This is a genomic window from Sphingomonas sp. GC_Shp_6 (assembly GCF_026540835.1).
Taxonomy (GTDB): Bacteria; Pseudomonadota; Alphaproteobacteria; order Sphingomonadales; family Sphingomonadaceae; genus Sphingomonas.
On the sequence record NZ_JALNUO010000018.1, the window covers coordinates 1 to 56955 of the forward strand.

At 68.7% G+C, this 56955-nt stretch carries 50 protein-coding genes, 1 pseudogene and 1 riboswitch (1 of these 52 only partly in view); of the genes and pseudogenes, 22 read left to right on the top strand and 29 right to left on the bottom strand.

The features are described from left to right. Positions 1-121 precede the first annotated feature (121 nt). The 3 genes from OXQ95_RS15900 to ychF form a co-directional block, all read right to left on the bottom strand. Entirely contained in the window at positions 122-568 is a 447-nt protein-coding gene (locus tag OXQ95_RS15900; RefSeq protein WP_242095221.1) for a MaoC family dehydratase, read from the bottom strand. An 11-nt stretch (positions 569-579) separates the two neighbouring features. Then, a complete protein-coding gene (locus OXQ95_RS15905; protein ID WP_267382468.1) occupies positions 580-1911 on the bottom strand; it encodes an ectonucleotide pyrophosphatase/phosphodiesterase in 1332 nt (443 codons plus the stop codon). A gap of 61 nt (positions 1912-1972) precedes the next feature. Next, positions 1973-3073 carry a redox-regulated ATPase YchF gene (gene ychF, locus OXQ95_RS15910; protein WP_242095223.1) on the bottom strand — a complete coding sequence of 367 codons (1101 nt, stop codon included), beginning with the start codon at positions 3071-3073 and terminating at the stop codon, positions 1973-1975. A gap of 233 nt (positions 3074-3306) precedes the next feature. On the opposite strand from ychF, the gene OXQ95_RS15915 reads away from it, so the two are divergent. Next, positions 3307-4005, top strand: coding sequence for a hypothetical protein (locus tag OXQ95_RS15915; RefSeq protein WP_267382469.1), 699 nt, complete (start codon positions 3307-3309; stop codon positions 4003-4005). Between the two features lie 27 nt (positions 4006-4032). Here the strand turns inward: OXQ95_RS15915 and pth are convergent, their stop codons facing one another. From pth to OXQ95_RS15930, 3 genes are all read right to left on the bottom strand, one after another. Further along, entirely contained in the window at positions 4033-4599 is a 567-nt protein-coding gene (gene pth / locus OXQ95_RS15920) for an aminoacyl-tRNA hydrolase (RefSeq protein WP_267382470.1), read from the bottom strand. Positions 4600-4688: 89 nt separating this feature from the next. Further along, positions 4689-5312: a 50S ribosomal protein L25/general stress protein Ctc gene (locus tag OXQ95_RS15925; protein WP_242095226.1), complete on the bottom strand. Its 624-nt coding sequence runs from the start codon at positions 5310-5312 to the stop codon at positions 4689-4691. Between the two features lie 114 nt (positions 5313-5426). After that, entirely contained in the window at positions 5427-6341 is a 915-nt protein-coding gene (locus tag OXQ95_RS15930) for a TraB/GumN family protein (protein WP_267382471.1), read from the bottom strand. A 125-nt stretch (positions 6342-6466) separates the two neighbouring features. Between OXQ95_RS15930 and OXQ95_RS15935 the strand changes: the two genes are divergently transcribed. From OXQ95_RS15935 to OXQ95_RS15955, 5 genes are all read left to right on the top strand, one after another. Then, a complete protein-coding gene (locus tag OXQ95_RS15935) occupies positions 6467-7306 on the top strand; it encodes a glycine--tRNA ligase subunit alpha (RefSeq protein ID WP_242095902.1) in 840 nt (279 codons plus the stop codon). Continuing rightward, entirely contained in the window at positions 7303-9552 is a 2250-nt protein-coding gene (gene glyS, locus OXQ95_RS15940; RefSeq protein WP_267382472.1) for a glycine--tRNA ligase subunit beta, read from the top strand. Before OXQ95_RS15935 ends, glyS begins: the two co-directional genes overlap by 4 nt. Positions 9553-9621: 69 nt before the next feature. Beyond that, positions 9622-12297, top strand: coding sequence for a pyruvate, phosphate dikinase (gene ppdK / locus OXQ95_RS15945; protein ID WP_267382473.1), 2676 nt, complete (start codon positions 9622-9624; stop codon positions 12295-12297). After that, positions 12294-12845, top strand: a complete 552-nt coding sequence (locus OXQ95_RS15950) for a DUF1214 domain-containing protein (protein WP_267382474.1) — start codon at positions 12294-12296, stop codon at positions 12843-12845. Before ppdK ends, OXQ95_RS15950 begins: the two co-directional genes overlap by 4 nt. Next, on the top strand, positions 12842-13357 hold the full coding sequence (locus OXQ95_RS15955) for a DUF1254 domain-containing protein (RefSeq protein WP_267382476.1): 516 nt from the start codon (positions 12842-12844) through the stop codon (positions 13355-13357). The genes OXQ95_RS15950 and OXQ95_RS15955 overlap by 4 nt, the downstream gene beginning before the upstream one ends. Before the next feature lies 1 nt (position 13358). Here the strand turns inward: OXQ95_RS15955 and OXQ95_RS15960 are convergent, their stop codons facing one another. The 8 genes from OXQ95_RS15960 to OXQ95_RS15995 are packed head-to-tail and all read right to left on the bottom strand — an operon-like array spanning position 13359 to position 21023. Then, complete coding sequence (locus tag OXQ95_RS15960) at positions 13359-13727, bottom strand: hypothetical protein (RefSeq protein ID WP_267382478.1); 369 nt, start codon at positions 13725-13727, stop codon at positions 13359-13361. Between the two features lie 54 nt (positions 13728-13781). Next, the gene (locus OXQ95_RS15965) at positions 13782-14777 is read right to left on the bottom strand and encodes a type II secretion system F family protein (protein WP_242095233.1); all 996 of its coding nucleotides are present in this window, start codon (positions 14775-14777) and stop codon (positions 13782-13784) included. Positions 14778-14784: 7 nt separating this feature from the next. Next, on the bottom strand, positions 14785-15756 hold the full coding sequence (locus OXQ95_RS15970) for a type II secretion system F family protein (protein WP_242095234.1): 972 nt from the start codon (positions 15754-15756) through the stop codon (positions 14785-14787). A gap of 31 nt (positions 15757-15787) precedes the next feature. Continuing rightward, on the bottom strand, positions 15788-17098 hold the full coding sequence (locus tag OXQ95_RS15975; protein WP_267382479.1) for a P-loop NTPase: 1311 nt from the start codon (positions 17096-17098) through the stop codon (positions 15788-15790). A gap of 1 nt (position 17099) precedes the next feature. Next, positions 17100-17711, bottom strand: coding sequence for a CpaD family pilus assembly lipoprotein (locus OXQ95_RS15980; protein ID WP_267382481.1), 612 nt, complete (start codon positions 17709-17711; stop codon positions 17100-17102). A gap of 47 nt (positions 17712-17758) precedes the next feature. Continuing rightward, on the bottom strand, positions 17759-19339 hold the full coding sequence (locus OXQ95_RS15985; protein ID WP_267382482.1) for a type II and III secretion system protein family protein: 1581 nt from the start codon (positions 19337-19339) through the stop codon (positions 17759-17761). A 1-nt stretch (position 19340) separates the two neighbouring features. Next, positions 19341-20501: a Flp pilus assembly protein CpaB gene (cpaB, locus tag OXQ95_RS15990; protein ID WP_242095238.1), complete on the bottom strand. Its 1161-nt coding sequence runs from the start codon at positions 20499-20501 to the stop codon at positions 19341-19343. Positions 20502-20549: 48 nt separating this feature from the next. Next, entirely contained in the window at positions 20550-21023 is a 474-nt protein-coding gene (locus OXQ95_RS15995; RefSeq protein ID WP_267382483.1) for a prepilin peptidase, read from the bottom strand. 49 nt (positions 21024-21072) lie between these two features. Between OXQ95_RS15995 and OXQ95_RS16000 the strand changes: the two genes are divergently transcribed. After that, complete coding sequence (locus tag OXQ95_RS16000) at positions 21073-22011, top strand: alpha/beta hydrolase (RefSeq protein WP_267382484.1); 939 nt, start codon at positions 21073-21075, stop codon at positions 22009-22011. Beyond that, on the top strand, positions 22008-23084 hold the full coding sequence (locus OXQ95_RS16005) for an FAD-binding oxidoreductase (protein WP_267382485.1): 1077 nt from the start codon (positions 22008-22010) through the stop codon (positions 23082-23084). The genes OXQ95_RS16000 and OXQ95_RS16005 overlap by 4 nt, the downstream gene beginning before the upstream one ends. A 162-nt stretch (positions 23085-23246) precedes the next feature. Here the strand turns inward: OXQ95_RS16005 and rnhA are convergent, their stop codons facing one another. Genes rnhA through ispH form a run of 3 tightly spaced genes read right to left on the bottom strand, consistent with a single transcriptional unit; the run spans position 23247 to position 25597 of the window. Further along, a complete protein-coding gene (gene rnhA, locus OXQ95_RS16010; protein WP_267382486.1) occupies positions 23247-23690 on the bottom strand; it encodes a ribonuclease HI in 444 nt (147 codons plus the stop codon). Beyond that, complete coding sequence (thrB, locus tag OXQ95_RS16015) at positions 23687-24637, bottom strand: homoserine kinase (RefSeq protein WP_267382487.1); 951 nt, start codon at positions 24635-24637, stop codon at positions 23687-23689. Before thrB ends, rnhA begins: the two co-directional genes overlap by 4 nt. A 6-nt stretch (positions 24638-24643) precedes the next feature. Continuing rightward, the gene (ispH, locus tag OXQ95_RS16020) at positions 24644-25597 is read right to left on the bottom strand and encodes a 4-hydroxy-3-methylbut-2-enyl diphosphate reductase (protein WP_242095244.1); all 954 of its coding nucleotides are present in this window, start codon (positions 25595-25597) and stop codon (positions 24644-24646) included. 186 nt (positions 25598-25783) lie between these two features. Here ispH and OXQ95_RS16025 point away from each other — a divergent pair, with 186 nt between their 5' ends. The 6 genes from OXQ95_RS16025 (at position 25784) to OXQ95_RS16050 (ending at position 32485) form a co-directional block, all read left to right on the top strand. Next, positions 25784-26434 carry a hypothetical protein gene (locus OXQ95_RS16025; RefSeq protein WP_267382488.1) on the top strand — a complete coding sequence of 217 codons (651 nt, stop codon included), beginning with the start codon at positions 25784-25786 and terminating at the stop codon, positions 26432-26434. A gap of 75 nt (positions 26435-26509) precedes the next feature. After that, a riboswitch (glycine riboswitch) is annotated at positions 26510-26627 on the top strand. Positions 26628-26792: 165 nt separating this feature from the next. Further along, complete coding sequence (gcvT, locus tag OXQ95_RS16030) at positions 26793-27944, top strand: glycine cleavage system aminomethyltransferase GcvT (protein ID WP_267382489.1); 1152 nt, start codon at positions 26793-26795, stop codon at positions 27942-27944. A 1-nt stretch (position 27945) separates the two neighbouring features. Then, positions 27946-28317 carry a glycine cleavage system protein GcvH gene (gcvH, locus tag OXQ95_RS16035; protein ID WP_242095247.1) on the top strand — a complete coding sequence of 124 codons (372 nt, stop codon included), beginning with the start codon at positions 27946-27948 and terminating at the stop codon, positions 28315-28317. 119 nt (positions 28318-28436) lie between these two features. Then, the gene (gcvPA, locus tag OXQ95_RS16040; RefSeq protein WP_267382490.1) at positions 28437-29795 is read left to right on the top strand and encodes an aminomethyl-transferring glycine dehydrogenase subunit GcvPA; all 1359 of its coding nucleotides are present in this window, start codon (positions 28437-28439) and stop codon (positions 29793-29795) included. Next, positions 29792-31360: an aminomethyl-transferring glycine dehydrogenase subunit GcvPB gene (gene gcvPB / locus OXQ95_RS16045; RefSeq protein WP_267382491.1), complete on the top strand. Its 1569-nt coding sequence runs from the start codon at positions 29792-29794 to the stop codon at positions 31358-31360. The genes gcvPA and gcvPB overlap by 4 nt, the downstream gene beginning before the upstream one ends. Positions 31361-31945: 585 nt before the next feature. Continuing rightward, positions 31946-32485, top strand: coding sequence for a CcdC protein domain-containing protein (locus OXQ95_RS16050; protein ID WP_267382492.1), 540 nt, complete (start codon positions 31946-31948; stop codon positions 32483-32485). Here OXQ95_RS16050 and OXQ95_RS16055 read toward each other — a convergent pair. Then, a complete protein-coding gene (locus OXQ95_RS16055; RefSeq protein ID WP_267382493.1) occupies positions 32478-33383 on the bottom strand; it encodes a DMT family transporter in 906 nt (301 codons plus the stop codon). The genes OXQ95_RS16050 and OXQ95_RS16055 overlap by 8 nt on opposite strands. Positions 33384-33471: 88 nt before the next feature. Here OXQ95_RS16055 and OXQ95_RS16060 point away from each other — a divergent pair, with 88 nt between their 5' ends. Both OXQ95_RS16060 and rnr read left to right on the top strand, forming a co-directional pair. Then, positions 33472-35004 (top strand): aminoacyl--tRNA ligase-related protein, encoded by a 1533-nt coding sequence (locus tag OXQ95_RS16060; RefSeq protein ID WP_267382494.1) that lies wholly within the window; start codon positions 33472-33474, stop codon positions 35002-35004. 115 nt (positions 35005-35119) lie between these two features. Continuing rightward, entirely contained in the window at positions 35120-37345 is a 2226-nt protein-coding gene (rnr, locus tag OXQ95_RS16065) for a ribonuclease R (RefSeq protein ID WP_267382495.1), read from the top strand. Positions 37346-37539: 194 nt separating this feature from the next. Here the strand turns inward: rnr and OXQ95_RS16070 are convergent, their stop codons facing one another. Continuing rightward, on the bottom strand, positions 37540-38703 hold the full coding sequence (locus tag OXQ95_RS16070; RefSeq protein ID WP_267382496.1) for a saccharopine dehydrogenase NADP-binding domain-containing protein: 1164 nt from the start codon (positions 38701-38703) through the stop codon (positions 37540-37542). A 28-nt stretch (positions 38704-38731) separates the two neighbouring features. Next, positions 38732-40513 carry an ABC transporter transmembrane domain-containing protein gene (locus OXQ95_RS16075; RefSeq protein WP_267382497.1) on the bottom strand — a complete coding sequence of 594 codons (1782 nt, stop codon included), beginning with the start codon at positions 40511-40513 and terminating at the stop codon, positions 38732-38734. A 128-nt stretch (positions 40514-40641) separates the two neighbouring features. On the opposite strand from OXQ95_RS16075, the gene phaZ reads away from it, so the two are divergent. Beyond that, positions 40642-41859, top strand: a complete 1218-nt coding sequence (gene phaZ, locus OXQ95_RS16080; RefSeq protein WP_267382498.1) for a polyhydroxyalkanoate depolymerase — start codon at positions 40642-40644, stop codon at positions 41857-41859. A gap of 42 nt (positions 41860-41901) precedes the next feature. Here phaZ and OXQ95_RS16085 read toward each other — a convergent pair whose 3' ends face one another. From OXQ95_RS16085 to OXQ95_RS16095, 3 genes are all read right to left on the bottom strand, one after another. After that, positions 41902-42384 (bottom strand): pyridoxamine 5'-phosphate oxidase family protein, encoded by a 483-nt coding sequence (locus tag OXQ95_RS16085; RefSeq protein ID WP_242095259.1) that lies wholly within the window; start codon positions 42382-42384, stop codon positions 41902-41904. 124 nt (positions 42385-42508) lie between these two features. Further along, entirely contained in the window at positions 42509-43684 is a 1176-nt protein-coding gene (locus OXQ95_RS16090; protein WP_242095260.1) for an acetyl-CoA C-acyltransferase, read from the bottom strand. Between the two features lie 61 nt (positions 43685-43745). Further along, a complete protein-coding gene (locus OXQ95_RS16095) occupies positions 43746-44204 on the bottom strand; it encodes a MaoC family dehydratase (protein ID WP_346731943.1) in 459 nt (152 codons plus the stop codon). A gap of 97 nt (positions 44205-44301) precedes the next feature. Here OXQ95_RS16095 and putA point away from each other — a divergent pair, with 97 nt between their 5' ends. Then, a complete protein-coding gene (putA, locus tag OXQ95_RS16100; protein ID WP_267382499.1) occupies positions 44302-47367 on the top strand; it encodes a bifunctional proline dehydrogenase/L-glutamate gamma-semialdehyde dehydrogenase PutA in 3066 nt (1021 codons plus the stop codon). Between the two features lie 6 nt (positions 47368-47373). Here putA and OXQ95_RS16105 read toward each other — a convergent pair. Next, positions 47374-48639, bottom strand: a pseudogene (locus tag OXQ95_RS16105) (mechanosensitive ion channel domain-containing protein). 11 nt (positions 48640-48650) lie between these two features. Further along, a complete protein-coding gene (locus OXQ95_RS16110; protein WP_267382500.1) occupies positions 48651-49655 on the bottom strand; it encodes a DNA topoisomerase IB in 1005 nt (334 codons plus the stop codon). Between the two features lie 110 nt (positions 49656-49765). On the opposite strand from OXQ95_RS16110, the gene OXQ95_RS16115 reads away from it, so the two are divergent. Then, positions 49766-50326, top strand: coding sequence for a type 1 glutamine amidotransferase domain-containing protein (locus OXQ95_RS16115; RefSeq protein WP_267382501.1), 561 nt, complete (start codon positions 49766-49768; stop codon positions 50324-50326). Here the strand turns inward: OXQ95_RS16115 and OXQ95_RS16120 are convergent. From OXQ95_RS16120 to OXQ95_RS16130, 3 genes are read right to left on the bottom strand one after another with little or no spacing between them, the layout of a single operon-like run. Continuing rightward, positions 50280-51350, bottom strand: a complete 1071-nt coding sequence (locus OXQ95_RS16120; RefSeq protein ID WP_267382502.1) for an acyltransferase — start codon at positions 51348-51350, stop codon at positions 50280-50282. The two genes, OXQ95_RS16115 and OXQ95_RS16120, sit on opposite strands and share 47 nt — an antisense overlap. Next, a complete protein-coding gene (locus tag OXQ95_RS16125) occupies positions 51347-52693 on the bottom strand; it encodes a putative O-glycosylation ligase, exosortase A system-associated (protein WP_267382503.1) in 1347 nt (448 codons plus the stop codon). The genes OXQ95_RS16120 and OXQ95_RS16125 overlap by 4 nt, the downstream gene beginning before the upstream one ends. Further along, positions 52686-52823: a hypothetical protein gene (locus OXQ95_RS16130; protein WP_242095266.1), complete on the bottom strand. Its 138-nt coding sequence runs from the start codon at positions 52821-52823 to the stop codon at positions 52686-52688. Before OXQ95_RS16130 ends, OXQ95_RS16125 begins: the two co-directional genes overlap by 8 nt. Positions 52824-52913: 90 nt before the next feature. On the opposite strand from OXQ95_RS16130, the gene OXQ95_RS16135 reads away from it, so the two are divergent. The 3 genes from OXQ95_RS16135 (at position 52914) to OXQ95_RS16145 (ending at position 56482) form a co-directional block, all read left to right on the top strand. Beyond that, a complete protein-coding gene (locus OXQ95_RS16135) occupies positions 52914-54146 on the top strand; it encodes a TIGR04063 family PEP-CTERM/XrtA system glycosyltransferase (RefSeq protein ID WP_267382504.1) in 1233 nt (410 codons plus the stop codon). Next, on the top strand, positions 54143-54862 hold the full coding sequence (locus OXQ95_RS16140) for a hypothetical protein (RefSeq protein ID WP_267382506.1): 720 nt from the start codon (positions 54143-54145) through the stop codon (positions 54860-54862). The genes OXQ95_RS16135 and OXQ95_RS16140 overlap by 4 nt, the downstream gene beginning before the upstream one ends. A 63-nt stretch (positions 54863-54925) precedes the next feature. Further along, on the top strand, positions 54926-56482 hold the full coding sequence (locus tag OXQ95_RS16145) for an MFS transporter (protein WP_267382507.1): 1557 nt from the start codon (positions 54926-54928) through the stop codon (positions 56480-56482). Here the strand turns inward: OXQ95_RS16145 and OXQ95_RS16150 are convergent. Next, positions 56479-56955, bottom strand: partial view of a superoxide dismutase family protein gene (locus OXQ95_RS16150; protein ID WP_267382508.1) — the 3' portion only. The gene runs 57 nt beyond the window's last position; only the last 477 of its 534 coding nucleotides appear in the window; its start codon lies beyond the right edge, outside the window; it ends in the stop codon at positions 56479-56481. The genes OXQ95_RS16145 and OXQ95_RS16150 overlap by 4 nt on opposite strands.

The window sequence follows — 56955 nt, forward strand, 5'->3', positions numbered from 1 at the left end:
CGATCGCCCTGAGCTTGTCGAAGAGCTTGTTGAGAATAGGAAGGCACGCCTGCGGAGAGCGTGTTTCGCCAAGCTTAGCACAGAAGCATCGCGTGATCGGATCACGCGGCTTTATCCAGGTCTAGGCCGGTCGTGTCGAGATCAGCCCGTTCGACACGAAGGTCATCACCACCACGTCGTCCTGGTTGAACACGCGCATCCGGCTCTTGAAGATCCCCATTTCGGGCCGGCTGGCAGAGACGCGCTTTTCGAGGATCTCGGATTCGCACCGCAGCGTGTCGCCGGGATAGACCGGCGTCAGCCATTGCAGCGCATCGATCCCTGGCGAGCCCAGCCCGGCCTGCTGGTTGGTCTTCATGTTCTCGACGATCATCCGCATCGTCATTGCGCAGGTGTGCCAACCGCTGGCCGACAGGCGCGCGAAATAGGTCTCCGCCGCCGCTTCGTCGGACAGGTGGAAGGGCTGCGGATCATAGGCTTCGGCAAAGGCGGTCACCTCTTCGCGCGTGACCGCATAGGCGCCGAACCGCGCGACCGAGCCGACGACCAGATCCTCGAAATATTGCATGCGCCCGTCTCCTACCGTTGCAGGACCTTGTCGAACGGACGGTCGTCGCCGTCCAGTCCCTGCCCGGCGGGAAGGTGCATCAGGTCGCGGAGCAGCGGCGCCACATCGACATTGTCGAACGGCGCCAGCCGCCGCCCGGCCGCGAAGCGCGGGCCATTCGCCACGAACAGTGCTGCCATCGCCGGATCGGCATTGTCATAGCCGTGATTGCCGCGCGCGAAAGCTTTGGTGGGGCTGCTGTTCTCGACCAGCCAGCCGCTTTGCGCGAGGCACAGATAGGGCGGCACGCGCGGGTTCGTGCCGAAGCGCAGACGCGCGGGAATCGCGTCCTTGCGCCAACAGGTCATGTGCGGGATCGGGCGCAGGATCGCGCGCTCCAGCGCCGCCGCGTGACCGGGCACGGGCACCAGCGTCGCATAGGGTCCGGTCTCCACCGTGCGATAGTCCGCGGGGTCGGCGACATGATCCAGCGCCACGACGCGCGTGCTCGACGTGGCCGCCATGCCGTGATCCGCCACGATCACCAGATCGGCCGGCTGGTGCAGTGCGGCCAATCCCGCCACGAGCCGGCCGATCTCGCGGTCCACATCGGCGACCGCCGCGGTGACGGCGGGTGAATCGGGGCCGTTGTCATGGCCTGCGGCGTCCACCGTGTCGAAATAGAGCGTGACGAACCCTGGCCGCGTGGCCGCGGGCCGCCGCAGCCAGTCGATCACCATATCGACGCGCTGGTCGCCCGACAGATTGGCGTTGTATTGCGCCCAATCGTCGGGTCGGACGCCGCCGGGAATGACGCCATGCTCGTTCGCCGTCACGGTGGAGCCCCAGGCGACGTTCGCGCCCGGCCACAGCATCGTCGCGGTGCGGATCCCCGCGCGCTTTGCGGTCACCCAGATCGGCTCGGCGGCGTTCCACCAGAAGGGATCGTCCGTGGCCATGGTGAAGACGGTGCCGGGGCGCCGCACATCCTCCATCCGGTTGCCGACGATGCCGTGATGATCGGGCACCAGCCCGGTGACCAGGGTCCAGTGATTGGGGAAGGTCTTGGTCGGGAAGGACGGCCGCATCGACGCACTGACGCCGGTCGCGGCCAGCGCGTTCAGATGGGGCGTCACGCCGCGGGTCAGGTAATCGGGTCGGAAGCCGTCGATCGAGATCAGGATGGTGACGGGCGGGCGCCGCGCATCGGGCGTTTCCGCGGTGGCCAAGGGCGCGACCATGTGGGGACTCGCCGCGCCGAACGGGGCAGGGGTCTCGCCCGCGATCGTCGTCGGCGCCGGCGGGATCGTGGTGCACGCGGCGGCGAGCGCGAGGAGCGACGCCGCCAGAAGGGGTTTCAGCATGATCGCTTCTCCGGCGTCGCGGGTTGGTCGGAAGACCCGGGCATCCGCCGGGAACGCCGCGTCAGACGTTGAAGCGGAACAGCATCACGTCGCCGTCATGGACGACATAGTCCTTGCCTTCCTGGCGCAGCTTGCCCGCATCGCGCGCGCCGCTTTCGCCGCCCAGCGCCACGTAATCGGCAAAGGCGATCGTCTCGGCACGGATGAAGCCGCGCTCGAAATCGGTATGGATCTCGCCCGCCGCCTGCGGGGCCTTGGCACCGGCATGGACGGTCCACGCGCGCGCTTCCTTGGGGCCGACGGTGAAGAAGGTAAGCAGGTGGAGCAGCTTGTAGCCTGCGGTGATGACGCGGGCGAGGCCGGTTTCCTCCAGCCCCAGCTCCGCGAGGAAGTCGCCGCGATCCTCGGGCGGCATGGTCGCGATCTCGGCCTCGATCGCCGCCGACACCACGACCGCCTCGGCACCCTCGGCCGCGGCCTTCTCGAACACGCGCGCCGAGAGCGCATTGCCGTTCGCCGCATCGCCCTCGTCCACGTTGCAGACGTAGAGCACGGGCTTGGCGGTCAGCAACTGCGCCTGCGCGAAGACCCGCGCCTCGTCCTCGTCCTTCGGCTTGGTGAGCCGCGCCGGCTTGCCTTCGCGCAGCAGGTCGAGCGCCTGGCCCAGCACCGATGCCGCGATCTTGGCCTCCTTGTCGCCCTGCATCGCCTTTTTCTGCGCGGCGGGCACGCGCTTCTCCAGGCTTTCGAGATCGCTGAGCATCAGTTCGGTCTCGACCGTCTCGGCATCGGCGATCGGATCGACCTTGCCCTCGACATGCGTGACATCGGTCTCGGTGAAGCAGCGCAGCACATGGACGATCGCGTCCACCTCGCGGATATTGCCGAGGAACTGGTTGCCGAGGCCCTCGCCCTTGGACGCGCCGCGCACCAGGCCGGCGATGTCGACGAAGCCCAACTGGGTCTCGATGATCTTGGCCGAACCGGCGATCTTGGCGAGCGCATCCAGCCGCTTGTCGGGCACGCCGACATTGCCGACATTGGGCTCGATCGTGCAGAACGGATAATTCGCCGCCTGTGCCGCCGCCGTCTCGGTCAGCGCGTTGAAAAGCGTCGACTTGCCGACATTAGGCAGACCGACGATGCCGCAGCGGAAACCCATTCTTCGAACCCTTATCCCTGCGCGAAAGGCGCGCCGCCGCCGGATAGAGCGCGCGCGTCACAAACGCCAGCATCGCTGCGGGTTTCGCGGTTAATCCACGCTTTACCTCTCGCGGAGAACGGTTCGTCGCAACGCGACGTTTTACGGGTGCGGAAAGTCCGCCGCGGCCCCGTCTCGATCATGACGGCCGGGCACGGGGGCGTGACGGCCGGACGATCGCAGGGGAAACGATCATGCGGATGGCATTCGGGATGGCAGCGTTGGTGACGTGCATCGCCGCGCAGCCAGCCACCGCGCGCGAGGAGCCGGTATTTTCGGGGGAAGTACCGGCTCCCGTCGCTGCCTTTCAGGGCGGCAACCTCTTTCCGATCGGCACGGCCTATCAACCGGGCGCGGCGATCCCGGCCGCCGGGGCGCTTCCGTCCGTAACGTTCTTTCCGGCGATCGCGGCATTGTCCGCCATGACGACGCTGCCGATCGCGGGCGATTTCCGCCTGCACGCCACGGTCGCCGTCACTGATCAGGCGCCCAGCGTCGATGCGGACAGCCGCCTGCGCCACCGTATCGCCAGCGCGATGATGGAATTCTACCCGGTCACCGGCACCGGTTTTCACCTGTCCGCCGGGATGCGGATGTTCTCGCGCACCAATTTCATGGCCGAGGCGGAGAAGTTCACCGGCGGCCTGCTCTTCGCGCCGCACGGCATGGGCAATTCGGCGGTGCGCACCGGGTTCAAGCGCTACACGCCCGCGATGACAGTCGGCTATACGCGCATGATCCAGCGCGATCTGAGCCTCGGCCTCGAGGCGGGCTCGCTGCTCGGCCATGCCTATTCGGGGATCCCGGGACGGATCCATAACGGCGCGTCGCTCGGCGGCTCGGGCGCGGCGATGAACCCGATCATGAACCTGGTGGTCGGCGCGCGGTTCTGAGGCGAGGTTCGCGGCGCGGCGCGGTGGTCAGGCCAGCCGCTGCGCCACGTCGTTCATGAAGCGTACGTCGTCGCCGGCCGCCAGCCATGGCGCCTCGGCCGCGATCGCGCCCAGCAGATCGGTCAGCGGATCGATCTCCGCCTTGGCATAATTGCCGAGCACATGGCCGGTCACCCGGTCCTTGTGCCCCGGATGCCCGATCCCGATCCGCATGCGACGGAAATCCGGCCCCAGATGCTGGTCGATCGAGCGCAGCCCGTTATGGCCGGCCAGCCCCCCGCCGGTGCGCACCTTCAGCTTCATCGGCGCGAGATCCAGCTCGTCGTGAAAGACGGTGAGCGCGTCCACACCCAGCTTGTAGAAGCGCAGCGCGTCGCCGACGCTGCGGCCGCTTTCGTTCATGAAGGTCGCGGGCTTCAGCAGCAGGATCTTCGCGGTGCCGATCCGCCCCTCCTGCACCCATCCCTGGAACTGCTTGCGGGGCGCCGAGAAGCCATGGACGTCGGCGATGGTGTCCACCGCCATGAACCCGACATTGTGCCGGTGCATCGCATATTGCGCACCCGGATTGCCGAGCCCCACCCAGACCTGCACGTCCCACTCCTTCGATACGAAAAGGGCAGGGGAGCGATGCCGCTACCCTGCCCCTATCAATCCCGCTCCGCCCTGAGACGGCTAAGGGATCAGCCCTGCGGCGTTTCGCTCACGCCGATGCCGGCCTCGGCATCCGCAGCGTCGTCGGCGGCGGTCGGCACGGTCGGCGGCACAATCGTGGCGATCGTGAACGTCTCGTCGGCCGAGGCCTTGGCGCCGGCGGGCAAAGTCACGTCGCCCATGTGGATCGAATCGCCGATCTCGCGGCCCTTGAGCGAGATGGTGACCGCCTCGGGGATCTCGGCCGCATCGCAGACCAGCTCGACCTCGTGCGCGACGATGTTCAGCACGCCGTTGCCCTTGGCGATGCCCGGCGACAGCTCCTCGTCGGTGAACACGACGGGCACCGACACGGTGACCTCGGTGTGTTCGCCGATCCGCAGGAAATCGACATGGAGCGGACGATCCGTCACGGGATGGAACGCCACGTCCTTAGGCAGCGTGCGGACGCCGTTCACCATCACGACCGAGGTCATGAAATGGCCCGTCGACAGCGCCTTCACGAGCGCCTTGGCCTCGAGATGGACCGATGTCGGTTCCTGGTTCTGGCCGTAGATCACGGCGGGCACGCGGCCATCGCGACGGAGTGCACGGGAGGCTCCCTTGCCAACCCGGTCACGCGTCTCGGCTGCGAGCGTCAGCATATCGCTCATGGTATCACTCCGAAATACGTAAGGTCATTTCCGCCCACGCCTCCAGGGATGACCATGGCCGGAAGCGGGCGCGCATAGCCCATATGACGGATCGGTGCAACCGGGCGCCCGCGGTCAATACTTCACGCGCTTCGCTTTCAGCCCCAGCTTGGCCAGCTGCGCCTGGACGCTGTCCGCGCCCGCCAGATGGCCGGCGCCCACCGCCATGAAGACCGTGCCGGGCTTCGCCAGCCGTGCCTTGATCCACTGCGCCCAGCGGCGGTTGCGGTCGACGAGCAGCGTCTGTGCGACCTCAGGCGAATCCTTCAGGTCGTCGTTCATGTCCTCGGCCAGCGCCTCGGGGCGGCCCTGCGCCCATTCGTCGACCATCTTGCGCATCTGCGTGCCGACGCTCGGCAGTTCGTCCAGCGTCGAGACGAGGAACTGCACCTGCGCCTTTTGCGACAGGCCGCCGAAATAGCCGAGCTGCTGCTGCGCGGTTTCCAGCCCGATCACCGGCTTGTGCGCGGCCTCGGCCGCGGCGGTGATGACGTGTTCGGGCCCGTTCGCCGGATCATAGCCGAGCTTCTCGAGCGGGGTGATCGACAGCGTGGTCGCCGCCAGCCACGGCTTGTAGCGGTCCAGCGCGTTCGCGGGCAGGCCCAGATCGACCACCGCCTTGGTGAAGGCGGCGCGCTTGTCGGGCGGCAATTGTTCGGTGAGGGTCGGGCCGCCGCTCGTCAGGCCGGTTGCCTTGACGATGCCCTGCATCGTCGTGGCATCGGGCATCACCAGTTCGAGCACCACCTGGTCCGAGCGGTCGAACGCCGTCTTCACCGCCTCGTCGAACCAGGAGAGGCCCGGTTTCAGCACATGGATCGTCCCGAACAGATACACCGTGCCCCGGTGCGCGCTGGCCGGCCCATGCACCACCCACAGGGCGGGATCGGCATCGTTCGCCGCGCGCGCGGGCGTCTTCTGCGCGCAGGCGGGAAGCGCGGCGGCGAGCGCCAGCAGCGCGAGCGCGGTGCGGAACGGGGCATGGTTCAAGCGTAGGATCCTCGCGAATGGGGCGTCAGCCGGACGGTCCTAACCGCTCGCAGCGCCGGGCACCACTTGCCTGATCGGCGGCACTTCGCCAAAGCCGGCCCGTGACCGCACTTTCCTTCCAGCGCATGATCCTCACGCTCCATGATTACTGGAGCGATCGCGGCTGCCTCATCCTCCAGCCCTATGACATGGAGATGGGCGCCGGCACCTTCCACACCGCGACGACGCTGCGCGCGCTGGGGCCCAGGCCCTGGAACGCCGCCTTCGTCCAGCCGTGCCGCCGCCCGACCGATGGCCGCTACGGCGAGAACCCCAACCGGCTGCAGCATTATTACCAATATCAGGTGATCCTGAAGCCGAGCCCGGCCGATCTGCAGGATCTGTATCTCGGCAGTCTCGCCGCGATCGGGATCGATCCGCTCGTCCACGACATCCGCTTCGTGGAGGATGATTGGGAAAGCCCGACGCTCGGCGCATGGGGGCTCGGCTGGGAGGTCTGGTGCGACGGGATGGAGGTGACCCAGTTCACCTATTTCCAGCAGATGGGCGGCTATGACATGAAGCCCGTCGCGGGCGAGCTGACCTATGGGCTCGAACGTCTCGCCATGTACGTGCAGGACGTCGACAACGTGTACGACCTGGCGTTCAACGATGCGGGCGTCACCTACGGCGATGTGTTTCTCGAGAATGAGCGCGAGATGTCGACCTGGAATTTCGAGGTGGCCGACACCGATTCGCTGTTCGACAGCTTCCGCAAGCATGTCGCCGAATGCGAGAATTCGCTGAACGCGAAGCTGCCGATCCCCGCCTATGAACAGGCGATCAAGGCGAGCCACGTGTTCAACCTGTTGCAGGCGCGCGGGGTGATCTCGGTCGCCGAGCGCCAGGCCTATATGGGCCGCGTCCGCGATCTGGCGAAGGGCGCGTGCGGCGCCTGGATGGACAAGAACGGATGGGCGGCGTGAGCGACTTCCTTCTCGAACTCCGCTCCGAGGAAATCCCCGCGCGCATGCAGGCCAAGGCGCGTGAGGATCTCGCGCGGCTGTTCGCGGCGGAGATGGCGCGCGCGGGCGTCGCGACCGGCGCGATCGTCACCTATGCCACGCCGCGGCGCCTCGCGCTCATCGCGCGCGATCTGCCGCTGGAGACCGCCGCCACCTCGGAAGAGGTGAAGGGCCCCAAGACGTCCGCGCCGCCGCAGGCGCTCGAGGGTTTCCTGCGCAAGACCGGCCTGGCGCGCGAGCAACTGGTCGAGCGCGACGGCGTGTTCTTCGCGATCACGCAAAAGCCCGGCCGCGCGACCGCCGACGTGCTGGCCGAGGCGATCCCCGCCATCGTCCGCGGCTTTCCCTGGCCCAAGTCGATGCGCTGGGGCGATGCCTCGCTATCGACCGAATCGCTGCGCTGGGTGCGGCCGTTGCAGGGCATCGTCGCGCTGCTCGACGAGGAATTGGTGCCCGTCGAGATCGCCGGGATCACCGCGCGGGCCGCGACGCTCGGCCACCGCTTCCACCATCCCTACCAGATCACGATCGGCGGTGCGCACGACTATGTCGAGAAGCTGCGCGCCTGCCATGTGATCGTCGATCAGGACGAGCGTGCCCGCGTGATCCGCGACGGCTCGCGCGCGGCGGCGAGCGCGGCGGGGCTGGTGCTGGTGGAGGACGAGGGGCTCGTCGCCGAGAATGCGGGGCTGACCGAATATCCGGTGCCGCTGCTCGGCCGCTTCGATCCCGCGTTTCTCGACGTGCCGCCCGAGGTGATCCAGCTCACCGCGCGCGTGAACCAGAAATATTTCGTCTGCCGCACCCGGGATGGCGTGCTGGCGAACGCCTTCGTCTGCACCGCCAACATCGCCGCGGCGGACGGCGGCGCACGCATCGTCGAGGGCAACCGCAAGGTGCTCGCCGCGCGGCTGGCGGATGCGAAGTTCTTCTACGACACCGATCTGAAGGTGCCGCTCGATGCGCAGGCGGCCAAGCTCGGCAAGATCGTCTTTCACGAAAAGCTCGGCACCGTGGCCGATAAGGTGGACCGCGTGGCGAAGCTCGCGCGCTGGCTGGTCGAGGCGGGGATCGTTCGCGAGACTTCCTCTTCTGCGCTCCCCGGCGATGGCCGGGGAACGAAGGGATTGGCGGATCTCGCCGAACGCGCGGCGCGGTTGGCGAAGGCGGATCTCGTCACCGGGATGGTCGGCGAATTCCCCGAGCTCCAGGGGCTGATGGGCGGCTATTATGCCGCCGCGCAGGGCGAAGATCCGCAGGTCGCCGCAGCGGTGCGCGATCATTACAAGCCGGTGGGGCAAGGCGACGAGGTGCCCGACGCGCCAGTGACGGTGGCGGTCAGCCTGGCCGACAAGCTCGACACGCTGCTCGCCTTCTTCGCGATCAACGAGGCGCCGACGGGATCGAAGGATCCGTTCGCGCTGCGCCGCGCGGCGCTCGGATTGCTGGCCCTGATCCTGAAGCACGATCTGCGTCTGCCGATGGGGCTGATGATCGAACAGGCGGGCGGCAGCGTCATCCGTCAGCTCGGCCAGCGGGTGGCGGGCAAGGCTGTCTCGGAAGACATGGCGGCGGCGAACCGGATCGGCGTCGCGCGCGAATCGCTGCTCGGTCCCGATTACGAGCACCGGATTGCGTTCGAGGGCGAGGGCGGCGCGGCGGTGAAGCTGATGGAGGACGGGCTGCCCAAGTTCGAGCCGTTCCTGCTCGATCGCCTGAAGGTGCAGCAGCGCGAGGCGGGCGTGCGCCACGACCTGATCGATGCGGTGTTCGCGCTGGGTGGCGAGGACGATCTCGTCCGCCTGCTCGCGCGCGTCCGTGCGCTCCAGGCGTTCGTCGGCATGACGGACGGCGCCAACCTGCTCGCCGGCTATAAGCGCGCGGCCAATATCCTGAAAAAAGAAGGGTTCGCCCCGGCGGGGAACGATGCGGGGCAGGCATCGTCCTATGCCCGCGAGCCCGCCGAGGAGGCGCTCGTCGTCGCGCTCGACGCCGCCGCACCGCGCGCCGCGCGGGCGATCGCGGCGGAGGATTTCGCCGGCGCGATGGCGGCGCTGGCCACGCTTCGCCATCCGATCGACGCGTTCTTCGAGGCGGTGACGGTGAACGATGCCGATCCGGCGAAGCGCCTGGGCCGTCTGGCCCTGCTCGACCGCGTGCGGCGCGCGGTGCACGACGTTGCCGATTTCTCGCGCATCGAGGGCTGAGGACCGCCCGGCCCGTACGATTTTCCAGCGCCTCCCCAGCGAAAACAGAAAACACGAAGAGGATCGACCATGACCCAATATGTGTACCGCTTCGGCGGCGGCGTTTCGGATGGCGGCGCGGGCGACAAGACGTTGCTCGGCGGCAAGGGCGCGAACCTCGCCGAGATGGCGTCGATCGGCCTGCCGGTGCCGCCGGGCTTCACCATCTCCACGCCGATGTGCACGCGCTATTACGACGAAGGCGAGCAGTTTCCCGACGATGTCCGCGCGGAGGTGGCCGCCGGGCTGACGCATATCGAGGGGGTGACCGGCAAGCGCTTCGGCGATTCGTCGGACCCGTTGCTCGTGTCGGTGCGCAGCGGCGCGCGCGTGTCGATGCCGGGAATGATGGACACGGTGCTGAACCTCGGGCTCAACGACGAAACCGTCGAGGGCCTCGCCACCGCGAGCGGCGATGCGCGTTTCGCGTGGGACAGCTATCGCCGCTTCATCCAGATGTATGCCGATGTCGTGCTCGAGCTCGATCATGGCAGCTTCGAGGAAGCGCTGGAAATCGCGAAGGAAGATCGCGGCTTCTATCTCGACACCGAACTCAGCGCCGACGATCTGAAGGCGCTGGTCGACGAATATAAGACGCTCGTCGCGCAGCAATGGGGCAAGCCCTTTCCGCAGGACGTGCACGACCAGCTGTGGGGTGCCGTCGGCGCGGTGTTCGGATCGTGGCAGTCGGAGCGGGCGAAGGTCTATCGCCGCCTCAACGACATTCCCGCGAGCTGGGGCACGGCGGTGAACGTGCAGGCGATGGTGTTCGGCAACATGGGCGACACCTCGGCCACGGGCGTCGCGTTCACGCGCGATCCGGCCAAGGGCACCAACGCCTATTACGGCGAATTCCTCATCAACGCGCAGGGCGAGGACGTGGTCGCGGGGATCCGCACCCCGCAATATCTGACCAAGGCGGCGCGCGAGGAGGCCGGCGCGAAGCCCGCCTCGATGGAAGAGGCGATGCCCGAGGTCTATGCCGAGCTGGCCACCGTGTTCGACATGCTGGAGACGCATTACCGCGACATGCAGGACATCGAGTTCACGGTCGAGAAGACCAAGCTGTGGATGCTCCAGACGCGCTCGGGCAAGCGCACCGCCAAGGCGGCGCTGCGCATCGCGGTCGACATGGCCAGCGAGGGGCTCATCACGCGCGAGGAGGCGATCGCGCGCGTGGAGCCGATGGCGCTCGACCAGTTGCTGCACCCGACGCTTGATCCCAAGGCGGTGCGCGACGTGCTGACCAAGGGGCTGCCAGCGAGCCCCGGCGCGGCGTCGGGCGCGGTGGTGTTCGACGCCGACACCGCGGAGAAACGCGCGGCGGCGGGCGATGCGGTGATCCTGGTGCGCACCGAAACCAGCCCTGAGGACATCCACGGCATGCACGCGGCCAAGGGCATCTTGACCGCCCGCGGCGGCATGACGAGCCATGCCGCGGTGGTGGCGCGTGGCATGGGGCGCCCCTGTGTCTCGGGCGCGGGTACGCTGTCGATCGACGTGAAGGCGCGGGTGATGCGCGTGGGTGACCGCGAGGTGCGCGAGGGCGAGACGCTGACGATCGACGGCACCACCGGCGAGGTGATGATGGGCAGCGTGGCGACCGTTCAGCCCGAGCTGTCGGGCGATTTCGCGACGCTGATGGAATGGGCCGATGGGGTGCGCCGGCTGAAGGTGCGTGCCAATGCCGAGACGCCCGAGGATTGCCGCGTGGCGCGCGAGTTCGGCGCCGAGGGCGTCGGCCTGTGCCGCACCGAGCATATGTTCTTCGACGCGAGCCGCATCACCGCGGTGCGCCAGATGATCCTGGCCAGCGACGAGGCCGGCCGCCGCGCCGCGCTCGACAAGCTGCTGCCCGAACAGCGCGCCGACTTCACCGCGATCCTGGAGGTGATGGCGGGCCTGCCCGTCACCATCCGCCTGCTCGATCCGCCGCTCCACGAGTTCCTGCCGCACGAGGAGGCCGAGTTCGCCGAGGTGGCGACCGCCGCGGCCGTTTCGGTGGACGTGCTGAAGCGCCGGGCGGCGGAGCTTCACGAATTCAACCCCATGCTGGGCCATCGCGGCTGTCGGCTGGGCGTCACCTATCCCGAAATCTACGAGATGCAGGCGCGGGCGATCTTCGAGGCGGCGATCGACGTGGCCGAGAAATCGGGCGCCGCGCCGATCCCCGAGGTGATGATCCCGCTGGTCGCGACGCGGCGCGAGCTCGAATTGATGAAGGCGGTGGTCGACAAGGCCGCGCAGGCGGTGTTCGCCGAGCGCGGCACGACGATCCAGTATCTGGTCGGCACGATGATCGAGCTGCCCCGCGCGGCACTGCGTGCGGGCGAGATCGCCGAGGTGGGCGAGTTCTTCTCGTTCGGCACCAACGACCTGACGCAGACGACGCTGGGCGTCAGCCGCGACGATGCGGCGCGATTCCTGGGCGTCTATGTCGAGCAGGGCATCTACGCCAAGGACCCGTTCGTCAGCATCGACGTGGAGGGTGTGGGCGAGCTGATCGAGATCGCCGCCGAACGCGGCCGGGCCACGCGCCCCGACATCAAGCTCGGTATCTGTGGCGAACATGGCGGCGATCCGGCGAGCATCGCCTTTTGCGAGACGGTGGGGCTCGATTACGTCTCGGCCTCGCCGTACCGCGTGCCGATCGCCCGGCTGGCCGCGGCGCAGGCGGCGTTGGCGAAGACGAACGCGGCCAAGTGAGGCGCGGCGCGCGCTATCTGCTCTGCGCGGTCGTCGGCATCGGGGCGGGGGTGGGCGTCGCACTGTGGCAGGTGCGCGTCGGCCCGCCCGGCCTGGCGATCGGGCCATGGACCACCGACGCGTCAATTGGCACCGCGCAGGCGAGCGCACGCACCCGCGCGGCGGTGGCGGTGCACGGGCTGCTCGCGCTTCCCGCCGGCGAGGCGCGCTATTATGAGGCCGAAACCGACGATGCCGGTCGCCCGCTCGACGGCCATTGCCGGTATCGGATCGAAGGCGGCCAGCTGCCCGCGCGGTGGTGGAGCCTCACCGTCTATGATGCGCAGGGCTATCTGATCGCCGATCCGAGCGGCATCCACTCGCTCGAAAGCGCGGCGGTGGCGCCGGGCTCGCGCTGGGACGCGACGCTCGCGCCCGGCCGGGTCGCCGGCCATTGGTTGCCGAGCGGCGGCCTCGCCTATGTCGGGCTGACGCTGCGCACCTATCTGCCGGCGGGCCCGCTCACGCGCGCGCAATTGCCGAGCATCGTCCGCCAGGGTTGCGCATGAGGCGCTGGATCGATCCGCTGCTGCTCGGCGCGGCCTTCGCGCTCGTCGCGTGGCGGGTGACATTGGTCGAAACGCCGCGCGTGGTGATGGCGCGGGCGGTGAGCCGGCTGGGCGAGGGCCGGTTCAACCGCTTCGTCCATGCGCCGCTTGCCACCGCCGCGGCCCGCACGATCGTCCGCCCGAGCCCCGATCTCGCCTATTCGTCCTGCGCGTTCGATCTGCTGAAAGGGCCGCTGGTCGTCGCGGTGCCCCCGATGCCGTCGCCCTATTGGTCGCTGTCGGTGTTCGATGCGCATACCGACGTCGCCTATGTGCGCAACGGGGTTCAGGCGCGCGGCGGCCCGATCCGGATCGCGGTGGCGCTCGGCGGGCAGCGCGTGCCCGCCGGTGTACCGGTGGTTCGCGTCGGCGGCCGGCGCGGGGTCGCGCTGCTGCGCATCCTGGTCCAGGACCACACCCGCTTCGCGCCGATCGATGCGGCGCGCCACGGTGCGACCTGCGCGACAGGTTAGGTCAGGCGCGCGAGGTGGTGCCCCAATCGAACCAGCCGCGGCGTTCGCCCGCGGGATAGGCGGGGCGGGTGGCCATCGTAACGCGCGCCGGCCGGACCGCCGTTGCCGCGACGGGCGCCGTCTGCTGCGCCAGACGCGCATTCTCGCGCTCCAGTTCGGCATGGCGCGCGGTGGCCGCCGAGACGCGCGCGTCCGCATCCTTGCGCGTGGCCGCATGCGCCTCGCGTTCCGCGGCGTGCGCATCGCGCTCGGCAGCATAGCGCGCGCGCCACTTCTTGCCGCCGGGATGGCTCGCGAGTCCGAGGAACCAGCCGGCGACAAGCATCAGCGCGAGCACGGCGAACTGCGTGGGCGTGGAAAACAACGGCATCGAAATCCTCCTGTTACGGGAGGATAACGACCGACCGCCGCGACGGTTGCCGCCTCAATGCGCCTTGAACGCATCCGAGATCGAGCAGGCCGCCGGCCCGAGGATGACGACGAACAGCACGGGCAGGATGAACAGGATCAGCGGCACCGTCATGATCGCGGGCAGGCGCGCGGCCTTTTCCTCGGCGCGCATCATCCGCTCGTTGCGGAATTCGGCGGACAGCACGCGCAGCGCCGATGCAAGTGGCGTACCGTATTTCTCGGTCTGCACCATCGTCGTCACCACGCCCTTGATCGCATCGAGCTTCACGCGCGCGGCGAGATTCTCGAACGCCTGGCGCCGCTCGGTCAGGAAGCCCAGCTCGATCGCGGTGAGCGTAAATTCGTCGCCCAGTTCGGGATAGGCGCGGCCCAGTTCGCGCGAGACGCGGGCGAAAGCGGCATCCACCGTCAGACCCGCCTCGGCGCAGATCACCAGCAGGTCGAGCGCATCGGGCAGGCCCTTGCGGATCGCGGCGGTGCGCTTCTGGATCTTGTTGTTGAGGAAGAGATCGGGCGCCTTGTAGGCGAGGATGAAGCTGACCGCGGCGATGCCATAGCGTTTGAGCGGGCTGTACGTCGCGAAGGTGTCGGTGCCGTAGACGATGTAGAGCATCAGCCCGCCGAAGACGATCGGCAGCACCAGCCGGCCGAAGATCACCGCGACCGCCCATTCCTTCGACCGGATGCCGGCCTGCATCAACTTGGTCTGCGCCGCCTTCAACTGGCTGTCCTGCAGCACCTTCATCGACGTCAGCATGCCGCGCATCTTGTCGGCGGTGTCGTTGCGCTGGACGAGCTTGGCGCGGCGTTTGGTGGAGGCGGTGATGCCCGCCTTCAGCTGTTCGCGCCGGTCGTTCAGCGCCTTGACGCGCTTGGTCATCGGGTCGTGCACGGTGGTGACGGCATAGATCGCCATCATCACCGCGAACGCGCCCACGCCTGCGAGGATGGTCGCGATCCAGATCACGTCGAAGCCCAGGATCGTCGGGCCGGCGGTGGTTCCCATCATCCGATCCTCAAATCTCGAAGCTGATCATTTTGGCCATGATGAAGGCGCCGATCCCCATCCACAGCAGCCCGCCGCCGCCTGCGACCATCAGCCGCTGGTCGGTGAAGAAGGTCTGCATATAGGTGCCGTTAATCATCCAGATCATCACGAACACGATGAACGGCAGCGATCCGATGATATAGGCCGAGGCCTTGGATTCGGACGACATCGCCTTGATCTTCAGCTTCATCTGGCCGCGCATGCGCAACACATTGGCCAGGTTCGCGAGCGTTTCGGCCAGATTGCCGCCGGTCTCGCGCTGGATCGCGATCGTGATGACGAAGAACTGGAATTCGGGCGTGCCGAGCCGGTCCGCGGTATCCTGAAGGGCGGCGTCCATCGTCCGCCCGATCTTCATGCGATCGGATACCAGTCGGAATTCGACCCCCACCGGGCCGTTGATCTCGTGCCCGACCACGCCGATCGTCTCGCTGATCGGCAAACCCGAGCGCAGACCGCGCACGAGCAGTTCGATGGCGTCGGGGAATTTGGCGGTGAACTGCGCGATGCGCCGCTTGATGAAGAAGCCGACGACGAAATGCGGCAGCCCGACGCCCACCATCAGCCCGAGGAACAGCGCCAGCAGCAGCGGCAGGCCGACGACCTTCAGCACGATCAGCATGACGACGGCCAGCACCGCGGTCGCGATGCCATATTGGCCGACGGTCCAGGTCTTGCCGGTCATGGCCAGCCGCTTGGCGAGTTGCGCGGGGTTGGGCAGGATCCGGCCGAACGCCAGGTCCATCCGCGTGTTCTGCGCATTGGTGATGCGCCGCATCTGCGAATCGACCGCGAGCGCGCCCTCGACATGGCGACCGCGCACCGCGACCAGGCGCCGCGTCTGCGCGCGCGAGGCCGACGGACCGGAAAACGCCATGAACAGCAGGCCGATCATCATCAGCCCGCCCATCGCCACGAGCAGCAGCGGCATCATCGGCATCGCGAATCCTCCTGCACCGGGCGGGGCACGATCAGGCCTTCGCCCGCTTGGCCGGCAGCTTGAAGCTGAACTTGGCCATCAGCGACGTGTTCGCGGACGCATCCTTGCCGCCCTTGGCCGCCTTGCCGGGCCTGCCGCCGGGCTGAGCCGCCACGGCATCGTCGTCGCCCGACACGAGGCCGATCTGCGTTCCGAGATCGACGAGCGCGGCGACGGTCTTGGAGTTCTTGCCCGCTTCCACCAGCGGCTTGCCGAGCTTGGCCGCCTGCGCCGCCAGCTTCTGGTCGAACGGCACGACGAAATCGATCTTGCGCTCGATCGAGCCTTCGAAATCCTTGCGCGAGATTTCGAGCTGCGCACCGGGATGGACGCGGTTGGCGAGCACCAGCACGCGCGTCTGCGGTGCGTTCGATTTCATCCACGACAACAGGCGGATCGTGTCGCGCGCCGCTGCCAGCGTGAACTCGGTCACCACGACCGCGACGCCGGCATCGGCGGTCAGGTGCGGGTGCTGGACGAGCATGCCGCGCGGCAGATCGACGACGGTGCATTCGAACGCCGCGCGCATCTCCTCCTGCAACTGGTAGAAGGCGGCGCCATCGGTCATCAGCGGCGAATTGATCGGCGCCTCCGCCGACAGCACGGCGAGCTTTTCGGACGCCTTCACCATCGCGCGTTCGATGAACAGCCCGTCGATGCGGCTCGGATTCTCGATCGCGTCGGTCAGGCCCCGGCCGGGCTCGAGATCGAGCGCCAGCGCGCCGGTGCCGAAATGCACGTCGAGATCGAGCAACGCGGTCGCGCGCCCCTGTTTCTCGGCGAGCAGCCAGGCCAGCGACGTCGCGACGGTCGATGCGCCCACACCCCCGCGCGTGCCGATCACCACGACCGAGCAATGCGGCCGGTCGACCGCCGCTTCGGCATGTTTGGGCGCGTTCAGCATCGCATGCGCGTGGGCGAAGGCGTCGCGCAGCATATCGGGATGTAGCGGCTTGAGCAGATAATCCTGGATGCCGCTCGCCACGAGATCGCGGTAGAGCCGAACGTCGTTCACCTGGCCGCTGGCGATCACGACAGTGCCGGGCTCGCACACCTCGGCGAGCGCGTTGATGTCGTTCAGCGGATCGCCGGATTCGGCCAGATCGACGAAGAGGATCATCGGGCTGGCGGAGACCGACAGCGACTGGACGGCGTTGCGCAGGCCGCCCTTGTGGACCTTGTCCGCCGACCAGCCGAGTTCGATGGCGATCGGGCGGATCGCCTCGGCCGTGGTCTCGTCGCAGACATAGGCGGCGAACGGCTCGCGGGTGGAGGCGCTGGCGGGTTTCCAGGGTGCGTTCATCTCACTTGGTTCCCTTGGCGCCGGCGGCGATGCTCTTGCGGTAGGCGTCGATCGCGCGCCCGGCGACGGCGGGATCGGTCACCGCATCGCTGTCGCGGCCGTGGACGAGGTCTTCCGGACGGGCGACCATCGCGGCCAGGTTCTTGTTCGTCGCGCAGCCGTAATTGGACGAGGTGTTGCTATCGAATTCATGGCTCGCGTCGCGGCTCCAGTCGGCGCAGCCGGGCACGCCCGCGGCCATCCGGCTGACGATCACGCGCACGGTGCCGGGCGTGACGGGCGCGGGGCTCACCGGCGCGTCGTCCGAGAGGATCAGGCCGTAGCCTGCGACCACTGCCGCGACCTGCGCGCGTGCGCGCCGACCCTCGGCCGCCGGATCGTCGATCGCCACATGGTCGCCAAAGCCCAGATGCATCGTGTCCATCCATCCGCGCAGCCGCTGCTGCTCGCCCGAGGCGAGCGCGTCGCCGGCGGTGCCGACGTCCAGCGCATAGTCGTTGCGCGTCACCACGGGCTGGTGGACCGATTCGATCCCGCGATTCTGCGTGCCCATGCAGCCGCCGAGCAGCAGCGCGGGCGCCAGCGCGGCGAGGAGAAGCGATCGCGTCGTCATCGGGCGAAATCCTTGGGGCGAGACGGAAGGAAGGATGCGGGCGGCGGTCATTCGGAAAATCCCGGCGCCGGCAGCGGCTTGGCCGATTTCGCCAGGGGTTTGGCCTCGGGCTGGTCGCGGCGCGCGTCCGCAGCGGCGCTGCGGGCGGGTGGGGCAGGCACCACCGGAACGCTCGCCGCCGCACCGATCGTCGGGTTCGTCTCCATCGGCACCGCAGTCGGCACCGGACGCTGACCGCCGCGCGTGCCCTTCGCCAGATCGCCCATCAGCACGCGGCCGAGATCGGTCGGCGCCTTGTAGCCGTCGCTGGGCAGCGCGATGTCACGCTGATTGTTCACCGGCTTGACGAGATAGGGGGTGATGATGATGACCAGCTCGGTCTCGTTGCGCTGCCAGCTGTTCGACCGGAACAGCGCGCCGATGATCGGCAGGTCGCCGAGGCCCGGCGCCTTGTCGATCGAATTGTTGTGGGAATTGGAGAGCAGGCCCGAGATCATCATGCTCTGGCCGGAGCCCAGCTCGACCGTCGTTTCGGTGCGGCGTGTGGTGAGGCCCGGAACCCGCGTGCCGTTGAGCGTGACGGCGTTCGAATAGTCGAGCTGCGACACCTCGGGCTTCACGCGGAGCGAGATGCGGCCGTCGGACAGCACCGTCGGCGTATAGGAGAGGCCGACGCCATATTGCTTGTATTCGACCGACACCGCACCCAGCCCCTGTGCGATCGGGATCGGCACCTCGCCACCGGCGAGGAACGTGCCGGTTTCGCCCGACAGGGCGGTAAGATTGGGATTGGCGAGCGTCGTCACCTGACCCGTCGTTTCGCCCAGATCGATCGCGCCGAGCAGGTCGAGCCCAAGCAGATGACCCGCAAAACCGAACGTCGATCCCGTCGCGGCGGCGGTGATGACGCTTGTGCCCACGCTGCCGTTGGTGACTCCCGTGCCGAGCGGGCCGCCAGGCGAGAATTGGCTGCCGGCGGCGCGACCCTGCGCGATGCCGAACTTGAAGCCGCCCGTGCTGTCGGCCGAGGCGAGGTTGACGCCGACATTCTTGATGAACGACCGGCTGACCTCGGCGATGCGGACCTGCAGGTTCACCTGAAGCGGCGTCGCGGTCTTCAGCCGGGTGATGACCTTCACGGTATCGCCGACGAACGCCTGGACGAGGCGCTCCGCCTCCGCGGCGTCTTCGGGAGCGGCGACGGTGCCGGTCAGCAGGACGAGGCCGTTCATCGGCGTCGCCACCACATGCGCCTCGGGCATCGCGAGCCCCAGCATCTGGCCGATCGAATCGAAATTGTTGCCGACGCGCACGGTCGCCGAGAAGACCACGCCGCCGCCCTTCGCGGTCGCCGAGATCGTCGTCTCGCCGCCCTTCTTGCCGAAGACGTAGAGCTGCGTCGGCGAGCGGACCTGGACGTCGGCGATATTGTCGTCCGCCACGAACAGGTCGCTCATCGGCTGCGCGAGCGTGATGAGCCGGCCGCGCCCGGTGGCCACCTGCACGACGGCGGGCAGCGCGGTGGCGGCCATAGCGGCCGTCGCAGGGCGGCCGGGGGCGGCGGCCACGGGGCTCACCACCAGCGCGGCCGCGATCGGCAGGGCAAGGGGGATCAGGCGGTTGCGCATCTCAGTTCTTCCCCATGGCCGAAACGGCCTGCGTCGGAGCGACCGGCATCGGTGCGGTCGCCGTGGTGATGGTCATCGTCGTGCCCGCGGGCAGCGCGGCGCGGCGCGGCACCGACGGCGGCGCACCCGCACCGACCGCAACATCGGTCACGGAATTGCCGCGCGCGACATGGACGACGGGGCCGGTGTAGACCGGCGCCGCGCCGCCGACGGCTAGGCCAGGCGCCGCGTTGGTGATCCCGGTGGGGCCGCCGCCGAAGCTGCCGCCGGCCGATTTCGCCGGCACGCTGCTGCGCTGGAAGCGCGACACGTCGGCGCCCGTCGCGAAGGTCGGGTTGCCGGTCTGCGGCTGGCTCGCGAGCTGGAGCATCATCGCCTTTTCCGCGCGTGGATCGTTGCCGCTCGGCATCTTCACCGAGCCCGAGGCGATCGCCTCTTCGAGCTGGCTGGAATTGTCCGCGATCGAGCGCAGCGACAGCGAGAGCGAGCCGACCGTCTGCGCCACCGCGAGCTGCTCGGCGATCTTGGGCGTCGCCTCGACGGTGACCGTGCCGAAGGTGTGCACGACGGTCTTGCCGTCCTCGCCCACGGCGTTGTCGGTGCGCTGGTCGGTCGCGAGCACGCGGATGTTGCGCATGATCGTTTCGGATACCTTCAGCGGCTGGCCGTCGCCGCCGCCGGGAACGGTCTGCGTCAGCACCAGATCGATCCGATCGCCGGGAAAGACGAAGCCCGCGACCGAAGTCTGCGCGGAAACGGGGAAGGTGACGGCGCGCATGCCCGGCCCCAGCGCCGCCGCCAGGAAGCCGCGATCGCCGGGCTTCACCAGCGCGCCCTGGGTCACCGGCTGGCCCGCGGTGATCGCGTTGCGCACCACGGTGCCCTGAAGCGATTTCAGGTCGGTCTTGTCGCGCAGGAAATAGGCGTTGTCGACCAGCTCCTTGGGCCAGGGCTGGAACTTCAGCGCGGTCGCATCGAGGATGGTGCCGACGGGCAGCGCGCGGGTGGCGACCAGCACCATCGGACCGTCGATCACCGGCGCGGCGACCACCGCACCCGCCTGCGGCGCGGCGCTGCCCGTCATCAGCGAGCGGGCCAGGAACGCGGTCGTTCCCGCGACGAACAGGGAGCCTGCCAGCAGAAGGACTTTGCGGCTATCCATGGTGAGTCGTGCCTTTCGGGCCGTTGCCGGTTGATCCGGTGTTAAGCATCACGCGAATTGATTAAGGATCGGTTCGCGCAGGGACATCAGCGCGGCAAAGGCGATCGCGACGCCATAGGGGATCTCCAGCAGACCCTCGCGCCGGCGCCAGCGCTGCTCGGTCAGCATCGCCAGCGTCAGCACGCCGCCTGCCAGCGACATGACGATCAGCATCGTCAGGAACACGCCCGCCGGCAGCCACAGCGCGAGCGCGGCGAGCAGCTTCACGTCGCCGCCGCCCATCCAGCCCATGTGGAAACAGGCGCAGAACACCGCGAAGACCACGGCGGCGAGCAGCAATTGCTCGGCGATGCCCGGCCACGGCGTCACGCCCAGCGCCCACCACCAGACCGGCGCGAGCAGCGCGACGGCGGCGTTCTTCCAGTTCGCGATCTCGCGGGTGCGCGCATCCTCGATGCCCACCCAGACGAGCAGCGCGCCGAGCACGAGCAGCAGCCAAACCTGTAGCGATTCCAAAGTCATCGGGTTTCGTCATAGACTTCAGGGCTTTCCAAATCGTAACCATGTGCCGATGCCCATCCCGCCCCGTTCCAACCGCGCGATCCCGCCCGGTGCGACCGTCTCGCACTGGGCGGCGGCGGACGGCTGGCCATTGCGGCGGATCGACTGGCCGGGCGACGGCCGTCGCGGCCGCGTGCTGTTCCAGGCGGGGCGGGGCGACATGTTCGAGAAATATCTCGAATATCTGGCGCATCTGCAGGCGCGGGGCTGGGCGGTGACCGCGTTCGACTGGCGCGGGCAGGGCGGATCGGGGCGCTTGGCCGCGGACCCGAACGTCGGCCATGCCCGCGATTTCGCGGCCTATGTCGCCGATGTTGCGGCGTTCTGGCGCGAATGGTCGGCGACAGAGGCGGGCCCGCGCGTGGCGATCGGCCATTCGATGGGCGGCCATCTCGTCCACCGCGCGCTGGTCGAAGGCGCGATCGATCCGCAGGCCGCGGTGCTCGTCGCGCCGATGCTCGGGCTGAAATCGCCGCTGGGCGCGCGTCTCGGCGGGTGGCTCGCGCGCGGCATCGCGGCGATCGGCGATCCCGCGCGCCCGGCGTGGAAGGCGAACGAGCGACCGGGTGCGCGGCTCTCGCGTCAGGCGCTGCTCACTCACGACGCCGCACGCTATGCCGACGAACTTCATTGGCACGCTGCACAGCCGTCGCTGCGGCTCGGGCCGCCGAGCTGGGGCTGGCTGGCGGCGGCGTTCGCCTCCACCGCGCGCGTCGCGGCCGATCCGCGGCTGGGCGCGGTCGACACGCCGGTGCTGATGCTGCTCGCCGATCGCGACGGTTTGGTGGATTCGGCCGCGGCGCTGCGGATCGCGGCGCGGATGCGCGATGCCGAGACGCTCCGCTTCGGTTCTGAATCCGCGCACGAGATCCTGCGCGAGGCCGATCCGGTGCGCGACCGCGCCATCGCCGCGATCGACGCCTTTCTCGATTCCCGCGCCCCCGCATGACCTATGACATCGCCATCGTCGGCGCGGGGATCGCGGGCGCCAGCCTCGCCGCCGCGATCGGCGCACGCGCCCGCGTGCTGCTGATCGAGGGCGAGGATGCGCCGGGCTATCACGCCACCGGCCGGTCCGCCGCCTTCTGGTCCGAAACCTATGGCGGCCCCGATATCCAGCCGCTCACCACCGCGTCGCGGGCCGCGTTGCAGGCGGGCGGTTTCCTCCAGCCGCTCGGTTCGCTCCATATCGGGCGGGCGCGGGACGCGGCTGCGATCGACGCCTTCCTCGCCGAGTTCGCGGACACGCCGGTCAGGCTGGAGCGAGTCGATCCGGCCGCGATCGTGCCGGGACTGCGACCCGAATGGACGCTCGGGGTGAGCGAGCCGAGCTGCGCCTATATCGACGTCGCCGCGCTCCATGCCGCCCACCTGGCGACTGCGCGCCGCGCCGGCGCCGTGCTGGCGACGCGCGCACCGTTCCACGCCGCCACGCGCGCGGGGGACCGGTGGACGATCGAAACCGGCGCAGGTATTTTCCAGGCGCGCGTTCTGGTCGATGCGGGGGGTGCCTGGGCGGACGTGGTGGCACGCGCCGCGGGCGTCGACCCGATCGGCATCCGCGCCTATCGCCGCACCGTCGTGCAGTTGCGCACCGATCCGCCCGCGCCTGCCGGGCTGCCGCACGTCGCCGATATCGCCGGCCGCTTCTATTTCAAGCCCGAGCCCGGCGGCCGGCTATGGCTCAGCCCGCACGACGAGGCGCCCACCGACCCGTGCGACGCCGCGCCCGAGGAAATCGACGTGGCAACCGCGATCGACCGTTTCGAGCATGTGGTCGACTGGCGGGCAGCGGCGGTCGAGCGGCGCTGGGCGGGCTTGCGCAGCTTCGCGCCCGATCGGCGGCCCGTCTATGGCTTCGATGCGCGGGTGCCCGGCTTCTTCTGGTGTGCGGGGCAGGGCGGCTTCGGCATCCAGACCGCACCCGCCGCGGCGTCGCTTGCGGCCAGCCTGTTGCTGGGTGAGGATGTGGCGGTTCCCGTCGATCCGGCGCGCTACGCACCGGGCCGGTTCGGGCGTTAGAACGGGATGACGTCAGGTTGATCGAACCCCTCATCCGTTCGTGCCGAGCCTGTCGAAGCACGCTTCTCGCAGGCGTGCCTTCCTCCGTGGGCGTGCCTTCGCATTCCGGACAGGCCCTTCGACAAGCTCAGGGCGAACGGGTCGAGGGATCGCCGCCCAAGTCTAGCCGCGCCGGGCCGCCATCACCGCGGCGTCGCTCGCGAGTTTGTCGCAGCGTTCGTTGTCGGGGTGGCCGGCATGGCCCTTCACCCATTGCCAATCGATCCGGTGCGGCGCGGCGGCGGCGAGCAGCGCCTGCCATAGTTCGGCGTTCTTCACCGGCTTGCGATCGGCGGTCTTCCAGCCGTTCTTCTGCCAGCCCTTGATCCACTTGGTCAGGCCATCCATCACATAGCGGCTGTCGGTCGACAGCGTCACCGCGCAGGGGCGTTTCAGCGCCTTCAGCGCCTCGATCGCGGCGGTCAGCTCCATGCGGTTGTTGGTGGTCAGCGCCTCGCCACCCGACAATTCCTTCTCGGTTTCGCCCGCGCGGATCAGCGCGCCCCAGCCACCGGGGCCGGGATTGCCCTTGCACGCGCCATCGGTGGCGATCTGGACGGGAGTCATGCGAACAAATTCCGACTTTGGTAGGATCGAAGCCGCCGCCAATAGGCCAGCGGGTCCTTGCGTGTCACCAGCGCATCGGCCGGCGTGTTGAGCCAGTCCCAGGCGCGCGTCAGCAGGAAACGCAGGCACGCGCCCTGCGCCAGCACGGGCAACGCCGCGCGCTCGGCATCGGACAGGGGAAAGCGCGTCTCGTACCCCGCGACCAGCGCGTTGCCGACGGCCGCGTCATAGCCCTCTCCCCGCGCATCGAACGCCCAGGCGGTGTGCATCACCGCCAGATCATAGGCGCGGATGTCGGTGCAGGCGAAATAGAAATCGATCAGCCCGGTCACCCGGTCGCCGAGCATCAGCACATTGTCGGGAAAGAGGTCCGAATGGATCGCGGCAACGGGCAGGTCGCGCGGCCACGCCGCCAGCACCGCGTCGAGCGCCTCGGCCACGCGGTCGTGGAAACCGGCCTCGATCACGTCGATGGCGCGGCCGCATTGCGCGAGCATCGTGCGCCACCGATCCGCGCCCAGCGGGTTGGCGCGGGTCTGCGCGAAGCCCGCGAGGCTCGCATGGAGCTGCCCGAGCGCGGCGCCCGCGGCATGCGCCTGCGCGGGCGTGGGGTGCGATACGGAGACGCCGTTCAGGAACTCGATCAGGCAGGCGGGCCGCCCTCCCAGCGCCTGGATCGCGGCGCCGCCCCGATCGGGCAGCGCGCGCGGCACCGGATTGCCGTCGGCCGCGAGGTGATCGAGCAGCGCGAGGAAGAAGGGCAGGTCGGCCGTCTCGGTGCGCTCCTCGTAGAGCGTCAGGATGAAGCGGCCGGCATCGGTGTCGACCAGATAGTTGCTGTTCTGGACGCCCTCGGCGATGCCCTTGGCCGAGACGAGCGCGCCATGATCGTAGCGTTCGAGAAAACGCGTCAGCGCTTCCGCCGACACCTGCGTGTATACCGCCATCGTTGTTCAGCCGATCGCTTCGAGGCTGCGCGGCAGCTTGAACGCGATCGTCTCGCGCGCCGTTTCCAGCTCGTGCTCCGTGATCTGGAACCGCGTCGCGAGCCGGTCGACCAGTTCGCGGACGAGCAGCTCGGGCGCCGACGCACCCGCAGTGATGCCGAGCGTCGCCACGCCCTCGAGAAAGTCCCAGTCCAGATCGTCCGCGCGCTCGATCAGCGCCGCGCGCACCCCTGCACGCGCCGCCACTTCGACGAGGCGCACCGAGTTGGACGAATTGGGTGCCCCGATCACGAGCATCGCGTCGCATTCCTCCGCCATCGCCTTCACCGCCGCCTGGCGGTTCGACGTGGCGTAGCAGATATCCTCGCCGCGCGGGCTTGCGACGTCGGGAAAGCGCGCGCGGATCGCCGCGACGATCGCCGCGGTGTCGTCCACCGACAGCGTGGTCTGGGTGAGAAAGGCGAGCATTGCCGGGTCGGCGGGCGCGAGTGCCGCGACATCGGCCTCGCTTTCCACCAATGTCATCGTGCCCGGCGGCACCTGGCCGAGCGTGCCGATCACCTCGGGATGGCCGGCATGGCCGATGAAGAGGATGTGCCGCCCCGCCGCGACCAGCCGTTCGGCCTGGCGGTGCACCTTCGACACCAGCGGGCAGGTGGCGTCGAGCCAGTCCAGCCCGCGCCCGTCCGCCTCCGCCGGCACCGTCTTGGGCACCCCGTGCGCCGAGAAGACGACTGGCGCGCCGTCGGGCACCTCCGACAGATCCTCGACGAACACCGCGCCCTTCGCCTTCAGCGCATCGACCACGAAGCGATTGTGGACGATCTCGTGCCGCACATAGACCGGCGCGCCATGTTTTGCGATCGCCAGCTCCACGATCTGGATCGCCCGATCGACGCCGGCACAGAAGCCGCGCGGGGCGGCGATGGTCAACGCGAGCGGAGGCTTGGCGATTATCATGACAATTTCGCCATCTACGCGATTGCCGGGCCGCGCGGAAGAGGACGGGCGCGCGATCGCCGCAGCGATCATGGCCATGGGATCACGGGTTCGCTTGCACGCGGCGGAGCCGGTTTCTATGCTCCGCCACCAGTGAGGCACGCGCAGATTCATGCCGGCCGCCGTTTCGAGAAGGTGCGCGTACCCGTGAAAGCCTCCAAATCCGTCCCGATCGCCGTCGCTACCGCGGCCCTGCTGCTTGGCGGCTGTGCCCGCCATCATGGCGATATCGACGAAACCGGCGGCATCACCGCGGTGCGCTCGGCCTGCCCGATCGTCGGCCTGCCCGCCAACACGGGCGACGTGACGCTGTTCGATCCGGCCACCAGCCGCGATTCGACCGCCATCGACCTGGTCGCGACGATGACCAACCTGCGCTCGACCTGCGACGATACGACCGACCAGATCGGCACCACCGTCACCTTCGACGTCGACGCTCGCCGCACGCATGCCGAGGGCGCGCGCGACGTGACCTTGCCCTATTTCATCACCGTGGTGCGCGGCGGCAACGTCGTGGTCGCCAAGCGCGTCGGCGCGGTGGCGCTGCATTTCGACGCCGGCCAGCCGCGCGCGCATACGACCGGCACCGCCTCGAGCGCGGTGTCGCGCGCCGCCGCCACCTTGCCCGAGGCGGTGCGCGAGAAGCTGACGCGCAAGCGCAAGGCGGGCGACGCCGATGCCGCGATCGACCCGCTGACCCAGCCGGACATCCGCAAGGCGGTGGCCAGTGCCACGTTCGAGGCGCTCGTCGGCTTCCAGCTCACCGACGACCAGTTGAAGTACAACGCCACACGATAGATTCGCACGCCAAGCCGCGTTGACACCCCCGCGCGCACGCGGCAGAGATCGGGGTGTCGATGCCGGGCGACCGGCATGTCACGCGCGGGAGAGCATCCCGGGTCCTTTCAGGGCCCAAGGCTTCGAAGGCCAGGGATCGCCGAAGGAGCAACCACCCCGGAATCTCTCAGGCAGCAGGGACCGCGCGGGGCCATGACACTCTGGAAAGCGCGGGCCGACGGTCCGCCACCGAAGGGGTAAGCCGGCCGCCGCCCGCGCGGACATGCCGGTCAAAGCTCTCAGGTTCCCGTGACAGAGGGGGTTCGAACCGACGTGGGGCAGCACCCCGCCGAGGCCGCGCCTTCGACGGAGACCGTGCATGAGCAGTTCGACCATCATCGACCATGCGGACGACTATGTCGCCCCCGCCGCTGAGCCACTGCCGCTCGACGCCTGGCACCGGGCGCATGGCGCGCGGATGGTGGAATTCGCCGGCTATCAGATGCCGATCCAGTATGACGGCATCATGGCCGAGCATCTGTGGACGCGTGAGCAGGCCGGCCTGTTCGACGTCAGCCATATGGGCCAGCTCCGCTTCACGGGTGCCGGCACCGACGCCGCGCTCGAGACGTTGCTGCCCGCCGATATCGCCGGCCTGCCGATGCACCGCGCGCGCTATTCGCTGTTGCTGGCCGACGATGGCGGCATCCTCGACGACCTGATGCTGACGCGGATCGCGCCCGACGACGTGTATATGGTCGTGAACGGCGCCACCAAATATGATGACATCGCGCATATCCTCGCCGCGCTGCCCGACGACGTGACGCTGAACCTGATGGAGGATCACGCGCTGCTCGCGGTGCAGGGGCCGAAGGCGGTTGCGGCGCTCGACCGGCTGGTGCCGGGCGTCGCGGCGATGGTGTTCATGCAGGGGCAGGCATTCACCTGGGAAGGCGCCGATCTCTGGATCAGCCGTTCGGGCTATACCGGCGAGGACGGGTGCGAGATTTCGGTGCCTGCCGCGATGGTCGAGCGGCTGACCGACGCGCTGCTCGCCCAGGCGGAGGTGAAGCCGATCGGCCTCGGCGCGCGCGATTCGCTCCGGCTCGAGGCGGGTTTGCCGCTCTATGGCCATGACCTCGATGCCGAAACGACGCCGGTGATGGCCGATCTGGGCTTTGCGCTGTCGAAGCGCCGCCGCGAGGAGGCGAATTTCCCCGGTGCCGCGCGCATCCTGGCCGAACGCACCGCGGGGCCCGCGGTCAAGCGCGTCGGCCTGATGGTCGAGGGGAGACAGCCGGTGCGCGAGGGTGCGAGCGTGATCGACGACTCGAACACGCCCGTAGGCCGGGTCACCAGCGGCGGCTTCGCGCCCAGCGTCGGTGCGGCGATCGCGATGGCCTATGTCCCGCTCGCCGATGCGGTGCCCGGCACCGCCGTGCGCCTCTATCAGCGCGGCAAGGTCCATCACGCGACCGTGGCCGCGATGCCCTTCGTTCCCCACCGCTATGTCCGTGCAGGAGGAAAATGACATGAGCCGTTATTTCACCGAAGATCATGAATGGGTCGATGTCGACGGCGATGTCGGCACCGTAGGGATCAGCGATTATGCGCAGAGCCAGCTGGGCGACATCGTGTTCGTCGACGTGCCCGAGGACGGCAAGCGGCTGACCAAGGGCGACGAGGCCGCGGTGGTCGAATCGGTCAAGGCCGCATCCGACGTCTATTCGCCGGTGTCGGGCAACGTGATCGAGGGCAATCCCGCGCTCGCCGACGAGCCTGCGCTGGTGAACAGCGATGCCGAGGCGGAGGGCTGGTTCTTCAAGATCACGCTCAGCGATCCGTCCGAGCTGGAAGAGCTGATGGACGAGGCCGCCTACGAGGCGTTCGTCGCCAAGCTGTAATCCCTACCGGATCACCCTTGCCCTTCCGGCGCTTGGCGCCTCCCTTCCTCTCTGGATGCGAGAGGGAAGGGGCACGCCGCCGCAGGCGGTGGGAAGGGTGAGGGCGATGGAGAAATGAATTGCGCTACCTGCCGCTTACCCCGTCCGACCGCCAGGAGATGCTCGGCGTCATCGGCGCCGCCACGATCGACGCGCTGTTCGCCGACGTGCCCGAAGCCGCACGGCTCGCCGGGCCGATCGAGGGCCTGCCGGACCATGCCTCCGAACTGAGCGTCGAGCGGCACATGACCGCGCTCGCGCGGCGGAACACCGTCGCCGGCGAGGTGCCGTTCTTCCTCGGCTGCGGCGCGTATCGGCATCATGTGCCCGCCAGCGTCGATCACCTGATCCAGCGTGGCGAATTCCTCACCGCCTACACGCCCTATCAGCCCGAGATCGCGCAGGGCACGCTGCAGATGCTCTTCGAATTCCAGACGCAGGTGGCTCGGCTGCTCGGCACCGACGTGGCCAACGCGTCGATGTATGACGGATCGACCGCCTGCTGGGAAGCGGTCGGCATGGCGCGGCGGATAACCAAGCGCGGCAAGGCGATCCTGTCGTCGGGGCTGCACCCGCATTATGTCTCGGTCGCCAAAACGATGGCGAAGTACACCGGCGACGTGCTGGAAACGTCCACGCCGACGCTGTCCGCCGACACCGATATCGACGCGCTGATCGCCGCGGTCGACGGCGAGACGAGCTGCGTGGTGGTGCAATATCCCGATATCCTGGGCCGCATCGCCGATCTGACGCCGCTGGCCGAGGCCTGCCATGCGCACAAGGCGCTGCTGATCGCGGTGGTGACCGAGCCGGTCGCGATGGGTGCGATCCGTGCGCCCGGCGAGATGGATGCGGACATCGTCGTCGGCGAGGGCCAGTCGCTCGGCGTCGGGCTCCAGTTCGGCGGCCCCTATGTCGGGCTGTTCGGCTGCAAGGAGAAATATGTCCGCCAGATGCCGGGGCGGCTGTGCGGCGAGACGGTGGACGCCGATGGCCGGCGCGGCTTCGTGCTGACGCTGTCGACGCGCGAGCAGCATATCCGCCGCGAAAAGGCGACGAGCAACATCTGCACCAACAGCGGGCTCTGCGCGCTCGCCTTCTCGATCCACATGACGCTGCTGGGCGAGGCGGGGCTGCGACGGATGGCGGGGCTCAACCATGCCGGCGCCGTCCACGCCGCGCGGCGTCTTGCGCAGGTGCCGGGGGTGAGCGTGATGAACGATACCTTCTTCAACGAATTCACGCTGGTGCTGCCGCGCGAGGCGCGCCCGGTGGTGCGCACGCTGGCCGACCGCGGCATCCTGGCCGGCGTGTCGCTCGGCCGGCTCTATCCCGGCATCGACTCGCTCGCGGGCGGGCTGGTGGTCGCGGTGACGGAGACGACCACCGCGGAGGATGTCGAGGCACTGGCGACCGCATTGGAGGAGACCCTGGCATGAGCATCAATCCGAGCGGCTGGCGCCCCGAGATGACGCCCGAGCGGCGCGCGCCCGTGCAGAGCTTCACCGGCAACAAGGCGCTGATGCTGGAGGAGCCGCTGATCTTCGAGATCGGCGACACGAAGACGACGGGCGTCGATTTCGCCGAAGGCGATGTCGCGCACGATCGGCTGGGCGACCTGACGCGCAAGGCGCCGATCGGCCTGCCGGGCCTCTCCGAGCCCGAGACGGTGCGCCATTATACGCGGCTCAGCCGCCAGAATTACGCGATCGACCTGGGGCTCTTCCCGCTGGGATCGTGCACGATGAAGCACAATCCGCGGCTGAACGAGAAGATGGCGCGGCTGCCGGGCTTTGCCGACGTGCATCCGCTGCAGCCGGTCGATACGGTGCAGGGCGCGCTGGCGGTCATCAACGAACTGGCGGTGTGGCTGATCCGGCTGACCGGCATGTACGGCGTCGCGATGAGCCCCAAGGCGGGCGCGCATGGCGAGCTGTGCGGCATGCTGTGCATCAAGGCGGCGCTGGAAAAGCGCGGCGAGGGGCACCGCAAGGTCGTGCTGGTGCCCGAATCCGCGCACGGCACCAACCCCGCGACCGCCGCCTTCGCCGGCTTCACCGTGGAGGACATTCCCGCCACCGCCGACGGCCGCGTGGACACTGCGGCACTGAAGGCGCGGCTGGGGCCGGACGTCGCCGCGGTGATGATTACCAACCCCAACACCTGTGGCCTGTTCGAACGCGATCTGAAGGCGATCAGCGACGCGGTTCATGACGCGGGCGGCTATGTCTATTGCGACGGCGCGAACTTCAACGCGATCGTCGGCCGGGTACGCCCCGGCGACCTGGGCATCGATGCGATGCACATCAACCTGCACAAGACCTTCTCCACCCCGCATGGCGGCGGCGGCCCGGGGTCGGGGCCGGTGGTGCTGTCCGAAGCGCTCGCGCCGTTCGGCCCGCTGCCCTTCACCGCGCGCATGGCCGACGGCCACATCGCGCTGATCGAGGAAGAGACCGCGGGCGACGATCACCCCGACACGTTCGGGCGGATGACCGCGTTCCACGGCCAGATGGGCATGTTCACGCGCGCGCTCACCTATATCCTCAGCCACGGCGCCGATGGGCTGCGCCAGGTCGCCGAGGATGCGGTGCTCAACGCCAATTACATCCTGCGCTCGCTGGAGGACGCGCTGGATGCGCCCTTCGCCGGGGCGGGGCCGTGCATGCACGAGGCGATCTTCTCGGACGCGAACCTGGCCGAGGGCTTCTCGACGCTCGACGTGGCGAAGGGGCTGATCGACGAGGGCTTCCACCCGATGACGGTCTATTTCCCGCTGGTGGTGCACGGCGCGATGCTGGTGGAGCCGACCGAAACCGAGTCCAAGGCGGCGCTCGACCAGTTTATCGGCGCGCTGCGCAGCGTGGCGGAGCGCGCGAAGGCGGGCGACCAGGCGCTGAAATCCGCCCCCCACTTCGCCCCGCGCGCGCGGCTGGACGAGACGCTGGCGGCGCGCAAGCCGGTGCTGGTGTGGAAGGGGGAAGCGGGAGAAACGGCGGGGTAGTTGACGGCTTACGCCCAAACCACGCCGCACGGCGGCATCGCATCAGCACCCACTAGCGGACACGAGTGACAGGTCGTAACCTTCCATTATGGAGCAGCGTCGGCACGGTTGGTTGCGATCTCGAAGAGTGGATGACGGAGCGGCGTTAAATCCCGCCCGCCCCGTGCCGCCTCCTTTCCGCTCCGATAATGACTTGTATCAGTGGTGGATGTGGGGACGCGTCGCGATCCCGATGACAGTTCTGTGTTACGGTGCGCTCCGAAGCTTCGGTGTGCCGTTCGATTACACCCCGTTTGCGCTGCTTCCCGCGATAGTCTTTTACGCGGCATTGCGACTGTTGGCATGGCGGGATCGCAGAGCGGGTAAGCGGTTCAACCAGTATGACGCTGATGATCTATTCCGATAAGGTCAGCTTTATCGATCTGGCGGCCCATAGCGGACTATCAGCTTCCCACCAACTCCGGCTATTTGCGCCGCTCCCAAAAGCCGGCCTCGAAGCCCCCTTCCAGCGCTCCCACCCACACCCTTCCCATAACTGTATCGTCACGCTAATACACGCGGCACAGACGACGAGGGGGCTCTTCGATGAACACGCACGCGGTTACCGTCCATCAGGCGGGCAATCCGCTCGTCACTTATGCGATCACCGCCGTGGTGATCGCGGTGGTCATGGCGCTCCGGTGGCGGCGGATGCGCCGGGTGATGCCGTTGAAGCTCGAACGGCTGTGGATCGTGCCGGCGCTCTATCTCGTCATCGCCGTCGCGATGTTCGTGGTGGCGCCGCCGGTGGGGCCGGGCTGGCTCTTCTGCCTCGTCGCGCTGGTGCTGGGCGCGGCGCTCGGCTGGCAGCGCGGGCGGATGATGCGGATCGCGATCGATCCCGAGACCCACGCGCTGAACCAGGTGGGCTCGCCCGCGGCGATGCTGTTCCTTGTTGCGATCGTGCTGCTGCGCTCGGGCGCACGCGCGGCGATCGACAGCGGCGCGGGCACGATGCTCCACCTCAATACGCTGGCCGTCACCGATATGCTGGTGGCGCTGGCACTCGGCCTGTTCACCGCCACGCGGGTGGAAATGTATCTGCGCGGGCGGCGGATGCTGGAGGCGGCGCGGCGCGTCAGCTGAGGCCCTGCGAAGCCGCCTGCCGGGTTTCCTCGCGGCGGCGGACATGTTCGCGCCACACGATGTAGAGCCCGCTGCCGATGATGATCGGCGCCCCCGCCCAGGTGGCGGCGGGGGGCAGCGCGCCGAAGATCAGCCAGCCGAACAGCGTCGCCCAGAGCAGGCTGGAATAATCCATCGGCACGACGAGCGTGACGGGGCCGAGCTTCAGCGACCACGTCATGGCGATCTGCGCGCATCCGCCGAGTAACCCCACGCCCGCCAGGCACGCCCAGGCCGCCCGGTCGTGCGCCTGCGCGACCTGCGCATAGATCAGCCCCATCGGCACCAGCGACAGCGTGGAGAACCAGAACACCGTCGTCAGCGGCGCCTCCGTCCGCCCGATCCGCCGCAGCAGGATCGAGACCGCCGCGGTGCCCAGCGCCCCCGCCACCGCGCAGGCCGCGCCGGCGACGGGCACGTGCGCGCCGCCGGGCTGCGCCACCACCAGCACGCCGACAAAGCCCGTCGCCACCGCCACCCAGCGGTGCCAGCCGGTCGGCTCGCGCAGGATCAGCGCGCCGAGGATGGTCGCGAAGATCGGCACGCTGAACCCGATCGTGGTCGCCTCCGCCAGTGGCAGCGCCACGATGCCCGAAAAGGTGAACGCCATCGCGCTCAGCCCGACGATGGCGCGGCCGATATGCGCGGGAATCCGCTGCGTGGCGACCGATCGCAGCCCGGGCCCGCACGCGATCACGCTGCCCACCAGCAGCGCCGCGCCGAACTGGCGATAGAACAGGATCTCCGCCACGCTGGCGCCGTGGATCTGCGCCAGCTTGATGACCGCGTTCATCGCGGCGAAGAACACCACCGACACGAGCCGGAGCGCGATCGCGGGGAGCAGGCGGTCGGTGGCCATGCGCTCTCCTAGCCACGCCGCTGCACCCCGTCATCCCCTGCGCGGCCGAGGGTGACGGGCTGCCGGATTGCGGTTACAGCCCGCGGCCATGATAAAGCGCGCACTTCCCGTCACCCGCGAAGCGGATTTTTCCGCCTGGTATCAATCCGTCATCGCCGAGGCCGATCTGGCCGAGGAATCGGGCGTGCGCGGTTGCATGGTGATCCGCCCGTGGGGCTATGGCATCTGGGAGCGAATCCAGCGGCTGCTCGACGATCGGATCAAGGCGACGGGCCACGAGAATTGCTATTTCCCGCTCTTCATCCCGCTCTCCTATTTCGAGAAGGAGGCCGAGCATGTCGAGGGCTTCGCCAAGGAGATGGCGGTCGTCACGCATCACCGGCTGGTGAGCGACGGCAAGGGCGGGCTCGTTCCCGATCCGACCGCGAAGCTGGAGGAGCCGCTGGTCGTGCGGCCGACATCGGAGACGGTGATCGGCACGGCCTTCGCGCGCTGGGTGCAATCCTGGCGCGATTTGCCCGTGCTCATCAACCAATGGGCCAACGTCGTGCGCTGGGAGATGCGCACGCGGATGTTCCTGCGCACCACCGAATTCCTCTGGCAGGAGGGCCACACCGCGCACGCCAGCGCCGACGAGGCGCGCGCGGAGACGATGAACATCCTCGAACTCTATCGCAGCTTCGCCGAGGATTGCCTCGCGCTCCCCGTGATCGCGGGCGAGAAGCCGGAGAACGAGCGCTTCCCCGGCGCGGTCGCGACCTACAGTATCGAGGCGATGATGCAGGACGGCAAGGCGCTCCAGGCGGGCACCTCGCATTTCCTCGGCACCAATTTCGCGCACGCGCAAGGCATCCGCTTCCAGAACAAGGATGGCGAACTCGAATGTGCCAACACCACCAGTTGGGGCATGACGACGCGGATGATTGGCGCGGCGATCATGGTGCACGGTGACGACGACGGCATGCGCGTGCCGCCCGCCATCGCGCCGTGGCAGGTGGTGATCGTGCCGATGCTGCGCGATCAGCCGGAGGACGAGGCGATCGTCGCCTATTGCCGCGCCTTGCAGGTGGAACTGGCGAAGCAGTCCGCGCTCGGCGAGCCGGTGCGCGCGCTGCTCGACCTGAAGGCGTCCAAGGCCGCGACCAAGCGCTGGGGTTGGGTGAAGAAGGGCGCGCCGATCGTGATCGAGGTGGGCGGCCGCGACGTGGCGGGCGGCAACGTCTCGGTCATCCGCCGCGACCGGCTGTACCGCGAGGACGGCAAGCTCGACAGCACCGTCACCGCGCGCGAGGCATTCGTCGGCGCGGCGGGCGCCATGCTCGCGGAGATCCAGCAGGCGCTCCATGCCGAGGCGACCGCGCGGCTGTACGCCGCCATCGTGCCGGTCGCCGATTTCGCCGGGATCGCGGCGCATTTCGCCGAGGGCGTCGCCAATCCCGGCTGGGTCGACGTGGCATGGTCGAAGCCGACCGGCGCCGCGCTCGACGCGGTGGTCGAGCGGCTGAAGGCCCTCAAGCTCACGATCCGCAACGCCCCGACGGCGCAAGGCGCGATCGACGGCGTTTGCGTCTTCACCGGCGAGCCTGCCGTGGAACGCGTGCTGGTCGGGCGTTCCTACTGATCGGGGGTAATCGCGGGCATCTTCCCCTGCCGTACCCCGGCCTTCGCGGGGGAACGGCAGGGGTGCGATCGCATGGGAGGGTGACGCGGGCCCCCCGTGCGCCTATCTCCGGGCGATGCCCAAAATCAGAAACGCCGGCCTGCCCTCGCGCGAACAGATCCTCGACTTCATCGCGCAATCCGACACCCCCGCGGGCAAGCGCGAGATCGCCAAGGGCTTCGGGCTCAGCGCGCAGGACAAGATCGGCCTCAAGGCGCTGTTGAAGGACATGGCGGACGAGGGGCTGATCGACAGCGCCCCCGGTCGTGCCTTTCACAAGATGGGCGGGCTGCCCAAGGTGACGGTGCTGCGCATCGCCGATGTGGACGATGGCGGCAACGTCTGGGCGGTGCCCGAGAACTGGCAGGCGGACGGCGTGCCGGTGCCGCGGCTTCGCGTGCGCGAACGGCGCAAAGGCGCGCTCGGCATCGGCGAGCGCGTGCTGGCGCGCACCGAAGAGGCGGGCCAAGGCTGGATCGCGCACCCGATGAAGGTGCTGGCGCCCGCGTCCGAACAGGTGCTGGGCGTGCTGCGCGAAGAGGCCGGGCGGATGTGGCTGACGGGCGTGGACAAGAAGGAGCGGCGCGAGTTCGGCGTGTCCGATGCCGGAAATGCGCGCGCGGGCGATCTGGTGCTCGCCGAGAAGACCGGGCGGCCGCCGCGGATTACGGTGCGCGTCGTGCAGGTGCTGGGCGATCCCTTTGCGCCGCGCAGCTTTTCGCTGATCGCGATTCACAAGCTGGGCATTCCGGACGTGTTTCCGCCTGAGGCGCTGGACGAGGCGCGGGCGGTGTCCGCGACGCCGTTGGGCGACGACCGCGAGGATCTGCGCGACCTCCCGATCGTCGCGATCGATCCGGTCGATGCGCGCGATCACGACGATGCGGTGTGGGCCGCGCCCGACGACGACCCCGCCAATGCCGGCGGGTGGAAGGCGATCGTCGCCATCGCCGATGTCAGCTTCTACGTCCGGCCGGGCTCGGCGATCGACAAGGAGGCGCGGCGCCGCGGCAATTCGGTGTATTTCCCCGATCGCGTCGTGCCGATGCTGCCCGAGATCCTCTCCGCGGACACGTGTTCGCTGAAGCACGGCGTCGATCGCGCGGCGCTCGCCTGCCACCTGACGATCGCGGCCGACGGCAGCCTGAAGGATCACCGCTTCACCCGCGCGGTGGTGCGGCTGGCGGCGAACCTGGCCTATGAAGAGGCGCAGGCGATCGCCGACACCGGGTTCTTGGGCGGCGAGCGCACGGATCTGAACGCACCCCTGTCGCATCTCTGGGACTGCTGGCATGCGCTGGCCAAGGCCCGCGACGCACGCGAGCCGCTCGAGCTCGATCTGCCCGAACGCCGCGTGGTGCTCGACGAGACCGGCCGGATCATGTCGGTGGCGCCGCGCGAGCGGCTCGACGCACACCGGCTGATCGAGGATTACATGATCGCCGCCAACGTCGCCGCCGCCAAGGCGCTGGAGCGCAAGAAGGCGCCGGTGATGTACCGCGACCACGAGCCGCCCAGCCGCGAAAAGCTGGTCGCGCTGAAGGATTATCTCGAGACGTTCGGCGTGAACTTCGCGCTGGGGCAGGTGGTGCGGCCGAAGACGTTCAACCACATCCTCGAGCGCGTGGGCGATGCCGATTTCCGGCCGCAGGTGATGGAGCAGGTGCTGCGCACCCAGACCCAGGCCTATTATGCGCCCGCCAATCACGGCCATTTCGGGCTGGCTTTGGGCAGTTACGCGCATTTCACCTCGCCGATCCGGCGTTATGCCGATCTGCTCGTCCACCGTTCGCTGGTTGCGGCCTACGGTATCGGGCCAGGCGGCCTGTCGCCGGCCGAAGCCGAGCGGATGGAGGCGATCGGCCAGTCGATCAGCCAGTTCGAGCGCCGCGCGATGGAGGCCGAGCGCGACACGATCGACCGCTATGTCGCCGCCTTCCTGGCCGAACGCGTCGGGCAGGTGATGGACGTGCGGATCACCGGCGTTACCAATTTCGGCTTCTTCGCGACGGTCGAGGGGATCGGTGGCGACGGGCTGATGCCGGTGCGCGATCTGGGCGGCGATTATTTCCGCTTCGACGAGGCCGCACGCACCCTGACCGGCGAACATGGCGGCGAGCAGTTCGCGCTCGGCCAGCGGTTGCAGTTGCGGTTGGCGGAGGCGAACCCGGTATCGGGCGCGCTGCGCTTCGAGATGCCGGAAGGGAAGGGCGCTGCCCCGGCCGCCGGCCGCAAGCCGCCGCGCGAGATCAAGCGGCGCGGTCGCCCCGCGAACATCCGCCACCAGGGTCGGAAGCGCTGAGCCGCTGTCCTGCACGGCAAGATAGTGGCGTGCGGAGTGCGTTCGGCTCCCCGAGCTCCTGTTCCCGGCGAAGGTCGGGGCCCAGTCGGGGGAGGTTGGTAATGACGCGCTGTCCCGCATCACCCGGACGTTCCAACTGGGCCCCGGCCTTCGCCGGGGAACATATAGAACACCCACTCCCGGTCGCTAGATCTTCACCCCGCGGTGAACGTCAGCCCCGCCTTCGCCGCCAGCCGGTCGCGCAGCGCCGTGCCCATCAGCGCCCCCGGCGTCCAGATCCCGCCTTCGCCGGCCACGTCCTGCACCAGGCACAAGGCGGCCTCCGCGATCATCCGGCTGGTGGAGCCATAGCCCGGATCGCGATTCCCCGTGACGACCGCGTCGATCCGCTCGCCGTCCGGCATCAGCGCGGCGAACAACAGGTCGTAATGGCCGGCGTCGCGTTCGGCCTTGGACGGGCCTTCGCCGGGCTTGGGCCCCTTGTCGCCCGCGAGCGGGTTGATCCGGGCGATCGCCTCCGCCGCGGCGCGGCCCATGTCGCCCAGCCCCGGCGCGATCATCATCTCGTCATAGACGAAATCGGCGCCATACGCCTGGCCGAGCAGGAAATTGGTCCGGTGGACGTTTTTGGTGTTGATCGGCGCCATGATGAACGGCGCGACCCAGGCGCAGAGCGTCGGATCATATTCGGGCAGCATTCCCATCGGCTGGCGAGGGCCGGCAAAGCCCGGCGTCAGCGCGAACGGGCTCGCCAGCAGCGCGACGATGCGCGGGTCGTGCGCCGCCGCCGCCAGCGTCGCCTTCAGGCTGGCCGCGGTGCCGCCTGAAAAGCCGCCCTGCATCTGCCGCACCCGGCCCTTCACGCGCGGGGCGGGCCGGCCGAACCGCGCCTTCGCCGCCTCCTGCACGCTCAGCACACCCAGATCGAACGGGATCGAATCGAAGCCGCAGGAAAACACGATTCGCGCGCCACTCGCCCGCGCCGTGTCGTGATGCGTATCGATCATCTGGCGCATCCAGGCGGGCTCGCCGCACAGATCGACATAGGCCGTCCCGGTCGCGGCACACGCAGCCACCAGCGCGGCGCCGTAGAGCTGATAGGGGCCGACGGTGGTGAGCACGACGCTCGTGCTTTCGCAAAGCCGTGTCAGCGCGGCGGCGTCGTCGGCATCGGCCGTCACCAGCGGGGTGTCGGCGGGCGCACCGATCAACTCGCGCACTTCCTCCAGCTTGGCGCGCGAGCGGCCCGCCATCGCCCAGCGCACGCCGTCCGGATAGGTGGTGGCGATATATTCCGCGACGAGCCGGCCGGTGAAGCCGGTGGCACCATAGACGATGATGTCGAACTCGCGGGCCATGTCCGTCTCCTCGCGGCCGTCCGGCGGATCAGGCGGCCTCGCTGAATTGTAGGCTCGCGAGCCGCGCGTACAAGCCGCTGCGTGCCATCAGCGCGCCGTGGTTGCCCTCTTCGATGATGCGGCCATGGTCCATCACCACGATCCGCTCGGCGGCGCGCACGGTGGCGAGCCGGTGCGCGATGACGAGCGTGGTGCGCGTGCGCATCAGCCGCTCCAGCGCCTCCTGCACCAGCCGTTCGCTTTCGGCATCGAGCGCGCTGGTGGCCTCGTCGAGCAACAGGATCGGCGCGTCGCGCAGCAGCGCACGGGCGATGGTGATGCGCTGACGCTGCCCGCCGGAAAGCCGCGCGCCGCCTTCGCCGAGGAACGTGTCGAGCCCGTCGGGCAGGCGGTGCAGGAACTCGGCGGCGTTGGCCGCCTCGGCCGCTGCCCAGAGTTCGTCGTCTCGCGCATCCCACCGGCCGTAGCGGAGATTGTCGCGTGCGCTGGCGCCGAAGATCACGGTTTCCTGTGGCACCATCGCGATCCGCGCACGAACGGCGGCGGGATCGGCATCGCGCAGATCGACGCCATCGAGCGTTACGCGGCCCGCATCCGGATCGTAGAAACGCTCGGCCAATTGGAACAGGGTCGTCTTGCCTGCGCCGGAGGGGCCGACCACCGCGACCGTCTCGCCCGGCCGCACCGCAAGGCTGAAGCCCTCCAGCGCCGCGACCTCCGGCCGGGTCGGATAGTGGAAGCGCACCTCCTCGAATGCGAGCGCGCCGATCGCCGGCACGGGCAACGCCACGCACTGCGCCGGGGCGGCGATCTCGGGCCGCTCCTCCAGCAGTTCGGCCAGCCGCCCCGCCGCGCCAGCGCCGCGCAACAGATCGCCATAGACTTCGGTCAGCGCGCCGAACGCGCCGGCGACGATGCCCCCGGTCAGCACGAACGCTGCGATCGAGCCGCCGGTGATCCGCCCCGCGGCGACGTCGATCGCGCCTTCCCACAACACCATCGTGATCGATCCGAACACGAGGCCGATGACGATGGCGGTCATCACCGCCCGCAACGCGATGCGGCTGCGCGCCGCCGCGAAGGTGGCGCTCACCGCGTCGGCGAAGCGGCGGGCCTCGCGCGGTTCCTGGCCGAACGCCTGCACGATCCGCATCGCGCCCAGCGTCTCGGTGGCGATCGCGCCGACATCGGCGATCCGGTCCTGCGAGGTGCGCGAATGGTTGCGTACGCGGCGGCCGAGCAATGTGATCGGCGCGATGATGAGCGGGATGCCCAGCATCAGCATGCCCGCCAGCTTGGGCGAGATCGCGAACAGATAGATCACCCCGCCGATCCCGGTGAAGCTGTTGCGCAGCGCGATCGACACGGTGCTGCCGACCACGCCCTCGATCAGCGCGGTGTCCGAAGTGAGGCGCGAGGCGATCTCGGACGGGCGGTTCTCCTCGAAGAAGCGCGGCGTGAGCGTGAGGAGATGCGCCTGAACCCGCGTGCGGATATCCGCCACGACCCGCTCGCCGAGCCACGACACGTAATAGAAGCGGATCGCGGTCGCGATGGCGAGCACGGCCACGATCATCAGCAGATAATGGAAGGAGGTCGCGACCGAGCCGGAGGCGCCCGGCCCGAAGCCGCGATCGATCACGCGCTTGAAGCCGTAGGGGATGCCGATGGTGGCCGCCGAGGTGGTGGCGAGCGCCGCGCCGGCAAACGCGATCTGCCGCGGATAGGCGCGCGCGGTGCGCCACACCATCGCGAGATCGCCGATGCGGCGGCGGCCCTTCGGTTCGACGAGCGGTGTGCGATCGGCCATGACACCGTGCCTAGCAGGGGCGGCAGGCGCGCTCAACTCCGCTGCCGAGCCGCGATGTTGCGCTGCACCATGATGCGCCTATAGGTGGAGGCAAGCGGCTTGAGCACCGGCCGCAGCGGAGAGAATCCTTGCTCTACGACATCTATGAAATGCAGCGGTCGATGCTGGCCGGCGCCAGCGCGATGGCGGATTATACTGCGGGCCTGCTCCAGAACCCGGCCAACCCGTTCGCCTATCTCGGCGGGGGCGCGGTGGTCGGTTCCGCACTCGAGGTGTTCGCGCATGCTTCGGCGCCGCGCGGCAAGCCGGCCTTCGGGCTCGACAGCACCGTGATCGATGGCCGTACCATTCCGGTGCGTGAGGAGATCGTGCTGCGCCGCCCGTTCGGCCAGCTCAAGCGCTTCGTGCGCGAGGGCGTCGAAGGCGGCCCGAAGCTGCTGATCGTCGCGCCGATGTCGGGCCATTACGCGACGCTGCTGCGCGGCACGGTGGAGCGGATGCTGACCGTCGCCGACGTCTACATCACCGATTGGCGCGATGCGAAGCGCGTGCCGCTTGCCGATGGCCGTTTCGATCTCGACGACTACATCGACTATCTGATCGCCTATCTGGAGGCGATCGGGCCGGGCGCGAACATGCTCGCGGTGTGCCAGCCGTCGGTGCCCTGCTATGCGGCGGTGGCGCTGATGAGCGCGGACGGGCATCCCTGTCTGCCCCGCACGCTGACGATGATGGGCGGCCCGATCGACACGCGCGAGGCCCCCACCGCGGTCAACACGCTGGCGACCGAACGGCCCTATGCCTGGTTCGAACAGAATGTCATCGCCACCGTGCCGTCCAGCTATGCGGGCGCTGGTCGCAAGGTCTATCCCGGCTTCCTGCAACTCGCCGGCTTCATGTCGATGAACCTCGGCAATCACATGAACTCGCATTGGGAGATGTTCAAACATCTCGTCCAGGGCGATGGCGAGGGCGCGGATACGACCAAGGATTTCTACGAGGAATATCGCTCGGTCTGCGACATGACCGCGGAATTCTACCTCCAGACGATCGATCTGGTGTTTCAGCGCCACGCGCTGCCGAACGGCACGATGACGCATCGTGGCCGCCCGGTGGATCCCGCGGCGATCACCGACGTCGGGCTGCTGGCGATCGAAGGTGAGCGCGACGATATCTCGGGACTGGGGCAGACCCGTTCGGCGCTGACGCTGGCGACTGCGTTGCCCGACGCCAAGAAGCGCTACTTCATGGCGCCGGGCGCGGGGCATTACGGCATCTTCAACGGCTCGAAATGGCGCAACACGATCGCGCCGATCGTGGAGGAATGGATCGCCGCGAACGCGTGAATTCGCCGCCCGGCCGATCTGGCCGGGCGGCGAGCCGATGGCTCATGCCAGGCTGTCGACCACGGCGTGGCTGCTGCTTTCGTCGGAACGGATCGTGCCGCCGAACAGCATCTTGACGCGCCCGCCGAGCGAGATGTCGGTTTCCCACAGTTCCGCGCTGTCGATGTCGAAGCGGAGCAGCGTGAGGTTGGGATCCTCCTTGCCGCCCGGAAACCAGGCCTCGACCTGCTTGTTCCAGAGCCGGTCGATCTGCGCGCGATCATTGTCGACCGCGACATTGCCGGCCATGCACGCGAAGAAGTCGTGACCCTTGCCGACGAACTGCGCCATCGCCTGACCGCCGCCCGCGATGCGGTTGTCCTTGCCCGAAAAGAAGAACAGCGTGTTGGGACGATCGTCGTCGATCTGCGCCGTCATCGGCTCGGAATGCTCGCCGTCCATCAGGCCGATCATCACGAACGGGCTGTCCTTCAGCTTGGCGATGAACTTCGCAGCGACTTCCTGCGGGGTATCCTTGTCGGCCATCGTCGGTCTCCTGGTTGGTTGCCGGGAGAACGGGCGGAGGCGGGGTTGGTTGCGCCGCCGAAATCAAGACGACGAACGACGAAGCCCCGGACGCCGAAACGCCCGGGCCCACGCAAGCCTCAGTTCACAGCACCTCGAACAGGCCGGCAGCGCCCATGCCGCCGCCGACGCACATCGTGACGACGACATATTTGGCGCCACGGCGCTTGCCCTCGATCAGCGCATGGCCGGTCATCCGCGCGCCGCTCATCCCGTAGGGATGGCCGATCGAGATCGCGCCGCCATTGACGTTCAGCAGCTCGTCGGGAATGCCGAGCTTGTCACGGCAATAGAGCACCTGGACAGCAAAGGCTTCGTTCAGCTCCCACAGGCCGATATCGTCCATCTTGAGGTCGAAGCGCTCGAGCAGCTTGGGAATCGCGAAGACCGGGCCGATGCCCATCTCGTCGGGAGCGGTGCCGGCGACCGCCATGCCGACATAGCGGCCGAGCGGGGTGAGGCCGCGTGCGGCGGCGACCTTTTCCTCCATCAGCACGGAGGCGGACGCGCCGTCGGAAAGCTGCGAGGCGTTGCCCGCGGTGATCGTGCCGCCCTCGATCACGGTCTTCAAGCCGCTCAGGCCCTCGATCGTGGTGTCGGCGCGGTTGCCCTCGTCCTTGGTGAGCGTCACTTCCTTGTGGGTGACCTCCTTGGTCTCCTTGTTCACGATGGCCATCGTCGCGGTGACGGGGACGATCTCGTCGTCGAACCGGCCCGCCGCCTGCGCCGCCGCGGTGCGCTGCTGCGACTGGAGACCATAGGCGTCCATCTGCTCGCGCGTGATGCCGTAGCGATCGGCCACGATCTCGGCTGTCTGGAGCATCGGCATGTAGATGTCCTTGTGCATCGCGACCAGCTCGGGATCGGGCGCGACGTTCATCCTGGGCGTCTGGACGAGGCTGATGCTGTCGACGCCGCCGCCGATCGCGACGTCCATCCGGTCGATCACGATCTCCTTGGCGGCGGTGGCGATCGCCATCAGCCCCGAGGCGCATTGGCGATCGAGCGACATGCCCGACACCGTCGTCGGCAGGCCGGCGCGCAGCAGCGCGGTGCGGGCGATGTTGTTCGCCTGGTGGCCCTGCTGGAGCGCGGCGCCGAACACCACGTCCTGCACCTCGGCGCCGTCGATCCCGGCGCGCTCCACCGCGGCCTTGATCGCATGGCTGGCGAGCGTGGGCGAGGGCAGGTTGTTGAACGCGCCGCGATAGGCGCGGCCGATGGGCGTGCGGGCGGTGGAGACGATGACGGCGGAACGCATGGCGGGTCCTCTCGGGCGAAGTTGACGAAGTTGGCACGCAAACGCGCGTGCGGGGATCGGTTCAGACGAAGATCAGGCTGATCCATTCGGCGATCAGCGCGGGCTTGGGCAGGCCGGCGATCTCGACGGTGAATTCCACCATCTGTTGCCACTGGCCCGGCCTTTTCTCGTCGAAGGACAAGAGCTTGAAGCGGCCGCGCACCTGCGAGCCGGAGCGTACGGGGTGAAGGAAGCGGACGCTGTTGCCGCCATAATTCACCCCCATCTTCACGCCCGCGAGCATCGGTGCGTCGGCCACTTTCGACGACAGCAGCGGCATCAACGACAGCGTGAGGAACCCATGCGCGATCGTGCCGCCGAAAGGGGTCTGCCCGGCGCGTTCGGGATCGACATGGATGAACTGGTGATCGCCCGTCGCCTCGGCGAAGGTGTCGATCATCGCCTGAGTCACCTCGACCCAGTCGGACACGGTTTCCTGTCCGATACGGTTCTGCATTTCCTCTGGGCTCAGATCGGCCACGGCATTCCCCTCGACGGCGCTTTGCGGCAAAGCGCTCGGATCGCTCTAGGCACCTTGCCGCCTCTATCGCAAGCCTCAACCGACCGGATCCTCCAAAATGGCCACCTCCCTTGTGTCAGACCCTCGCAAGACCATGGCGTCGCTGTATCGTGCAGCCGAACCCGATGTTCTAAAACCGCTGCTCGAGCGGGCCGCGCTCGACCCTGATTCGCGCGAGCGCGTGATGGGCCATGCGCTGGGGCTGCTGGCCGATCTGCGTGCCGCGCAGTCCAGGGGATGGGTCAACCAGTTCCTCCAGGAATATCGGCTGAATTCGTCCGAGGGCGTCGCGCTGCTCAGCCTCGCCGAGGCGTTCCTGCGCGTGCCCGATCCCGAGACCGCGGACCTGTTGATCGCCGACAAGCTGGGCGACGCGGACTGGCGCGCGCATGCGGGGCGTTCCAATTCGAAGCTCGTCAATTCGGCGACCTGGGGCCTCGTCGTCGGGCGCGTGCTGGTGGGAGAGGGCGCGCAGGGCCCCTTGCGCCGGCTGATCTCGCGCGCGGGCGAGCCGTTCGTGCGCCAGGCGGTGGGCGCGGCGATGAAGATGATGGGCGAGATCTTCGTGATGGGCCGCACTATCGACGAGGCGATGCGCCGGATGAAGCGCCCGGAAAACAAGGGCTTCACCGCCAGCTTCGACATGCTGGGCGAAGCTGCGCGGACCTATGACGATGCCGATCGCTATTTCCGCGCCTATGTCGGCGCGATCGATGCGGTGGGCAGCGATCCGGCGGCAGGCCATTCGGTGTCGGTGAAACTGTCGGCGCTCCACCCGCGCTACGAGGTGGCGCGGTGGAGCGAATGCGTGCCCGCGCTGACCGGCATGCTGGAGGCGCTGGCGGTGCAGGCCGCCGCCAAGGGGATCGCGCTCACCGTCGATGCGGAGGAATCCGAGCGGCTGGAGATGAGCCTCGACATCATCGGCGCGGTCGCCGCGCTGCCGGCGCTGAAGGGCTGGGACGGCTTCGGCATGGCGGTGCAGGCCTATGGCAAGCGCGCGCGGCCGGTGGTCGCCTGGGCCAACGGGCTCGACCGGGTGATGAACGTGCGGCTGGTGAAGGGCGCCTATTGGGACAGCGAGATCAAGCGTACCCAGGTGGAGGGCCTGGCCGATTATCCGCTGTTCACGCGCAAGGCGGCGACCGACGTGTCGTATCTGGCGGTGGCCAAGGACATGCTGGATGCGGAGAATATCCGCCCCGCCTTTGCCAGCCACAACGCGCTGACCGTCGCCACGATCATGGAATGGGCGGGCAATTCGCGCGATTTCGAGTTCCAGCGGCTGCACGGCATGGGTGACGGGCTGTACGAGCGGCTGGTGCGCGAGAATGGCTATCATTGCCGCGTCTATGCCCCGGTCGGCGGGCACCGCGATCTGCTCGCCTATCTCGTCCGCCGGCTGCTGGAGAATGGCGCCAATTCCAGCTTCGTCCACCAGTTGGCGGACGCGCGGCTGACCGAGGCGGAGATCCTCGCCGACCCCGTCGCGCGGATCGCCGCAGTGGGCGGCCAGCGCCATCCGAGCATCCCGCTGCCGGTGGATCTGTTCGGCGCGGGGCACCGCAATTCGGCGGGGCTCGACCTGAGCGACGTGGACACGCTGGCGCGCACGGTGCGCGCGGTGGCGCTGTTCCCCGGCGAAGGCCGGGGCCCAGTCGGGGGCGGTGCGTTGGCGGAGGACGGCGCGTCGTCGCGGGAGCCTTCCCAACTGGACCCCGGCCTTCGCCGGGGAACAGAAGAGGGGCTGGGAACGGAAGGAGCCGTCGCCAACGCCATCGCCCGCGCGCACGCGGCGTTCCCCGCATGGTCCGCCACGCCCGTCGACCAGCGCGCGGCATGTCTCGACCGGCTCGCCGACCTGCTGGAGGCGGATCGCGACGAACTCATGGCGATCTGTGTGGTGGAGGCGTTCAAGACCATCCCCGATGCGATCGGCGAGGTGCGCGAGGCCGCCGATTTCTGCCGCTATTATGCGAACGAGGCGCGCACGAAGCTGCACGCGGTCGAGCTGCCCGGGCCGACGGGCGAGCGCAACACGCTGCATCTGGACGGTCGCGGCGTCTGGGCGACGATCGCGCCGTGGAATTTTCCGCTCGCGATCTTCCTGGGGCAGACCGTGGCCGCGCTGGTGACGGGCAACAGCGTGGTGGCCAAGCCCGCGCCGCAAACCCCGGAAATCGCGGCCGCCGCGGTGCGGCTGGCGCACGAAGCGGGCATCCCGCGCGACGTGCTGGTGCTGGTGACCGGAGGCCCCGAGAGGGGCGCTGCGCTCACCCGCGATCCGCGGATCATGGGGGTGGCGTTCACCGGCTCCACCGCGACCGCGCGCCGGATCGCACGCACGCTGCTGGAGGACGATGCCCGGCCGATCGTGCCGCTGATCGCGGAGACGGGCGGGATCAACGCGATGATCGTCGATTCCACCGCGCTGCCCGAACAGGTGGTGGCGGACGTGATCGCGTCGTCGTTCCGCTCGGCGGGGCAGCGTTGTTCGGCGCTGCGGCTGCTGCTGGTGCAGGAGGATGTGGCGGACGGCGTGATCCGGATGCTGAGCGGCGCGATGGACACGCTGCGGCTGGGCGCGCCCGGCGATCCCGCGACCGATGTCGGCCCGGTGATCGACCGCGCCGCCTATGACCGGCTGATGGCCTATCGCGAATCGGTGCGCGACCGCTGGATCAAGACGCTCGACGCGCCCGCCGACGGGCTGTTCGTGCCGCCGACGCTGATCCGGCTCGACGCCGTAGAGGCGCTCGACCAGGAATGGTTCGGACCGCTGCTCCATGTCGCGACGTGGAAGGCGGGCGCGTTGTCCGAGACGATCGCGCGCGTGAACGCCAAGGGATACGGCCTCACCATGGGCCTGCACAGCCGCATCGCGCGCGCCGCCGAACTGGCCGAGGCCGAGGCGGCGGTGGGCAATCTGTACATCAACCGCTCGATGATCGGCGCGGTGGTCGGATCGCAGCCCTTCGGCGGCGAGGGGCTGTCGGGCACCGGGCCCAAGGCGGGCGGCCCGCATTACCTGTTCCGCTTCGTCTCCGAACGCGCGGTGTCGGTCGATACGACCAGCGCGGGCGGCAACGCGACCTTGCTCAGCCTGGACGAAGGAGGGATCTGACCCCCGTCACTCCAGGTTGCTGGTGCCCTCGCCGCCGTCCTGATCCACCGCCGACCGATCGGTGGAGGGGGGCAGCGGCGCGGTCGGGGCGGGGGTTTGCGCGACTGCGCGGCTGAGCGGCTCGAGCGAGGCATAGGGCATGATGAGCCCGCCCTCGGGCCGCGCGGTGAAACCCGTCTGCGTGGGGTAGGCCAGTTCGATGCCGTCGTCGTTCAGCCGGCGGACCAGCGCCACGCCCACCTTGTGGCGCATATCGTAATAATCCTGATAGGCGGCACTCGGCGAATCGAACTCGACGCCGAAATCATAGCTGGAATCGCCGAACGCGGCGAAGCCGGCGCGGACGAACTTGGCGCCGCAAGCCTCGACCACCTCCTTCACCAGCGCGGGCAGCCGCTCCATCGTGTCGATGCTGCTCCACTGGACGAGGCCGAGCGTGAAAGTGATGCGGCGATATTCGCGCTTGGTGTTGTTGAGGATCTCCTTGTCGAGCAGATGCTTGTTCGAGATGATCCGCTCCTCGCCGGTGGGCGCGCGGATGCGGGTGGATTTCAGCCCGATCGCCTCCACCGTGCCCGACGACTTGTCGTAGGTGATCGCATCGCCGCGGCGGAACGGCCGGTCGAAGATGATCGCCAGCGCCGCGAACAGATCGGCGAAGATGCCCTGCGCGGCGAGGCCGATCGCGATGCCGCCGACGCCCAGGCCCGCGACGAGCCCGGTGACGTTCACGCCCAGATTGTCGAGCACCACGATGAACGCGATCGCAAACAGCGCGAAGGTGACGAGCAAGCGAATCAGCCCCATCGCGCTCAGCAGCGCCTCGCCCGAATAATGTTCCGATTTGGTGCGATGCTCGATCGCGCCGAGGATGATCTCGCGCGCCCAGATCGCCGCCTGGAACACCGAGGCGACGGTTCACAGGAAGTTGATCGTGGTGTTCACCTCGCCCGGCGTGGCGGCGTATCCCGCGACGAGCTTGGCCGCGAGCATGACGATGAAGAAATTGTTGGTGCGCACGATCGCGCGACCGAACACGCTACCCCAGCCGGCGAGGCGGCGATCCTGCGCGCACAGCCGGTTGCCCAGCCGGCGCAGGACGTGCAGCGCGAACACGATCGCCGTGCCCGCACCGATGGCGATCAGGATCTGCAGCCAGTTGGTATGCAGCCATGCGGCGCTGGCGGCGAACAGCGACTCGATCTGGCCCTTCACGTCGACGGGCTGGATCAGCGGCGTATGCCGGGCGGCGGCCGCGGAGGAATTGGGCATGGTAACCTTCGTCAGGCGGCCTTTTCGAGTACGGCGCTGCCGCGTTCGAGAAAGGCGATGAGGCCGCGTTCGCTGCGGCTCAGATAGCGCCCGGCACGCGGCAGGCGCAGGGCGTCACGGAATTTCGCCTGCCCCTCTTTCACGAGCCCGATGAGCGTGGGGTGAACATAGCTTTTTCGCGCGATCGCGGCGGTGTTGCCGAGCTTCATCGTGACGGGTTCGAGCAAGGTCTTCAGGCTCAGGTCGTGTTCGGCCGAAGCGAGCGCCTCGAACGCCGTGACGCTGGCCGCCCAGGTGCGGAAATGCTTGGCGGTAAAATCCTCGCCGGTGGCCTTGCGGATATAGGCGTTGACGTCGCAGGACGTCACGGGGTGCGCGACGCCGGCATCGTCCAGCCAGGCGAACAGATGCTGTTCGGGCAGATCCTGGCATTTCTTCACGAAGCGCACGAGCGCCTTGTCGGTCATGGTCAACTGGCAGGTCTTGCCCGATTTGGCCTTGAATTCGAGCTTCAGCCGCGATCCCTTCAGATCAGCGTGACGCTTGCGCAGCGTCGTCGCGCCGAAACTGGCGTTCGCGTCGGCATAGGTCTCGTTGCCGACGCGGATATGGCTTTCGTCGAGCAGGCGAACGACGGCGGCGACGGCGCGGTCCTTGGTCAGCGCGCGTCCGGCGAGATCGGTCTCCACGTGCTTGCGCAACGCCGGCAGCGCATGGCCGAATTCGGCGCAGCGCTCGTATTTCGCTGCTTCCTGCGCCTCACGGAAATCATTGTGGTAGCGATATTGCTTGCGACCCTTGTCATCCCAGCCGACCGCCTGGATATGGCCGTTCGCCTTGGGGCAGAACCACGCGTCGACATAGGCGGGGGGCAGGCCGATCGCGTTCAGCCGGTCGATCTCCTCGCGGTCGGTGATCCGCTCGCCATGCCGGTCGAAATAGGCCCAGTGGCCGCGCAGCTTGCGGCGCGTGATGCCGGGTTTGGAATCGTCGCAATATACGATGCTCGCGGCCACGCGGTGCTCCTTCGGGTTGCCTGAAGAAATGCGTGCGCGCGCGCTTCGTTCCGGAACGCGGCGGCGGGGCGCGGGGTTGAGCGCTTCGAGCTGACCCCAAGGAGCATATCATGGCCGACCTGTCCGAAGCCCGCGTGCTGATCCTCGCCACCGACGGTTTCGAGAATGACGAACTGTTCAAGCCGCGCCAGGCGCTGCTCGATGCCGGCGCCAAGGTGACGCTCGCCTCGATCAAGACCGATCCCATCCAGGGCGAGAAGGCCGGCGAGAAGGCCGACAGCATCACGCCGGACATGACGCTCGATGCGGTCGATACCGACGATTACGACATGCTGCTGCTGCCGGGCGGCGTCTCCAACCCCGACACGATGCGGATGGAGGATCGCGCGGTCGAGATCATCCAGGAATTCGCCGAGGACGAGAAGATCGTCGCCGCGATCTGCCATGCGCCGTGGCTGCTGATCGAGGCCGATGTGGTCGACGGGCGCCGGATGACGAGCTGGCCGTCGGTGCGCACCGATCTGGAAAATGCCGGCGCCGAGGTCGTGGACGAGCAGGTGGTCGTCGATGGCAATTTCATCACCAGCCGCAAGCCCGACGACATCCCCGCCTTCAACCAGGCGATCATCGAGGCGCTGGAGGAAGAGCTGGCGGACGAAGAGGTGGATTGATCCGCGTCGCCCCGCGCCGGCCGAGCCAGGCCTGTGCGGGGCGCTCCACCCCATGGTGGAGCACGACGGATGCCGCCAGCACAAGCAGCAGGTACAGAGCGATCAGCGGCGCGCTCACCCGCGCGGCGTCGCTCACCGCCACCAGCTTGAACGATTTCCACAGCAGGAAGTGCGACAGATAGGTCGCATAGCTGATCGTACCCAGATAATGGACCGCCCGCCACCGCGGCGCGGGCGCCGCCGCCAGCACGAGGAGCGCAGCGGCGAGCGCAACGGGTGCGGCGAGCGTCTCGGGCGCGCCCATCGCCCAGACGGCCAGCGCAAACGCGGCGACGATGGCCGGGCCCGCGATCCGCATCGGACGCCGCAGCCACAGCGCGCACAGCAGCGTGCCCGCGCCGAATTCGGCGAGGCAGCGCACCACGCCGAACCGCGCGATATCGCTGCCGAGCGTCGGCATGGTGGCCATGGCCAGATGCAGCGCCATCAGCACGGCACCCGTGACGGCGAGGAGCAACCAGCTCGGCACGCGGCGCCAGTCCACCAGCATCGCGGAGAGCGGGAACAGGAGATAGGCGGCGAACTCCGCGCTGATCGACCAGGCCGGGTCGTTCCACGCCAGCGGATCGGACCATCCCCATGCCTGGACGAGCAGCAGGTGGCGCGGCAGCGCGGCGAAGGGAAAGGCCGGGTCGGCATGCCCCGCCAGCGCCAGCACCGCCGCCAGCGCGGCCGCATAGCCGAGCATCACCGCATGCAGCGGCCAGACGCGCGCGAACCGCTTGCGCAGGAACGGCAGCACGGCGCGCCAGCGCTCGGCATGCAGTCGCGGTCCCCAGCTGAGCGCCATGACGAAACCCGAAAGCAGGAAGAAGAAATCGACCGCCAGATAGCCCTTGCCGAGCACGGCGCGGACGGGTTCGGGCAGCCCGGCGACCGACAGGCGGATGTGGAAGAGCACCACGCCCCACGCCGCGATGCCACGGGCGCAAGTGAGCATCTGAAGTTCGGGCACGCGGCTCATGAGGGCAGGGGGTCGCCGGTCGCGCGCTGCATCGGCTGGAAGCGCGTGGCGCTGCGCTTGCGCGCGAGATAGGTGTCGAGCCCGATCTGCGCGCCGATCAGCATGTAGATGAACGGCTGGAAGGCGATCGCGATGAACCCCGCGCCCAGCAGATAGACGATCTGCGCGCTCTGCAGCGCGCCGGCGAGGGCCCTCGCCCAATCATCCTCGCCCGATCGATAGCGCCGCCGCAGCACCTCCATCCGGACGATGCCGACGAGATTGATGACCAGCCACAGCAGGAGGCCGGGATAGCCCTGTTCCCCCAGCATCTCGAAATAGGCGCTGTGATAGGCGCGCGCCTTGTCCATCTCGGTCTTGTCGACCGGTCCGCTCGCCTTGCCGCCGGTGTCGATCAGGTCGTAGCGGATATGGTTCTGGCGATAGGCCTCGAATCCGCCGCCGAACGGGTGAATCTTCGCGTAATCCCAGGTCCATTGCCACACCGCCAGCCGGGTGGAGGCGGATTCGTCGGCCTGATACGACTTGATCGTGTTCATCCGCTCGGTGAAGGCCGATGGCAGGAACGGCACCGCGCAGAGCGCCAACAGGACGAGCATCGCGACGTAGCGCGCCTTCTTCTTCACCGCACGGATCGACAGCACCGCCACCAGCACGATGCAGAGCAGCCCGGTGCGGGTCGAGGTGCCGATCGGGATCAGCAGGCACGCGAAGATCAGCGCGAGGCCATAGGCCTTCACCCGCCAGTCCGGGCGGAATACGGTGCCGTGCGTCATCAGCCACGCGATGATCGGGATGATCGCGATCGCGACGGTGGAGATCGTGCTGCCCTCGTAGAGGCCGCTGTTGTTGTCGACCATCAGGTTGAGCTGGCCATATCCGCCACCGCCGCTCGCCAGCGTCTTGATGCCGCCGACGATGATGATCGACGAGGCGGCGAGGATCATGAACAGCAGCAGCGCCTCGATCCGCAGCCGCGTGCGCAGCGTGAGCGGCAGGAAGGCGGCGAACAGCAACGCCTTCCACACCCAATCCCATTTATCGAGCGCCTCGATCGGAAAGTCCGCGCCGATCGTCGTCACCCAGCAATAGACGAGCAGCAGCAGGATGAGCGCCTGGCGTGGCGCCACGCGCATGTCGCGCTTGTCGTCCGCCAGTGCCCAGCCGCCGACCGCCAGCCCTACCGCGATCAGCGAGATCGGCACCGTGTTGAGCAGATAATAGGTCAGACGCTGCGGCGAGACGATGTCGATATAGACATAGGCGAGCACGAACAGGAACGGCCGACGAAATCCCATGCCGAGCAGCGCGACCAGAAAGCCGATAAAGGCGAGATCACGCACCCGGCGGCCTCCGCCGGCGGATCCCGGAGGGGCGTTCGCCTTCCTGATCGAGATCGGGACGGCGCAGCAGCAGGATGGCGACCAGCATCAGCAGGCCGTGGCTGAGCCCGAGCGCGAGATTGTCGATCATGGCGCATGCTGCTCCGCTGGTGTCGCCGGGCCCTAGCGCGGTTTCGGTTGACGGCCCGTTAAGCGCTTGTGACCTAAACCGGAAACCACGATGCGCATCCTCCATATCCTCGATCACGGATTGCCGCTGCAAAGCGGTTACACCTTTCGCACGCGCGCGATCCTGAAGGCGCAGATCGCCCGCGGCTGGCAGGTCGCCGCCGTCACCGGCCCGCGCCAGGCGCAGCCGGGCGCGGCAGAGGCGGGTGGGGGGGCGCCAGTCGAGACGGTCGACGGGTTGACCTTTCATCGCACCCGCGGCGCGGCGCCTGCCGGGCTGTTGGGCGAGGCGGCGGGGCTCGCGGCCTTTGCGCGGCGGATCGATGCGGCGGTCGAGTCGTTCCGGCCCGACATCCTCCACGCGCACTCGCCCGTGCTCGACGCATTGGCGGCTTTGTGGGTGGCGCGGCGCCGGCGCCTGCCCCTGATGTACGAGATCCGCGCCTTCTGGGAGGATGCCGCGGTCGGCAACGGGACGGGGCGGGAGGGTTCGCTGCGCTATCGCACGACGCGCGCGCTCGAAAGCTGGGCGGTGGCGCGGGCGGATGCGGTGGCGGTGATCTGCGAGGGGCTTCGCGGCGATCTCGTCGCGCGGGGCATTCCGGTCGAAAAGATCCTGGTGTCGCCCAACGGCGTCGACATGGATCTTTTCGGCACGCCACCACCCCGAGACGCGGCGCTGGCCGCCGAACTGGGGCTCGACGGCGCCGATGTCGTCGGCTTCATCGGCAGCTTCTACGATTACGAGGGGCTGGACGACCTGATCGCGGCGATGCCCGCATTGATCGCCGCACGGCCTGCCGCGCGACTGCTGCTCGTCGGCGGCGGCCCCATGGAGGTGGCGCTGCGCGCGCAGGCCGCGGCGTCGCCGGCGGCGCACGCAATCCGCTTCGTCGGGCGCGTGCCGCACCAGATGGTCGAGCGCTATTACGGCTTGGTCGACATCCTCGCCTATCCGCGCAAGCGGATGCGGCTGACTGATCTCGTCACGCCGCTTAAACCGCTGGAGGCGATGGCGCAGGGTCGGCTGGTGGCGGCATCGGAAGTCGGCGGCCACCGCGAACTCATTCGCGATGGCGAGACGGGCACACTGTTCGCCCCCGATTCGCCGCCTGCCATCGCCGCGGCGCTCGCCGGCTTGTTCGCGGACCGGTCGGGCTGGGACGCGCGCCGCGCCCGGGCTTGTGCGTTCGTCGCGGCCGAACGTAACTGGTCGTCAAATATTTCTCGTTATGCCCCGGTTTACCAGTGGCTTATCGACGCCGCAGCATCGGAAAAACCATGATCGCGTTTCCTCGTCTGCACAGCCTCGGCCCCCATGCCCCCACCATCGGCGGGGCAGTGGGCGGCGCCATCGTCGTTCTCGCCTGCGTGTTCATGCCCACGGCGCTGCTCGAACGGGCGGTGTGGGCGAGCGGCGTGGCCGCGCTGGTGCCCGCCGCCGCGCCGCCGCTGGGCGTCACCGCGCGCGGCGTGCTGGCGTTGGTGGCCGGCGGCCTGACGGCGGCGATCCTGTGGTCCGCCCTCTACCTGCTCTTCGGCCCCGGCGGCGTGTTGGACCAGACCCGTATGGGCGAGCGGGGCGTTCGGGCGCAGCGGAGCGAGAGCAAGCAACGCGCCGTTCCCGCGGTGCGCCGCGCCGACGCGCATCCCGACGCGCCGCCGCGCCGGCCGGTGTCGGCCGCCGAACTCGGCACGCCGCTGATGGACGTGGCCCCGGTCGAACGGCCCTTGCCGCGCGATCTGGAACAGCCGCTCGCCGCATTCGATCCGGCGGCGATCCCGCCCGAGCCGCGCGCGCCCGTGCGCCCGGTGGCGCCGCTCACCGGCCGCCCCGCCGCGCCGAAGCCCGCCGCCAAGCCGATCGCCCGGATCGAGACCTTCGCGCTGAACCCCGCGCCCGCCTCCGCATCCAAGCCCGCGCCCGCGCCGCCGCAGACGATCGAATCGCTGCTCCGCCGGCTCGAACAGGGCGCCAGCCGCCGCGCCCGGACACACTGAAACCGCTTCGCACCCGCCCGTTGCTCTGATACCCCCGTCGAACAGACACGGGAGAGGTCGGTGATGGAGAGCGGTTTCGGGCAACCCCAGCGGGCGTCGCGTTACGCCTGGTACGTGCTGGCGATCCTGTTCCTCGTCTATGTGCTGAACTTCGTCGACCGGCAGATCATCTCGATCCTCGCCGAAGACATCAAGCGCGACCTTCACCTGAAGGACGAGGATCTCGGCTTTCTCTACGGCACCGCGTTCGGCGTGTTCTATTCGCTGTTCGGCATTCCGCTCGGGCGGCTGGCGGACAATTGGCATCGCGGGCGGCTGATGACGTTCGGGCTCGGGCTCTGGTCGCTGATGACCGCGCTGTCGGGCCTGTCGCGCACCGGCGGCCATCTGGCGCTTGCGCGTGTGGGCGTCGGCATCGGCGAGGCGACCGCCAGCCCGGCGGCCTATTCGCTGATCTCGGACTGGTTTCCCAAACGCCTGCGCGCCACGGCGCTCGCGATCTATTCCTCGGGGCTCTATGTCGGCGGCGGGCTGTCGCTCGGCATCGGCGGCTTCATCGTCCAGCGCTGGGATCGCAGCTATCCGCATGGCGGGCCGCTAGGGCTCCATGGCTGGCAGGCGGCGTTCCTGGCGGTCGGCATTCCCGGGCTGTTGCTGGCGCTGTGGATCTCGACGTTGCGCGAGCCGATCCGCGGCGCGGTCGAGGGGCTGCCCGAGCCCGCGCGGCACGACGCGCCGTTCCGCGCCTTCTTCGCCGAGCTGGCGACCATCCTGCCGCCGCTGACGCTGATCGCCGCGGCCCGCGACGGCGGGAGGGCGCTGGCGATCAACCTGCTGGCGCTGGGGATCGTGGTCGCCGGTGTGCTCGGGCTGCACGCGGCGGGCGAGCCCTATCCGCAATGGATCGCGATCGCGATCGGCGTCTATGCGGTGTTCTCCTGGGGCAGCGCGCTGCGCCGGCGCGATCCGCCGACCTTCGCGCTGATCGTGGCGACGCCCGCCTTCGTGTTCACCGTCGTCGCTTATGGCCTCAACGCGTTCCTGTCCTATGCCATGAGCTTCTGGGCGGCGCCGTTCGCGCTGCGCGAACTGGGCGCGTCGCCGCTCACCGCAGGTCTGTTCATCGGCGGATCGGGCGCGCTGTCGGGGTTCCTCGGCGTGACGATCGGCGGCGTGGTGGCGGACCGGCTGCGGCGCACCAATCCGGCGGGGCGGCTGCTCGTGGTGCTGTTCGGGGCGATCGCGCCGCTGCCCTTCGTCGGCATCGCCTTCACCGCGGGCACCACCGCGCTCTTCTACCCGATGCTGTTCTGCGCCTCGATCTGCGCCAGCACCGCGCTCGGCGCCGCGGCCGCCACCACGCAGGATCTCGTCCTGCCACGGATGCGCGGCACCGCGACCGCCACGTTCTTCATCGGTACGACGCTGCTGGGGCTCGCGCTCGGGCCCTATCTGGCAGGGCGCATGTCCACGCTGACGGGTAGCCTGTCGGTCGGCGTGCTGTCGCTGCTGGCGGTCGCGCCGATCACGATCCTGGCGGGCGTCTTCGCCTACCGCCTCGTCCCCGCCGCCGAGACCACGCGCGAGGCGCGCGCGCGGGCGGCGGGGGAAGCGATCTAGCTCGCCCGGAAGACGCCGCAGGCGATCCGCCCGCCGCTGTTGCCCGAGGGATCGGTCATCAGATCGTCGGGCCCGGCATGCACCACGATCGCGGCGCCGTCCGCGTCGAGCAGACCCGCCATCGTCGCGCCGGGCACCACCGCGCCCACCGTACCGCGGCCGTCGGTACCGACGATCAGATTGGGCAGGTCGCCCTCATGCGGCCCCTGCGGGTTCATGCTGCCATGCTTCATGCCCGTCGGGTTCCAATGGCCGCCCGCAGTCGCGAAGGCAGGCGCGTCGCACAGGCCCGTGGTGTGGATATGCGCGCCGTGCGTGCCGGGCGGCAGGCCGGTCGCGTCGATCGTGAAGCGCAGGCCGCCTGCCACCTCGGTCGCGGTCGCGCGCCCGGCGGGGACGCCGGTGGCGGTCATCAGCATCGCGGTGGCGGTGGCGCCACCTTGCGCGGGCATGCCGGTCCTCATCGAATCGCG

Coding starts and splice junctions, on each gene's coding strand:
- OXQ95_RS15985 (WP_267382482.1), bottom strand. CDS start 19,339: ATGCGCAACCGCCTGATCCCCCTTGCCCTGCCGATCGCGGCCGCGCTG.
- OXQ95_RS15980 (WP_267382481.1), bottom strand. CDS start 17,711: ATGACGACGCGATCGCTTCTCCTCGCCGCGCTGGCGCCCGCGCTGCTG.
- OXQ95_RS15960 (WP_267382478.1), bottom strand. CDS start 13,727: ATGCCGTTGTTTTCCACGCCCACGCAGTTCGCCGTGCTCGCGCTGATG.
- OXQ95_RS16140 (WP_267382506.1), top strand. CDS start 54,143: ATGATCGCGTTTCCTCGTCTGCACAGCCTCGGCCCCCATGCCCCCACC.
- OXQ95_RS16075 (WP_267382497.1), bottom strand. CDS start 40,513: ATGGCCGATCGCACACCGCTCGTCGAACCGAAGGGCCGCCGCCGCATC.
- OXQ95_RS16050 (WP_267382492.1), top strand. CDS start 31,946: ATGAACACGCACGCGGTTACCGTCCATCAGGCGGGCAATCCGCTCGTC.
- OXQ95_RS15965 (WP_242095233.1), bottom strand. CDS start 14,777: ATGATGGGAACCACCGCCGGCCCGACGATCCTGGGCTTCGACGTGATC.
- OXQ95_RS15975 (WP_267382479.1), bottom strand. CDS start 17,098: ATGAACGCACCCTGGAAACCCGCCAGCGCCTCCACCCGCGAGCCGTTC.
- OXQ95_RS16130 (WP_242095266.1), bottom strand. CDS start 52,823: ATGATCGACAATCTCGCGCTCGGGCTCAGCCACGGCCTGCTGATGCTG.
- gcvH (WP_242095247.1), top strand. CDS start 27,946: ATGAGCCGTTATTTCACCGAAGATCATGAATGGGTCGATGTCGACGGC.
- OXQ95_RS16055 (WP_267382493.1), bottom strand. CDS start 33,383: ATGGCCACCGACCGCCTGCTCCCCGCGATCGCGCTCCGGCTCGTGTCG.
- gcvT (WP_267382489.1), top strand. CDS start 26,793: ATGAGCAGTTCGACCATCATCGACCATGCGGACGACTATGTCGCCCCC.
- putA (WP_267382499.1), top strand. CDS start 44,302: ATGGCCACCTCCCTTGTGTCAGACCCTCGCAAGACCATGGCGTCGCTG.
- OXQ95_RS16135 (WP_267382504.1), top strand. CDS start 52,914: ATGCGCATCCTCCATATCCTCGATCACGGATTGCCGCTGCAAAGCGGT.
- OXQ95_RS16005 (WP_267382485.1), top strand. CDS start 22,008: ATGACCTATGACATCGCCATCGTCGGCGCGGGGATCGCGGGCGCCAGC.
- OXQ95_RS16115 (WP_267382501.1), top strand. CDS start 49,766: ATGGCCGACCTGTCCGAAGCCCGCGTGCTGATCCTCGCCACCGACGGT.
- OXQ95_RS16090 (WP_242095260.1), bottom strand. CDS start 43,684: ATGCGTTCCGCCGTCATCGTCTCCACCGCCCGCACGCCCATCGGCCGC.
- OXQ95_RS16145 (WP_267382507.1), top strand. CDS start 54,926: ATGGAGAGCGGTTTCGGGCAACCCCAGCGGGCGTCGCGTTACGCCTGG.
- rnhA (WP_267382486.1), bottom strand. CDS start 23,690: ATGACTCCCGTCCAGATCGCCACCGATGGCGCGTGCAAGGGCAATCCC.
- OXQ95_RS16060 (WP_267382494.1), top strand. CDS start 33,472: ATGATAAAGCGCGCACTTCCCGTCACCCGCGAAGCGGATTTTTCCGCC.
- OXQ95_RS15915 (WP_267382469.1), top strand. CDS start 3,307: ATGCGGATGGCATTCGGGATGGCAGCGTTGGTGACGTGCATCGCCGCG.
- OXQ95_RS15935 (WP_242095902.1), top strand. CDS start 6,467: ATGATCCTCACGCTCCATGATTACTGGAGCGATCGCGGCTGCCTCATC.
- ppdK (WP_267382473.1), top strand. CDS start 9,622: ATGACCCAATATGTGTACCGCTTCGGCGGCGGCGTTTCGGATGGCGGC.
- OXQ95_RS16070 (WP_267382496.1), bottom strand. CDS start 38,703: ATGGCCCGCGAGTTCGACATCATCGTCTATGGTGCCACCGGCTTCACC.
- rnr (WP_267382495.1), top strand. CDS start 35,120: ATGCCCAAAATCAGAAACGCCGGCCTGCCCTCGCGCGAACAGATCCTC.
- OXQ95_RS15925 (WP_242095226.1), bottom strand. CDS start 5,312: ATGAGCGATATGCTGACGCTCGCAGCCGAGACGCGTGACCGGGTTGGC.
- OXQ95_RS16120 (WP_267382502.1), bottom strand. CDS start 51,350: ATGAGCCGCGTGCCCGAACTTCAGATGCTCACTTGCGCCCGTGGCATC.
- ychF (WP_242095223.1), bottom strand. CDS start 3,073: ATGGGTTTCCGCTGCGGCATCGTCGGTCTGCCTAATGTCGGCAAGTCG.
- OXQ95_RS16000 (WP_267382484.1), top strand. CDS start 21,073: ATGCCCATCCCGCCCCGTTCCAACCGCGCGATCCCGCCCGGTGCGACC.
- OXQ95_RS16085 (WP_242095259.1), bottom strand. CDS start 42,384: ATGGCCGACAAGGATACCCCGCAGGAAGTCGCTGCGAAGTTCATCGCC.
- thrB (WP_267382487.1), bottom strand. CDS start 24,637: ATGGCGGTATACACGCAGGTGTCGGCGGAAGCGCTGACGCGTTTTCTC.
- OXQ95_RS15995 (WP_267382483.1), bottom strand. CDS start 21,023: ATGACTTTGGAATCGCTACAGGTTTGGCTGCTGCTCGTGCTCGGCGCG.
- OXQ95_RS15970 (WP_242095234.1), bottom strand. CDS start 15,756: ATGCCGATGATGCCGCTGCTGCTCGTGGCGATGGGCGGGCTGATGATG.
- OXQ95_RS15955 (WP_267382476.1), top strand. CDS start 12,842: ATGAGGCGCTGGATCGATCCGCTGCTGCTCGGCGCGGCCTTCGCGCTC.
- OXQ95_RS15905 (WP_267382468.1), bottom strand. CDS start 1,911: ATGCTGAAACCCCTTCTGGCGGCGTCGCTCCTCGCGCTCGCCGCCGCG.
- ispH (WP_242095244.1), bottom strand. CDS start 25,597: ATGATAATCGCCAAGCCTCCGCTCGCGTTGACCATCGCCGCCCCGCGC.
- cpaB (WP_242095238.1), bottom strand. CDS start 20,501: ATGGATAGCCGCAAAGTCCTTCTGCTGGCAGGCTCCCTGTTCGTCGCG.
- gcvPB (WP_267382491.1), top strand. CDS start 29,792: ATGAGCATCAATCCGAGCGGCTGGCGCCCCGAGATGACGCCCGAGCGG.
- OXQ95_RS15900 (WP_242095221.1), bottom strand. CDS start 568: ATGCAATATTTCGAGGATCTGGTCGTCGGCTCGGTCGCGCGGTTCGGC.